Below are 56,793 nucleotides of genomic sequence, written 5' to 3' on the forward strand. Positions count from 1 at the left end.
ACGCCGGGCCGGTAGGGCAGCGGGGAGGCGGCGACGACCGGCCAGTTCCCCTCGGGCAGAGGGTCGTCCATGCCCTCCCACATCAGCTTGGTGGAGCCCTTGCGGCCGGAGTGGCCGAGCTGGACGCCGAGGGCGGTGCCGGGGGCGGAGGTGTGGACGAAGTCGGCGATGCGCCGCCACGCGGCGGCCTGCGCGTCGGTGTAGAGGCCGGTGCAGCCGGGGGTGATGCGGCCCTGCGCGGAGACGCAGACCATCTCGGTCATGACCAGGCCGGCGCCGCCGAGGGCGCGGGCGCCGAGGTGGACGAGGTGGAAGTCGCCGGGGGTGCCGTCGCCGTCGGCGGCGGAGTACATGTCCATCGGGGAGACGACGACGCGGTTGCGCAGGGTCAGCCCGCGCAGGGTGAACGGGGTGAACATGGGCGGGGTGCGGTCGTCGGGGCAGCCGAAGTCGCGTTCCACGGCGCGGGTGAAGCGCTCGTCGCGCAGCCGCAGGTTGCCGTGGGTGACGCGGCGGCTGCGGGTGAGCAGGTTGAACGCGAACTGCCGGTCGGGCTGGTCGACGTATCCGGCGAGTTCCTCGAACCAGCGCATGCTGGCGGCCGCGGCCCGCTGGGTGGAGGCGACGGCGGGGCGGCGGGCGGCCTCGTACGCGGCGAGGGCGGCGGGTACGTCCTGTTCGGCGGCGACCGCCTCGGCGAGGGCGAGGGCGTCCTCGACGGCCAGTTTGGTGCCGGACCCGATGGAGAAGTGCGCGGTGTGGGCGGCGTCGCCGAGGAGGACGGTTCTGCCGTGGGACCAGCGCTCGTTGACGACGGTGCGGAAGCCGGTCCAGGCGGAGCGGTTGCCGTGCAGCGGCCGGCCGCGCAGGGCCTCGGAGAAGACCTTGGCGCAGCGGTCGGCGGACTCGGCCTCGTCGCACAGGTCGAGGCCGGCGGCCCGCCAGACCTCCTCGCGCATCTCGACGATGACGGTGGAGGCGTCCGGCGCGTACGGGTAGGCGTGGAGCTGCATGACGCCGTGCTCGGTCTCGGCGATCTCGAAGCGGAAGGCGTCGAAGGCGAAGTCGGCGGCGAGCCAGATGTAGCGGCAGCGGCCGCTGGTGACGGTGGGTCGGAAGTGCGCGGCGGCGGCCTGCCTCGTCGCGCTGTGGACGCCGTCGGCGGCGACGACCAGGTCGTGGGAGGCGGCGAGTGCGGCGGCGGGCGGCGCGGGGGTGCGGAAGCGGAGTGTCACGCCGAGGGCGGTGCAGCGCTCGTGCAGGACGTGCAGGAGGCGGCGCCGGCCGAGGGCGGCGAAGCCGTGGCCGCCCGAGGTGTGCATGCGGCCGCGGTGGACGATGTCGATGTCGTCCCAGCGGACGAACTCGGCGCCGAGGGCCCGGTAGACGTCGGTGTCGGCGCGTTCGATGCCGCCGAGGGTCTCGTCGGAGAGGACGACGCCGAAGCCGAAGGTGTCGTCGGGGGCGTTGCGCTCCCACACCTGCACCCGGTGGCCCTGCCGGGCCAGCAGGGCGGCCGCGTACAGGCCCCCCGGTCCCCCGCCGATCACCGCGACGTCGAGCGTGTTCCCGAGGGGCACGGTGCTACCTGCCTTCCCACTCCGGCGGCCGTTTCGCGGTGAAGGCGGCGTGGAACTCGGCGTAGTCCCGGCCGTTCATCAGCAGGGCCTGCGTGTTGGCGTCGAGTTCGACGGCCGCGGCGAGCGGCATGTCGAGTTCGGCGGTCAGCAGGGCCTTCGTCTGGGCGTAGGCCAGGGCGGGGCCGGCGGCGAGGTGGGCGGCGAGCTCCGCGGCCCGTACGTCGGCCTTGCCCTCCTCGGTGAGTTCGCTGAGCAGGCCGATGCGCTCGGCCTCGGGGGCGCGGACGGGCTCGCCGAGCATGAGGAGGCGGGTGGCGTGGCCGAGGCCGACGACGCGGGGCAGCAGGTAGGCGGCGCCCATGTCGCCGCCGGAGAGGCCGACGCGGGTGAAGAGGAACGCGAAGCGTGCGGTGGGGTCGGCGATGCGGAAGTCGGCCGCGAGGGCGAGGACGGCGCCGGCGCCCGCGGCGACCCCGTGCACGGCGGCGATCACGGGGAAGGGGCATTCGCGGACGGCGCGCACCACCTGGCCGGTCATCCGGTTGAAGTCCAGGAGCTGCGCGGTGTCCATGGAGAGGGTGGCGCCGATGATCTCGTCGACGTCGCCGCCGGAGCAGAAGCCGCGGCCCTCGCCGCCGAGGACGAGCGCGCGGACGGACCGCTCGCGGGACAGCTCGGCGAGCAGGTCGCGGAGGTCGGCGTACGCGCCGAAGGTGAGGGCGTTGAGCTTCTCGGGGCGGTCGAGGGTGACGGTGGCCACGCCGTCCTGCCGGGTCACCCGCAGGTGGCGCCACCGTTCGGTTGCCGGGGTGGAACCGATGAAGGGGCTCACACTCCCGAAGGTATCACCGGATCCTGACTTCCGTCACGGAAACGCGATAGACGGGTGGTGGGGGCGGGTCCGCACCCGCCCCGGTCCCGCCCCTTGCAGGGTCAGGCGGCGCCGGCGAGCGTCGCGACGAGCACGGCCTTGATGGTGTGGAGCCGGTTCTCCGCCTCGTCGAACACGACGGAGTGCGCGGACTCGAAGACCTCGTCCGTCACCTCCAGCGACTCCAGGCCGTGGCGGGCGTGTATCTCGCGGCCCACGGCAGTGCCGAGGTCGTGGAAGGCGGGCAGGCAGTGCAGGAACTTCACGTCCGGGTTTCCGGTGGCGCGCAGCACGTCCATGGTGACGGCGTACGGGGCGAGGGCGGCGATCCGCTCGTCCCACACCTCCTTGGGCTCCCCCATGGAGACCCACACGTCGGTGGCGACGAAGTCGGCGCGGGCGACGCCCTCGGCGACGTCCTCGGTGAGCAGGATCCGGGCGCCGCTGGCGGCGGCGAGGTCGCGGGCCCGGTCGACCACGGACGCGGCCGGCCAGTAGGCCTTCGGCGCGACGATGCGCACGTCCATGCCGAGGAGCGCGCCGGTGACGAGGTAGGAGTTGCCCATGTTGAAGCGGGCGTCGCCCAGGTAGGCGAAGGCGATCCGCTCGACCGGCAGGGCGCTGTGCTCGGTCATGGTGAGGACGTCGGCGAGCATCTGGGTGGGGTGCCAGTCGTCGGTGAGCCCGTTGTAGACGGGCACGCCGGCGTGGGCGGCGAGCGCCTCGACGGCCGCCTGGCTGTCGCCGCGGTACTGGATCCCGTCGAACATCCGGCCGAGGACGCGGGCGGTGTCCTTGACGGACTCCTTGTGCCCGATCTGGGAGCCCGCCGGGTCCAGGTAGGTGGTGTGGGCCCCTTGGTCGGCGGCGGCGACCTCGAACGCGCAGCGGGTGCGCGTCGAGGTCTTCTCGAAGACGAGGGCGAGGCTGCGGCCCCGGAGGCGGGGCTGCTCGGTGCCCGCCTTCTTGGCGGCCTTCAGCTCGGCGGCCAGCTCGACCAGGCCCCGGAACTCGGCGGCGGTGAAGTCGAGCTCCTTCAGGAAACTGCGGCCGGCGAGGTCGATGGCCATGGGGGTACTCCAGGGTCGCGGGACAGGGGAGACCGGAAGTATATACGATGGCCTGTATTCATATACAGACCCGCGGGTGCCCCGTCGCCGCCTCCGCCCGGTGTCCCCCGCCTCCTCCCGGTTCATCCTGCCTCGTCAGGAGCCCTGCGCCCGACAGGCGGCGCCGCCGGCCGCCCCGCCGCCCCTCAGACGGCGTCCCGTTCCACCGGACAGCTCATGCAGCGCGGCCCGCCCCGGCCCCGCCCCAGCTCGCTGCCGGGGATCTCGATGACCTCGATGCCCTCCTTGCGCAGATGCGTGTTGGTCGTCACGTTCCGCTCGTAGGCGACGACCACGCCCGGCTCCACGGCGAGGACGTTGCAGCCGTCGTCCCACTGCTCGCGCTCCGCGGAGTGCACGTCCTGCCGGGCCGTCAGCACCCTGATCCCGTCCAGGCCGAGGGCCGCCGCGATCGCCCGGTGCATGTGCTCCGGCGCGTGGTCGGTCACCTTCAGCTCCTGCGGTCCGGCGCCCGGCTCGATGGTGTACGAGCGCAGCATGCCGAGGCCCGCGTACTGGGTGAAGGTGTCCCCGTCCACCATCGTCATCACCGTGTCCAGGTGCATGAACGCCCGCCGCTTGGGCATGTCGAGCGCCACGATGCTCGTCGCCGACCCGGCGGCGAACAGGCCCCGCGCCAGCATCTCCACCGCCTGCGGGGTGGTCCGCTCGCTCATCCCGATCAGCACGGCCCCGTTGCCGAGGACGAGGACGTCCCCGCCCTCGATCGTCGACGGGTAGTCGGCCTGCCCCTGCGACCAGTAGTGGAAGGCGCCCGACGCCGTGAACAGCGGGTGGTGCCGGTAGATCGCCTCGAAGTGGACGGTCTCGCGCTGCCGCGCCGGCCAGCGCATGGCGTTGATGGAGACCCCGTCGTAGATCCAGGCGGAGGTGTCCCGGGTGAAGAGGTGGTTGGGCAGCGGCCCGAGCAGGAAGTCGTCCAGGTCCATCGCGTGGAAGCGGACCGAGACGGGCTCCGCGTACCGCTCCAGGTACTCCCGCTTCGTCATCCCGCCGACCAGCGCCTCGGCGAGGTCCGCCGCAGTCAGCCCGTCGAAGACGGCGCGCAGGTGGTCGGTGGCGAGCGGCCCGTACTCCTTCTCGTCGAACACCCGGTCCAGGACGAGGTGCCTGGCCTCGGGGATGTCCACCGCCTCCCGCAGCAGGTCCCCGAACAGGTGGACCTCCACGCCGCGGTCCCGCAGGACGTCGGCGAAGCCGTCGTGCTCCTGCCGGGCCCTGCGCACCCACAGGACGTCGTCGAAGAGGAGCGCGTCCTTGTTGCTCGGCGTGAGCCGCTTCAGTTCCAGATCGGGCCGGTGGAGGATGACGCGGCGGAGCCGTCCGGTCTCGGAGTCGACATGGAATCCCATGGCGTACACGTTCGCAGACCGGACGGCTCTTTGATGCGGCGTTGGCGCAGGAGGTCCGGCGGACGGCCGGGACCCGCCGGGCCGGCGGGGCCGAAGGCGCCGGTCGGGGCCGCGCGCCGGGGCCCTCGGCGGCCTCAGCCGAGGCCGAGGAGCGCCGAGGGGGCCCCGGTCAGCTCCGGGGTGGTCAGGCCGAGCTTCGGGGCGGCCAGGTCCGGGATGCCGAAGTTGCCTCCGTCGGGCATCGTCAGCGGCGCGCCGAGGACCACGCCCGGGGGGCGGGCGATCAGGTCGGTCGCCGGGGAGGTGAGCGAGCCCTCGGAGTCCGCGGCCGGGTCGCCGAGCAGGTTCGGCACCGGCGTGCTGACGAGGGTGCTGCCGAGCTCCGCGCCGACGGGCAGGGAAGGCACCACCGGGGCGGGCAGCAGGTCGCCCTTGTGGTGGCGGACCTCCGGCGCGCCGGCGACCGGGACCGGGACTCCGGTGCCCACACGCGGGGTGTCCACGCCCAGCGTGGTCTTCACGGCATCCAGCGGCACACCGACCGGAACCGGGGCGGCGGCCGCCGGTCCGGCGGCGCCGGCGGCCGCCATGCAGGTCATGAGCGCCGCAATGCTTCCGCGCGCGGTCATCTTCATAGGTGACGTTCCGTCCTTCCTGGTTCGCGGACACTCCGCTGCCCTGGATGAACGATCGCGCAGGCGCTTTCCCCGGCATCGGCCGGGAAAGTTCCCCCATACCACCTAATTCGGGGCCGTGCGCGGGCGCGCGCCTTTACGCGTTGCCCGCGCACGGCGGTGTAGCCCGGCCGGCCGGGCGCCGGCCAGGGGGCCGGCGGGGCGGCCGTCACAGCCGGGGGTCGACCGGCTCCGACTCCAGGGCGAGCACCGCGAAGACCGCCTCGTGCACCCGCCACAGCGGCTCCCCCGCCGCCAGCCGGTCCAGGGCCTCCAGGCCGAGCGCGTACTCGCGCAGCGCCAGCGAGCGCTTGTGGCCCAGGGACCGGCCGCGCAGCCGGTCGAGCTGCTCCGGGCGCGCGTACTCCGGCCCGTAGACGATCCTCAGGTACTCGCGGCCGCGGACCTTGATCCCGGGCTGCACGAGCCGCCCCTTCCGGTCGCGGGCGTACGCCTGGAGCGGCTTGACGACCATCCCCTCGCCGCCGGCCTCCGTCAGGTCGAGCCACCAGTCGGTGCCCGCGCGGACGGAGTCCTCGTCGGCGGGATCGACCAGGATCCGGCCGGTGCGGCGCAGCAGGCCGCCGCCGGCCGCCTCGTCCGCGGCGGCGAGCCGGTCCAGCCAGAACAGCTGCTCGTCGTGCGGGACGGCGGCCAGCGACCGCCCGGAGGCGGCCAGGAGCTGGAACGGCGCGAACCGCACCCCGTCGAGGCCCTCGGTGGTCCAGCAGTACCGGCGGTAGGCCTCCGTGAAGCGGTCCGCGTCCTCGGCCCGCTCCCGCTGCCGGGCCAGCAGTACGCCGGTGTCCGCGCCGCGGGCCGCGGCGGTCTCCAGGGCGGCGATCGCCGCCGGGAACGCCGCGCGGGAGGCCGCGCCGACGGCGGCGTACTGCTCGCGCAGCAGGCCGCGCGACTTCAGCGACCAGGGCAGCAGCTCGCCGTCGAGCAGCAGCCAGTCCCCGCCCCCGGCGGAGGAGCCGCCGGGCGCGGCGAGCTCCTCCCACAGCCCGGCGCCGGTGACGGCGTCCCGCACCCGCCCGAGGAACGCCTCGGTGACGGCCGGGTCCGGGAAGAAGGGCCGGCCGGTGCGCGTGTACACCGAGCCGGTGGCGGCGCCGTCGGTGCCGAAGCGCCGGCGGGCGGTCTCGGCGTCCCGGCACAGCAGGACCGTGGCGCGGGAGCCCATGTGCTTCTCCTCGCACACGACCTGGGCGATGCCGTCGGCCCGGTACTGGGCGAAGGCGTCCGCCGGGTGCTCCAGGTAGCCCTCCTCCCGCGAGGCGGCCGCCGGGGCCATCGTCGGCGGCAGGTACGGCACCAGCCGCGGGTCGACGGCGAAGCGGCTCATCACCTCCAGGGCCGCGGCGGCGTTCTCCTCGCGCACGGAGACGTTCCCCAGGTGGCGGGTCTCCACGACGCGCCGGCCGTGCACGTCGGCCAGGTCGAGCGGCCGGCCCTCGCGGCCGCCCGGCAGCGGCGCCGCGAGCGGCTTGGCCGGCTCGTACCAGACCTTCTCGGCAGGGACGTCGACCAGTTCGCGCTCGGGCCAGCGCAGGGCCGTCAGCCGCCCGCCGAACACGGCGCCCGTGTCGAGGCAGATGGTGTTGTTGGTCCACGACGCCTGCGGGACGGGCGTGTGGCCGTAGACCACCGCCGCCCGGCCCCGGTAGTCCTCCGCCCAGGGGTGGCGCACCGGCAGCCCGAACTCGTCGGTCTCGCCGGTGGTCTCCCCGTACAGGGCGTGCGCGCGGACCCGGCCGGAGGTGCGGCCGTGGTACTTCTCGGGCAGCCCGGCGTGGCAGACGACCAGCCGGCCGCCGTCCAGGACGTAGTGGCTGACCAGGCCCGCGATGAAGGAGCGGACCTCGGCGGTGAACTCCTCCGGTTCGCCGGCCAGCTGCTCGACGGTCTCGGCGAGGCCGTGCGTCAGCTGCACCTTCGAGCCCTTGAGGTGGCGTCCCAGCTTGTTCTCGTGGTTTCCCGGCACGCACAGGGCGCTGCCGGAGGCGACCATGCCCATGACGCGGCGCAGCACGCCGGGGCTGTCCGGGCCGCGGTCGACGAGGTCGCCGACGAAGACTGCCGTGCGGCCCTCGGGGTGGACGCCGTCGCGGTAGCCGAGCCGGTCCAGCAGCGTTTCGAGCTCGGAGGAGCAGCCGTGCACGTCGCCGATGATGTCGAAGGGGCCGGTGAGGTGGGTGAGGTCGTTGTAGCGCTTCTCGCGGACGACCTCGGCGGTCTCGGCCTCCTCGGCGGTGCGCAGGACGTGCACCTTGCGGAAGCCCTCGCGTTCCAGGTTGCGCAGGGAGCGGCGCAGTTCGCTGCGGTGGCGCCGGATGACGTGCCGCGGGAGCCCGGCCCGGTCGGGGCGGGCCGCGTTGCGCCGCACGCAGACCTCCTCGGGCATGTCGAGGACCACGGCCACGGGCAGGACGTCGTGCTCGCGGGCGAGCCGGACCAGGGAGCGGCGGGCCTCCGGCTGGACGCTGGTGGCGTCGACGACCGTGAGCCGGCCGGCGGCGAGGCGCTTGCCGGCGATGTAGTGGAGGACGTCGAAGGCGTCCCCGCTGGCGCTCTGGTCGTTCTCGTCGTCGCTGACGAGGCCGCGGCAGTGGTCGGAGGAGACCACCTCGGTGGGCTTGAAGTGCCTGCGGGCGAAGGTGGACTTGCCGGAGCCGGTGGCGCCGACGAGGACGACGAGGGACAGGTCGGGGACGGGGAGCACACGGTGCGCGGTGGCTCCGGTGGCGGTGGCGGTGGCGGTGGTCATGCGGCCTCTCCCTCCTTCGGAGTGTCGGTGCGGGTGGCAATGGCGGGGCGGTCGGCGGGGTCGACCAGGGTGAAGACGGCCATCTGCGTCGGCGGGCCGACCTCGGGGTCGTCGTCGCCGACGGGCACGTACTCCACGGCGTAGCCGTGCCGGCCGGCGACGGCCCCGGCCCAGTCGCGGAACTCGGCGCGGGTCCACTCGAAGCGGTGGTCGGGGTGCCGGACCTGCCCGGCGGGCAGGGTCTCCCAGCGGACGTTGTACTCGGCGTTGGGCGTGGTGACGAGGACGGTCCGCGGGCGGGCCGAGCCGAACACCGCGTACTCCAGGGCGGGCAGCCGGGGCGGGTCGACGTGCTCGACGACCTCGCTGAGGACGGCCGCGTCGTAGCCGGCGAGCCGCTTGTCCGTGTACGTGAGGGAGCCCTGGAGCAGGCGGACCCGGCCGGCCTGCAGCTCGCCCATGCGCTCCGGGCGCAGCCGCTTCGCGGCCACGGCGAGGGCCCGTACGGACACGTCGACGCCGACGACCTCCGTGAAGGAGGTGTCCTTCAGGAGCTGCTGCACCAGGGCGCCCTGGCCGCAGCCGAGGTCGAGGACGCGGGCCGCGCCGGCGGCGCGCAGCGCCGCGGTGACGGCCTCGCGGCGCAGCACGGCGAGCGGCAGCGGGCGGTCGGCGGTGTCGGTGTCCTCGTCGACGGCGTTGTCGAGGTCCTCGGCCGGGCTGCCGTCCGCCTCGGCGAGACGGGCCAGCTCCAGGCGCTCCAGGGCGTCCCGGGTCAGCCGCTTGTGGCGGGCGAGGTAGCGGGAGGCGATCAGGCCGTGCTCCGGGTGCCCGGCGAGCCAGCCGTCGCCGGCGCGCAGCAGCTTGTCGACCTCGTCGGGGGCGACCCAGTAGTGCTTGGCGTCGTCGAGGACGGGCAGCAGGACGTAGAGCTGCCGCAGCGCGTCGGTGAGGCGCAGCCGGCCCTCCAGGACGAGCCGCACGTACCGGGAGTCCCCCCACTCGGGGAACCGCTCGTCGAGCGGGAGCGGCTCGGGCCGCACGAGGTCCCAGCCGAGGGGGCCGAACAGCCGGTGCACGAGCTGCGGCCCGCCGCGCGCGGGCAGGACGGGGATCTCGATCCGCAAGACGCGCGGCTCGTCGACGAGGTCGGGGCGGGCGGCGCACCTGCCGTTCAGGGCGCTGCCGAAGACGCTGCGCAGCGCGACGGCGAGCAGCGAGGAGGCGGCGTAGGGGCGGTCGTTGACGTACTGGGCGAGTGCGGTGTCGGGCGCTCCGCTCCGGCCCTTGCCCCGGCCGCGCCGGACGAGCGCGACGGGGTCCACCTCCAGCAGCAGGGCCGCCGTGCAGCGCTCGTCCCCGGCCTCGGGGTAGAAGACGTGGGCGGTGCCGTGGGAGGTGGTGAACGCCTGCGCCTTGCCGGGATGCTTGTGCAGCAGGAATCCCAGGTCGGTCGCGGGGCGGTCGGGGGTGCCGGTGGTGGAGATCGTCAGGAACACGCTTCCGATTCTTGCCGCCGGGCCCGCCCGGCCGCCGCTCATTTTCCGGGGGCGGCCGGGTCCGGCGGGGTGTCGCGGATGGCGGCGGCGAGGGCGGCGATGCGGCGGGGGCCGATCCGGCAGCAGCCGCCGACGAGGCGGGCGCCGGCGCGCCGCCACGCCGGGACGGGCCAGGGGGCGGGGGCGGCGGGGTACTCCCAGGTGCCGGAGGCGGCGTCCCAGGCGGAGCCGTCGTTGGGGTAGGCGAGCAGCGGCTTGCCGGTGGCGGAGGCGGCCTCCTCCAGGGCGGGCAGCACGTCCTGGGGGTCGCAGCAGTTGACGCCGGCCGCCACGACCTGCGGGGACTCCTCGGCCAGGGCGAACGCCTCGGCCAGCTGCCCGCCGGCCCGGGTCCGGCCTCCGGCGACGGTGTACGACAGCCAGGCGCGGGCCCCGGTCTCGGCGAGCACCCCGAGCACGGCTTCGGCCTCGTCGGCGTCGGGGATGGTCTCGACGGCCAGCACGTCGGGCCCGGCTTCGAGGAGCTCCTCGATGCGGGGCCGGTGGAACGCGGCGAGCCGGCGCGCGCTCAGCCCGTACCGGCCGCGGTATTCGGAGCCGTCGGCGAGGACCGCGCCGTAGGGGCCGACGGATGCGGCGACCCACACGTCGTGTCCGGCGGCGTCGGCGGCGCGGGCGGCGAGGCCGACGCTGCGGTGCAGCAGCGCGGTGGTCTCCGCGTGGCCGCGGCCGCGGGCGGCGAAGGTTTCGTGGCCGACCTGGTAACTGGCGGTGATCAACACCTGGGCGCCGGCCTGCGCGTACGCCCTGTGCGCCGCCTGCACCTGGTCGGGCCGCTCGGCGAGCACCCGGCCGGTCCACAGGCCCCCGGACAGGTCGCAGCCCTGCCCGGCGAGCTGGTTGCTGAGCCCGCCGTCGAGCACGAGCACGCGCGCGGCGAGCGCCTCGGCGAACGGCGCGGTCGCCCGCGTCACGCCCCCCGCCCCCTCAGCGGCGCCGGCCCGGCGGGGAAGCCGCGGCGGACACCCGGCGATTCCGGCGGCACACGGGGTGGGTACATACCATCCATCCTGCACCTCCCGGCCCCCGCGGGGTGAGTCTCCGTCCACCGGGGGCCGCCCCGGCTGCGGCCAGTGACCAGTCGCCGGCGGGGCTCGTTTCCCCGGTCGGAGCCGGACCGCCCGGCCCGCGCGCCGGCGGCCCGCCGCCGGCCCGACCGCCGCTCCCTTCCCCGGAAGGGCCAGGGCCGAGGAGGCCGCCATGTCCCACGAGTCCGCACCCGAACAGCCCGGACAGGACGACATGCACGGGGAGCAGGCCCCGGCCGGCCCCCCGACGGGCCTCCTCCGGCAGATGGAGGACCTGATGGCGGCCCTGAACGCCGACCTCTCCCGGCTGGACGCCGAACTCCAGTCCTCCACGGACGGCACCCAGGGCCCGGGCCGCACCCCGTAGCCGCCCCGGAGGCGGCTCAGGCTGCGCCGTGGTGGTGGGTGGTCAGGCGGCGGAGGAGGGCGCGCACCCGGTCGCTCGATTCGTCTGCCGCGTCGATCGACTCTATGCACTGCCAGTACAGGCCCTCGTCGTCCGTGCCGCAGGCCACCCCCACCAGGGCCATGCCGACCTCGCCGAGGAGGTCCTGGAGGCCTAGGAGGGAGCCCCGGACGTCGCCCACCACCGTCAGCTGGACCGCGCGCGGCGGCTGGTCCGGTGCCCTGCGCTCCCCGCGCAGGGCCGCTCTGTGGAACACCCCGCAGCCTCTGCCTCCCGCTTCGCCCAGGCCCTGTGCCTCCGATCTCAGTTCCCGCGGCCCGCTGACGGCGAGCCAGTTGCCCACGCCCTGGGCCAGGGCCTGGGCCTGCCAGGCCTCCCACACGATGTCCATCTCCGCCCCGCTGTGTGCCAGCGCGCGGCGGCCGGCCGCGATGAGCCGTACCGCATCCATATGCCGTCCCCCGTCCGCACGACATCCGCCGTTCTCACCACTACCCAGAGTGAAGGCAATGCGCCAGTAAAGCCAGGGGCATTCGGAAATCTCTGGACAGAGACAGGGTTGTGGACGACGCCATCACTCCAAAGAGTGACGATGTGGGGTCGTAGGCCCGGTCACCGGGAAGCGCAGCTCGTTCCGTTCGATCTTCGCGGCGAGCGCGTCCAGCACGTCCACCCCGAGGACCTCGCAGAACTGGAGCAGGTAGGCGAGCACGTCGGCGACCTCGTCGGCCACGCGGTGCGCGGTGTCCGGCTCGTCCATGACCCGCGCCGACTGCTCGGGCGTCAGCCACTGGAAGATCTCGACCAGTTCGGACGCCTCCACGCTCAGCGCGGCGGCCAGGTTCTTCGGGGTGTGGTACGGCTCCCAGCCGCGGACGGCCGCGAACTCCGCCAGGCGCCTCTGGAGCCGGTGCAGGCGCTCGTCACCGGTCTTCGGCGGTCCGTTCGTCTCGGGCGTGTCGCTCATGCCCCAGGTCTACCACCGCCGCTCCGGCGGCCTCGCGGGCGGCCGCCGCGGACTCCTCCCCGACGGCCGCCAGGAGGCGGACGTGGCCGCGGCCGCAGGCGAGCAGGGCGAGGCGCTGCAGTTCGGCGCCCTGCCGCCGGTCCATCCCGCGGTCGAAGCCGTCGGCGAGCACGGTGAGGGCCTGCCGGGCGGAGAGCAGTTCGGCGGCGGGGTCCATGGCGAGCACCCCGGGGCCGGTGAGCAGGACCAGGGCCAGGGCGAGGAAGCGGAGTTCGCCGGAGCCGAGCCGGGCGAGTTCGGTGGCGGGCCGCCCGGGCCCGCGGTCGAGGACGGCCGTGACGGGTCCGGGGGCGGGCCCGTCACCGGGGACGAGGACGTCGAGCCCGTGGACGCGGCCCGCGCAGGCGGCCTGTGCGGCGCGGGCGAGCAGCGTGTGGCGGGTGGTGCACTCGTGGCGGGTGCGGCGCAGTACGTCGGCGAGGTTGGCGCAGTCGCGGAGCAGCCGGCCCTCGCCGTGCGGGGCGGGGGCGCGCATCCGGTCGGGGTCGGGGTCGCAGGCGAAGACGGAGCGCAGTGCCACGACGACCTGTTCGGCGGCGGCGAGGACCCGCCGCTGCCCGGGGGTGGCTCCGGCGACGCGCAGCGGGATGAGGGCGGTGCCGAGCCGGTCGTCGGGGAAGGGGGCGCGGGTGACGACGGCGCTGCCGCCGGTCAGCCAGGCGGCCTGGACGCTGCGGCGGCCGGGGTCGCGCAGGGCGGTGCCGAGCAGGACCTCGCCGCCCGCGGTGAGGCGTTCGCCGACGATCCGCAGGGCGGGTTCGGCCTGCACGGCGAGGTCGAGGCGGACCGGGCCCGCGGGGCCGTCGACGGTGCAGCCGATCCGGAAGCCGCGGCGCCCCTGGGCGTCGGCGGGTGCCCGGTCGGGGACGCGGGCGGCGGGGTCGGGGAAGACCGCGTCGAGGGCTGCGCCGGCGGCGAGGGCGGACAGCGCTTCGTGGGCGGCGAGGACGTGGGACTTGCCGCTGCCGCTCGGCCCGGTGAGGAGGGTGGCGGGGGCCAGTGGCAGGACGAGGCCCCGGTGCGGCCCGAAGGCGGAGAGCCGCAGCTCGCTGACGACGGGCCGCACGGGCCCCGCCCTGCCGGCGGCTCCCGGAGCGGCGGAGTCCCCGCCCTCGGGCGTCCCGTCCCGGTCGCCCGGCGCGCGTACGGCCGCGGCGGGCGCCGCGGGGGCGGCCGCCGACGCACCGGCAGCCGGATACCGCCCCGCGCCGCCCGCGGCCGCGGGCCGCGGCGCGGCAGGCCACGGCCCGGCGGGAGCCCACGGTGCGGCGGCCGGGCGCTGCCGGCGGCGGGTCAGGCGGGATTGCTCGGGTACGGCGGGGCGGGGCCCCGCCGTGTCCGGGGTGGCGTCCATGCGCCGGACGGTAGGCCCGCCGGGAACTCCCCCGGCACGCCGAACCGTTACCTCGGAGCGACCTTCCTACGATCGGGGGACGGCGGCGGCCGCGATCCCCTCGACCTCGGTTCCGACGGGCGCGAGCAGGAAGACGTTCCGGTCGACGCGGTGCATGCCGCTGCCGAGGCCGAAGACGACCCCGCTGCTGAAGTCCAGGATCCGCTTGGCCACCTCGGTGTCGGCGCCCGTGAGGTCGAGGAGCACGGGCACCTGCGCGATCAGGTACTCGGCCACCTCCCGCGCGTCGGCGAAGACCTGCACCCGGATCACGACGAAGCGCCGCTGCTCGGCGGCCGCGGTCCCGGAGGACGCGGGGATCGTGCGGTGGTCCACCCGTGAGGGCCACTCGTTGCGACTGCGCAGGGGAACCACCTGCGCGAGACCCTCCCACTGTTCGTCCGTGACGTCGTACCTGCTCACCGGGCCGCCTCGGCCGCGCGCTTCATGTGCATCCCCCCATCCTCTCGCGTTTCACCCGTTCAGCCCAACAACGACACGGCCGGCACGGGGGGCGCACGGAAACGCGGGCGGTCCCGAGGGGGCGGGGTGCCCGCACAACCGGCGATGGGTTAGGTTAGGCATGCCTAAGTTTGCAGTCCAGGACGATGGAGAGATCCGCATGCGCATGCCCGGTGCACCCGCCACCCCTGCCGCCGGCCGCCCCACCGGCGCCGAGCGCGTCCGCTCGATCCTGGCCGCAGCCCACTCGATGACCGTCACCACCGACGGCGTCCCCACCGAGGTGCGCCACCTCGACGGCTCCGACCCCCTCGGCCGGCTGCACCTGCACCCCGCGGAGCCCGGCGGCGAACTTGAGGAACGGCCCTCGATCAGGCTGGAGTTCACCGACATCGCGCCCACGCCGGTCCGCGACCGGGTCCGCGCCCGCGTCACCATCGCCGGCCGCCTCCTCACCCCGTACCGCGGGCAGGACGCCGAGGCCTCCACCTGCGTCGAGTTCCTCCGGGCCGTCCTGGAGACCCCGGACGGCCGCCGCACCTCCGTCGGCCTCGGCGAGCTGGAGGCGGCCTCCCCCGACCCCCTCGCCCGGTACGAGGCCGGCATGCTCACGCACTTCCTCGACGACCACTCCGAGCTCGTCACGCTCCTGCTGCGCCTGGTGGACCCGCAGCCCACCGCCGACCTCGTCCGCGCCCTGCCGCTGGCCATGGACCGCTACGGGCTCACCCTCCGCCTGGAGGAGCGCCGCGGCCACCGCGACGCCGCCCTCGCCTTCCCCTCCCCCCTGGACGACGTCGAGCAGTCCGGCGCGCAGATGCAGGCCCTCTTCAGCGCGGCCCGCCGCCGCTCGCACCGCAACACCCTGCCCGCCTGACGCCCGGCCGGGCCGACACGCACGCCCGTCCGCCGTCCGGGCGATTCGGCGCGCCCGGCCGCCCGGGGAGCACCCCCGGAGGGCCGGCCCCGGGGCCGCCGCGGAACCAGGGCAGGGTTCCGGTTCTGCCCGCTCTTCCGTGCTCCCTACCCCCTCACATGAGAGGGGGAGATCACATCCGGTGCTTATGGTCGTCCCCACCGTGACCCCCCTAGCATTCGAGCCATGACGGTCCTGCCTGATGACGGGCTCTCCCTGGCCGCCGAGTTCCCTGACGCGACGCATGAGCAGTGGCAGCGCCTGGTAGAGGGCGTACTGCGCAAGTCCGGCAAGGATGTATCCGGCGGTGCCGCGGAAGACGCGTTGTCCACCCAGCTCGAGGACGGGCTCCTCACCCGCCCGCTGTACACCACGCCCGAAACGCCCGCGGACACCGGTTTCCCCGGTTTCACCCCCTTCGTACGGGGCGGCACCCCCGCGGGCGGTTCCGCCTCGGGCTGGGACGTCCGGCAGCGGCACCTCGGCACCGACCCCGCGCAGGTGAACGAGGCCGTCCTCGCCGACCTGGAGAACGGCGTCACCTCGCTGTGGCTGTGCCTCGGCCGGGGCGGCGTCCCCGTCGACGCGCTCGGCCGCGCCCTCGACGGCGTGTACCTCGACCTCGCCCCCGTCTCCCTCGACGCGGGCGCCGAGTTCGAGGCGGCCGCCCGCGCCCTGATCGCCCTGCACACCGAGCGCGGAACCGCCCCGGACGCCGCCCGGGGCTGCCTCGGCGCCGACCCGCTCGGCCACGAGGCCCGTACCGGAGAGGCCGCCGACCTCGGCGCGGCCGTCGCCCTCGCCCGCGAGGCAGCCGCCGACTGGCCCGGCCTGCGGGCCCTCGCCGTCGACGCCCTGCCGTACCACGAGGCGGGCGGCTCGGCCGCGCAGGAGCTCGGCCTCTCCCTCGCCGCCGGCACCTCCTACCTGCGCGCCCTGACCGCGGGCGGACTCGGCGTCGAAGCCGCCCTCGGGCAGCTGGAGTTCCGGTACGCGGCCACCGCCGACCAGTTCCTCACCATCGCGAAGCTCCGCGCGGCCCGCCTCCTGTGGGCCCGCGTCGCCGAGGCGTGCGGCGCCCCGCACGCCGGCGCCCAGCGCCAGCACGCCGTGACGTCGCCGGTGATGATGACCCGCCGCGACCCGTGGGTGAACATGCTGCGCACCACCGTCGCCTGCATGGCGGCGGGCGTCGGCGGCGCGGACGCCGTCACCGTGCTGCCGTTCGACCACGAGCTGGGCCTGCCCGACGCGTTCGCGCGCCGCATCGCCCGCAACACCTCCTCCATCCTCCTGGAGGAGTCGCACCTGGCGCGGGTCATCGACCCGGCCGGCGGCTCCTACTACGTGGAGCGGCTCACCGACGAACTCGCCGACGCCGCCTGGGAGTTCTTCCAGACCGTCGAGAAGGCGGGCGGCCTCGCCGCGGCCCTGCGCTCCGGCCTCGTCGCCGACCGGCTCGCCGCCACCTGGGCCGAGCGCTCCGCGAAGCTCGCCAGGCGGCGCGAGCCGATCACCGGCGTCAGCGAGTTCCCGCTGCTGTCCGAGCAGCTGCCCGAACGCCCGCCCGCCCCCGCGGCGCCCTCCGGCGGCCTGCCCCGCGTACGGCGCGACGAGGCGTACGAGGCGCTGCGCGCCCGCAGCGACCGGCACCTCGCGGCGACGGGCGCCCGGCCGCGGATCTTCCTCGCCGCCCTCGGCCCGGCCGCCGCGCACAGCGCACGCGCCACCTTCGCCGCGAACCTGTTCCAGGCCGGCGGCATCCAGCCGGTCCACGACCCGGTGTCGGTGGACGCGTCGACCGCCGCCGCGGCGTACGCCGCGAGCGGCGCCGACGGCACGGCCGTGCTGTGCTCCGGCGACGCGCTGTACGAGGAGCAGGCCGAGGCGGTGGCCGCGGCCCTGCGCGCGGCCGGCGCGGCGACCGTCTACCTCGCGGGCAGGCCCGGCACCGCGGCCGGCGCCGCCGACGACCACGTCTACGCCGGCTGCGACGCCGTCGCGGTGCTGACCGGCGCCCTCGACCGGATGGGAGTGGCCCCGTGAGCGGCACCGAGATCCCCGACTTCTCCGCACTCCCCCTGCGCGGCGGCGCCCCGTCCGCCGGGTCCGAGGACCAGTGGCGCAGCGCCGTGAAGGAGGCGACCGGCAGCGACACCGGCGACCTGCTGTGGGAGACCCCGGAGGGCATCGGCGTGCAGCCGCTGTACACCGGGCGCGACCTGGAGGGCCTGGACTTCCTCGCGACCTACCCGGGCGCGGCGCCGTTCCTGCGCGGCCCGTACCCCACGATGTACGTCAACCAGCCGTGGACGATCCGCCAGTACGCGGGCTTCTCCACCGCCGAGGAGTCGAACGCCTTCTACCGGCGCAACCTCGCGGCCGGCCAGAAGGGCCTGTCCGTCGCGTTCGACCTGCCGACGCACCGCGGCTACGACAGCGACCACCCGCGCGTCACCGGCGACGTCGGCATGGCGGGTGTCGCGATCGACTCGATCTACGACATGCGGCAGCTGTTCGACGGGATCCCGCTGGACCGGATGTCGGTGTCGATGACGATGAACGGGGCGGTGCTGCCGGTCCTCGCTTTGTACATCGTGGCGGCGGAGGAGCAGGGCGTCTCCCCCGACAAGCTCGCCGGGACCATCCAGAACGACATCCTCAAGGAGTTCATGGTCCGCAACACCTACATCTATCCGCCGAAGCCGTCGATGCGGATCATCTCGGACATCTTCTCGTTCACCTCGCAGAAGATGCCGCGGTACAACTCCATCTCGATCTCCGGGTACCACATCCAGGAGGCGGGCGCGACGGCCGACCTGGAGCTCGCGTACACCCTCGCGGACGGCGTGGAGTACCTGCGGGCCGGGCAGGGCGCCGGGCTCGACGTCGACGCGTTCGCGCCGCGCCTGTCGTTCTTCTGGGCGATCGGCATGAACTTCTTCATGGAGGTCGCGAAGCTGCGCGCCGCCCGCCTGCTGTGGGCGAAGCTGGTGAAGCAGTTCGACCCGAAGAACGCCAAATCCCTCTCCCTGCGCACCCATTCGCAGACCTCGGGCTGGTCCCTGACCGCGCAGGACGTCTTCAACAACGTCACCCGCACCTGCATCGAGGCGATGGCCGCCACACAGGGCCACACCCAGTCCCTGCACACCAACGCCCTCGACGAGGCGCTCGCCCTGCCGACGGACTTCTCGGCGCGCATCGCCCGCAACACGCAGCTGCTGCTCCAGCAGGAGTCGGGGACCTGCCGCACCATCGACCCGTGGGGCGGCAGCGCGTACGTCGAGAAGCTGACGTACGACCTGGCGCGCCGGGCCTGGCAGCACATCCAGGAGGTCGAGGCGGCCGGCGGCATGGCGCAGGCCATCGACGCGGGCATCCCGAAGCTGCGCGTGGAGGAGGCCGCGGCCCGCACGCAGGCCCGTATCGACTCCGGGCGGCAGCCGGTGATCGGCGTCAACAAGTACCGCGTCGACAGCGACGAGCAGATCGAGGTCCTCAAGGTCGACAACTCGGCGGTGCGGGCCCAGCAGATCGACAAGCTGCGGCGGCTGCGCGAGGAGCGCGACGAGGCCCGCACGCAGGACGCGCTGCGCGCCCTGACGAACGCCGCCGAGCGGGGCGCGGGGCAGGGCCTGGAGGGCAACCTCCTCGCGCTGGCCGTCGACGCGGCGCGCGCGAAGGCGACGGTGGGCGAGATCTCGGACGCCCTGGAGAAGGTGTACGGGCGGCACGCCGGGCAGATCCGTACGATCTCCGGCGTATACCGCAGCGAAGCAGGGGAGTCCCCTTCGGTGGAGCGGACCCGTGCGCTCGTCGACCGGTTCGAGGAGGCTGAGGGGCGCCGTCCGCGCGTGCTGGTCGCCAAGATGGGCCAGGACGGGCACGACCGCGGCCAGAAGGTCATCGCGTCGGCCTTCGCCGACCTGGGCTTCGACGTCGACGTCGGCCCGCTGTTCCAGACCCCGGCGGAGGTGGCCCGCCAGGCCGTCGAGGCGGACGTCCACGTCGTGGGCGTGTCGTCGCTGGCGGCCGGCCACCTGACCCTCGTCCCGGCGCTGCGCGAGCAGCTCGCGGAGGAGGGCCGCGAGGACATCATGATCGTGGTGGGCGGGGTGATCCCGCCGGCCGACGTGCCGACCCTGCTGGAGATGGGCGCGGCGGCGGTGTTCCCGCCCGGCACGGTCATCCCCGACGCGGCCCACGACCTGGTGACGCGGCTCGCCGCGGACCTGGGCCACGAGCTGTAGGCGGGGGCGGCCGGTGCCGAAGATCGACATCGAGGCGTACGCGAAGGGCGTCCTCGACGGGAAGCGCGCGCTGATCGCGCGCGCGATCACCCTCGTCGAGTCGACGCTGCCCGCGCACCGCGTGCTGGCGCAGTCCCTGCTGACGGAGCTGCTGCCGCACGCGGGGCAGGCCCGGCGGATCGGGATCAGCGGCGTTCCGGGCGTCGGGAAGTCCACGTTCATAGACGCGTTCGGCACGATGCTGACGGGGCTGGGGCACCGGGTCGCCGTCCTCGCGGTGGACCCGTCGTCCAAGCGGACGGGCGGGTCCATCCTCGGCGACAAGACGCGGATGGAACGGCTGTCGGTCGACCCGAACGCGTTCGTGCGGCCCTCCCCGTCGGCGGGCACGCTCGGCGGGGTCGCCAAGGCCACCCGCGAGTCGATGATCGTGATGGAGGCGGCGGGCTACGACGTCGTCCTCGTCGAGACGGTCGGCGTCGGGCAGTCCGAGACGACCGTCGCCGGCATGGTCGACTCCTTCCTGCTGCTGTCGCTGGCACGGACCGGCGACCAGCTGCAGGGCATCAAGAAGGGCGTCCTGGAACTGGCCGACGTCCTCGCCGTGAACAAGGCCGACGGGCCGCACGAACGCGACGCGCGCGCCGCCGCCCGCGAACTGTCCGGCGCCCTGCGGCTGATGCACCCCGCCGACGCGGCGTGGACGCCGCCCGTACTGACGTGCAGTGCGCGGGAGTCCACCGGGCTGGACGAGGTCTGGAACCGGCTGGAGCAGCACCGGCGGCTGCTGGAGGCCGGGGGACGGCTCGCCGCGAAGCGGGCCGCGCAGCAGGTGGAGTGGACGTGGTCGATGGTCCGGGAGGAACTCCTGGACCGCCTCCGCGCCCACCCGGCGGTACGCGACCTGGCCCCCGCCCTGGAAGCCCGCGTGAGGGCGGGCACCCTGACGCCGACCCTGGCCGCGGACGACATCCTGAGGGCCTTCACGGGGGCTTAGGGGGTCAGGACATCCGCAGCACGGCCAGGACCTCCGGCGCCCGGTCGAACAGCCGCTGTCCCATGACGCGCAGGGTCAGCGCGACGGCCAGCAGCCCGTACGCCGTCCCGGCCGGCAGCAGCAGCCAGGAGGAGGCCGTCCCGTCCAGCAGGAACGCGCCGGCGATGACCGGGGCGATGACGACGCTCCCCAGCATGGAGCTGAGGAAGTTCGCCAGATGGTAGCCGCCGCTCTGTCCGGGGGCGCTCACGCTGAACGGGTCCTCCGGGTACGGGTAGGGGTGGTACACGCTGATGACCATGCCCATCGCGAACGTGACCCCGAGCAGCGCGAACGTGATGCCGAGGGCGGCGGCGAGCTGGTCGGTGCGCCCGGTGGCGAGGGCGATGCCGACGGCGACGGCCGTCAGCCAGGGAGCGATCAGGACCAGCTGCGGCAGCATCCGGCCGACGAGCTCGGCCCGCGCCTGGGCCGCGGTGCGCAGGGTGGCGACGTTGGTCCAGATCGCGGAGCCGTCCAGCGCGAACAGCACCCCGGGGACGGTCAGGCCGAACACCCAGGCGCCGCCGGCGACCACGTACGGTGTCTTCGCGCCGACCGCCACCGTCACCACCGGGAACAGCAGGGCGTACGCGAACGCGGCGATCATCGTCATGCGGTGCCGCGGCGCCCTCAGGAACGCGCCGAACTGGTGGTGGGCGACGAGCAGGGCACGGCTGGAGGCCAGGAGCCGGGCCCGCGGGCCGGTGGCCTGGGCGGCCCGGACCTTCACGGCCTGCGCGGTGGAGGCGTCCGCGGTGGTCATCAGCCGGGCGAGGGAGGCGTGCCACCACACCATCAGCGTCCCGATCAGGGCGGCGGTGCCGGCGAGTTCGAGCAGGGCGGTGCCGGTGCGGCCCTCGGCGGCGGCCCGGACGGCGTCGGCGGGCCAGCCGGGCGGCGCCCAGCGCAGCACCCGCGCGACGACGGGTGGCAGCGCCGGCACGGAGCCGGCGGTCGTCAGCAGCAGGTACGCGGCGTAGCCGCCGACAGCGGCGAGGACCCCGCCGAGCGCGGCGGCGTCCTTGCCGCGCCGTCCCGTCAGGGCGCGGGCGAACGCGGCGAGCACGGCCCGGGAGGCGACGACGCAGAGCAGCAGCATGAGCGGCACGGCCAGGACGGCGGCCGCCGCTCCGGCAGCGGTGTCGAAGGCGCCGTCCGCGGCCCCCGCCACCGCGCCGGTGATCACGATCAGCGTGCAGAGCGGCCCGGGCCCGATCAGGGCCGATACCGTGGCCCCCGCGATCAGCCGGCGGGGCCGCACCGGCAGGACGGCGAGCCGGGTCGGGTCGGCGCTCTCGTCGCCGCCGGCGCCGAAGGAGACGGGCAGGGCCAGCCAGGCCACGGCGAGCCCGGTGAACGCGAGGACGGTGATGTCGGCGGCGCGCTCCCCGCCGTGGTTGCCGGCCAGTCCGGCGGCCGTGTAACAGGCCCCGGCCAGGGCGATGCCGACGCCGGCGACGAAGCCGACGGCGCGGCCGGTGCTGCGGCGCAGGCTGCTGCGCAGCAGGGCGAGCTTCAGCCCGACGAAGACCCCAACCATGCGAGGCTCCCTCCCTTCGCCTTGTCGCCGCGGGAGCCGACCAGTTCCATGAAGCGGTCGTTCAGGCTGCGGCCGGCGCGCACCTCGTCCAACGTGCCGGCGGCCACCACACGGCCCGCGGCCATGACGGCGACGTGGCTGCACAGCGCCGAAACCAGCTCCATGACATGGCTGGAGAAGACCACCGTGGAGCCGCTCGCGGTGTACTGGCGCAGCACTTCGCGGATCGTCTCGGCGGACACCGGGTCCACGCTCTCGAACGGCTCGTCGAGGAACAGCACGGGCGGGTTGTGCAGCAGGGCGGCCGCAAGGCCGATCTTCTTGCGCATGCCGGTGGAGTAGTCGACGACGAGCTTGTCGGCGGCCTCGGCCAGCCCGAGCACGTCGAGCAGCGCCTCGGCGCGGGCCTCGGTGTCGGCGGCGGGCAGCTCCCGCAGCCGGCCGGTGTAGCGCAGCAGTTCGCGCGCCGACAGCCGCTCGAAGAGGCGCAGGCCGTCGGGCAGGATGCCGATGCGGTGCTTGGCCTCGTAGGGGTCCTGCCAGACGTCGTACCCGGCGACGGTGACGGTGCCCGCGTCGGGCCGCAGCAGGCCGGTGATCATCGACAGGCTGGTCGTCTTGCCGGCCCCGTTGGGGCCGACGAGGCCGTAGAAGCTGCCGCGGGGGACGGTCAGGTCGATGCCGGCGACGGCGGTCCTGTCGCCGAACTCCTTGCGCAGACCGCGCACTTCCACGGCGGCCGGGGCCGCGCCGTTCTCGGGGGGCCGTTGCATGGGCGGTGCCTTTCGGTGCGGTGTACGGGGGCGTGGCGTGCCCGTTCAGGACGACCCCGCGGCGCCGGACACCGGTCGCAGTCCCGCACGAAAAGCAGCCCCTGGCGGGGCGTTCTGGTGCACGGCTCAGTCGCACCCCCCGATCGACTGTCGTGACGGTGATTGTAGATCCGGGTAACGAGTCGGCAAAAAGAGCGGGTCGTGACGGCCCTGGTGGCGACCGCCCCGTCGCCGCCGGGCAGTCCGTACTCGTCGCCTCGACGAACAACGAGGCCGTCGACGTGGTGGCCGAGCGGTGCGACGGGATCTCACCCGGGCGGCTCATGCGGACCGGAAACGCCGAAGCCCGGGAACGGGAGGCCGAGAAGCCGGCGGGCCTGCCGGCCGAGCCGGCAGCGGTCCCGGCCCGTCCCGGCTGGAGAGTGCCGCCGCATCCTCCGCGGCGTCGGGCCTCCGGCGGACGGGGGCGAAGCCCGCACCGGTGGCGCGGTGCGGGCGCCGGCGCGCCGGGTGCAGGCGGGGGAGGCGGTGCTGGACGCGCTCCTCACCTGACGGCCGGCCGGACGGCGCAGTCGGCGCCGCGCCGCGTCACGCGTTGAGGAGGACCGGCCCCGTCGGGGAGGCCGTTTCGCGGAGGGTGCGGGTCTGCTCCTCCGGGTCGGCGGAGGCGAGGAGCGCGGCGAGGACCGCGATGCGGGCCTGCCCGGCGCGCAGGGTCCCGGTCGGCACGGCTCCGGCGGCGACCAGGTCGACGGCCCCGCCGTGGGTGTAGATCTCGGTGACGGGCCCGGCGGCGACGCGGGTCGTCAGGGCGACGAGCACACCGCGCGCGACCGCCGCGCGCACGGCGTCGACGATCTCGGGGGTCGCGTTGCCGGCGCCGGTGCCGACGAGGACGATGCCCCGCGCCCCGGCGGCCACCGCGGCTTCGAACAGCAACGGGTCGCCGTCGGTGTGGTGCATGACGATGTCGACCCGCGGCAGCTGCTCCGGCATGGCGGGCAGCGGGAGCGGCTCCGGCCGCTGGGGCCGGCGCAGGATGGCGACCTTGCCGAAGCCGGTCTTGCCGAGGAGTTCCCGGGACGGGTCGGCGAAGGCGTCGAGGGCGACGGCCTGGGTCTTGACGGTGCCGCGGGCGGCGTGCACCCGCCCGGCGAAGCTGATCAGGACGCCGAGCTCGCGGGTGGTGGCGGCGACGAGGAGGGCGTCGTACAGGTTGCCGGGCCCGTCGCCCTCGGCGGTGCCCATCGGCAGCTGGGAGCCGGTGAAGACGACGCTGCGCGGGTCGCGGTGGTGGAGGTCGACGAGGAACGCGGATTCCTCGAGGGTGTCGGTGCCGTGGGTGACGACGACGCCGTCGACGCCGGGGTCGGCGAGGACCTCGTGCACGGTGTGCAGCAGGGTCAGCTGGTGGGCGGTGGTCAGCCGGGGGCTGTTGACGCTGAAGAGGTCGACGACCTCGACGGTGACCCCTTCGGGCAGCGGCGCCGTGGCCATGACCTCGCGGCCGTCGGCGTCGGCGGCGAAGCCGGAGCCCTGCCAGCGGCTGGCTATCGTGCCGCCGGTGCTGATGACGACGATCCGCCCCATGGCCACCCTTTCCCGCGTGCGGGTGATAACTCGTACAGATGTGCCGAACACAGCACTGCGGGCAATGATAGGCGGTTCGGGACGCAATTCGATTGCCGCCTTCGCCCTGCCGACGGCTCTCTGCGGGTGGATTATTGCTCCATGGACGCCATCGATCGTGAAATCTTGCGCGAGCTCCAGGCCGACGGCCGGCTCAGCAACCAGGAGCTGGCCCAGCGTGTGGGCCTGACCCCGTCCCCCTGCATGCGGCGCGTGCGGCAGCTGGAGCAGGACGGGGTGATCCGCGGCTACCGGGCGGTGATCGAACCCGAGGCGGTGGGCCGCGGCTTCGAGGTGCTCGTGTCCGTGGAGGTGCGCCGCGACCGGGAGGCCGTCGAGGCGTTCGAAGCAGCCCTGCAGGACATCCCGGACGTCATCGAGGCGTACCGCCTCTTCGGCAGCCCCGGCTGCCTGCTGCGGATCGCGGTCGCGGACCTCCGCGCGTACGAGCGCCTGTGGATCGAGAAGCTGACCGCACTCTCCGGGGTCACCGAGGTCAACTCGCAGATCATCATGAAGCGGATCAAGGGCCCGACGGGCCTCCCGGTTTGAGCAGCCCCGCCGACCCCCTGGCAGCACCCGGTCCGGCAGCCGCTGGCCCGATGTGATCCACAGCTCATCCTCCCCAACCCCCATCCCTACAGAACACCATCCTGCAAAATATGACCACAGCCGATCGCCATTCGGCGTATACGGCATTCCACAAGGGGGACGTCATGGGCGGCGAGCGCCAGAGCATGTACGAGATGCTGGACGACCGGTTCCGTAGCGGGCGGTGCATGAACGGGGACGAAGCCCTGGAGGTCCTGTACACCGGCTGCCGCTGGGCCGAGGGGCCGGTCTACATACCCGCCTGGCGCCAGGTCGTGTGGAGCGACATCCCCAACGACCGGATGCTCCGCTGGGACGAGGAGACCGGCGCGGTCGGCGTCTTCCGCCGCTCCGCCGGGCACACCAACGGCAACACCCTCGACCGCGAGGGCCGGCTGATCACCTGCGAGCAGGGCAACCGCCGGGTGACCCGCACCGAACACGACGGCACCGTCACCGTCCTGGCCGACCGCTGGCAGGGCAAGCGCCTGAACAGTCCGAACGACGCGACCGTGAAGTCCGACGGCTCGATCTGGTTCTCCGACCCGGACTTCGGCATCACCAGCGACTACGAGGGCCACCGCGCGGAGAGCGAGATCGGCTCCTCCAACGTCTACCGGATCGACCCGGCGACAGCTGAAGTGCGGCTGGTCGCGGACTGCTTCGGCGCACCGAACGGGCTGTCCTTCTCCCCCGACGAGCGGCAGCTGTTCGTCTCCGACACCCGCGCGGGCTTCATCCGCGTCTTCGACGTCCGCGACGAAGGCACCCTCTCCGACGGCAAGGTCTTCGCCGAGGCCGGGGCCCGCGAGGGCGCCCGCTTCGACAACCTCCGCTTCGACGACGCCGGCCGCCTCTGGGTCGCCGCGATGAACGACGGCGTCCACTGCTACGACCCCGACGGCACCCTGATCGGCCGCCTGAACGTCCCCGAGACGGTATCCAACATCACCTGGGGCGGCCCCAAGCGCAACCGCCTCTTCATCACCGCGGAAACCAGCCTGTACTCGGCCCTCATGGGCGTCACCGGCACCCACCCCACAGGCCCGGGCCACCGCCCCTGGCGGTGACCGGGCGGGGCCTGGCGGGGTACCGGCCTTGGAGGTATCCACCCCCGGACGGCGTCCGGGCCGAGGCGCGTCCCCCGGCCCGGGCGCGGCGCCGGGGGTCAGGGGGTGGGGGAGGCGGCCGCGGTGGTGGCGGGGGCGGCGCGGAGCGCCGCGCTCAGGCACAGGGCGGCGCCGAGGGCGAGCCAGGCGGCCAGGACGGTGGCGTCGGCAGCCGCGCCGCGGCCGTCGAAGAAGGCCGTGGAGCGCAGCAGTTGGACTCCCGCCCCCGGTGGCAGCAGCCGGCCGAGCCCGCCGGACCAGCCGGGCAGCATCTCCGGCGCGGTCGACGTGCCCGACAGCGGGTTGCCGATGAGCATCATGACCGCGGAGCCGAGGGCGAAGCCCGCGTACCCGAGCAGTGACTCCAGGCCGATGAGGCTCAGGGAGACGGCCGCGACGGCCAGCGCGACGGCCGCGGCGTTGGCGGCGTAGGAGCCGTCAAGGGAGCCGAGCCAGAACTGCAGGACCGCCGCCACGGCCAGACCGCCGGTGACCGCGAAGGCGAGCGCGCCGGCGATGCGGCGGGCGAGGCCGCGGACGAGCCGGGTCAGCACGAGCGCGCCCAGCAGCCCGCCCATGACCAGGGGCAGGGCGCCGGCGGCCAGTCCGGCGCCCCGGGGGTCGTCGGCAGGCAGGGGCACGAGGTCGCGGACCGGGGCCGCCGGCCCGCCGCCCGGGCCCTGCCCGTGCTGCCCGTACTGCTGCCCCTGCCCCGCCCCTTGCGCGAGGCCGGCCGCGGCGCCCTGCAACGCCTGGGCGACCGCCGGGCCGGCGGCCGAGGCGGTGATCACCTGCGGCCTGCCGGAGCTGACGTCGATCGCCCCGTACACCTCCCGATCGCGTATCAGCCGCTCGGCGGCCGCCGTGTCGGCGACCTCGGTGATCGTGAAGCCGCCCGGCAGCCGCCGGTCGAGGGCGGCGCCGACCTGTCCGACCGCGGCGGGCGGCCCGGCGACGGCGATCGGCACACCGTGGAGGGACGACCGCACCAGCGGCCAGGCGAAGGCCGTGAGCAGCACGGCGACGGCCGCGGTGAGCAGCGCCACCGCCCCGGCCACCGTCCGCCAGGGCGACGGCGGCGCTGCGGGGGCGCGGGAAACCTGGGTGTCCATGACTCTCCCTGCGAGATGATCCGGGCCGACGGCGTCAGCGGAGGGTGAGCGGGGTTCCGGAGACGAGGTGGGTCAGCTTCTCCGGGTTGCGGACGAAGTAGAGGCCGGTGATGCGGGCGTCCTCGACGCGGACGGCCATGACGCCGTCGAGTTCGCCGCCGACGTACACGGCGAGCGCGGGGCTGCCGTTGACCTCGGTGGGCTCCCACGCGATCGTCTCCTGCACCTTGGCGGAGCCGCCGATCCAGAAGCGCACGATCTTCTCGGCGCCGACCACCGGGTGCAGCGCGGCCCGCTTGACGCCGCCGCCGTCGCTGAGCAGCACGACGTCGGGGGCGAGCACGTCGAGGAAGTCCTGCGGGTTCCCGGTCTCGATGGCGCGCCGGAAGGACTCCAGGGCGGCCCGCGTCTCCCGCGCGGAGGCCGTTCTGCGGGGTCGGCGGGCGCCGACGTGCCGGCGGGCGCGGTGCGCGATCTGCCGTACGGCGTCGGGGCTCTTGCCGACGGCCTCGGCGATCTCCCCGTACTCGACCTCGAAGACCTCGCGCAGCACGAACACCGCGCGCTCCGTCGGGGAGAGGCTCTCCAGGACGAGCATCATCGCCATCGACATGCTCTCGGCGAGTTCGGCGTCCTCGGCGACGCCCGGGGCCGTGACCAGCGGCTCGGGCAGCCACTGGCCGACGTACGCCTCGCGGCGGCGCTTCACGGCGCGCAGCCGGTTGAGCGCCTGCCGGGTCGTGATCCGCACCAGGTACGCCCGCCGGTCGTCGACCTGCCCCAGGTCGACGCGGACCCAGCGCAGCCAGGTCTCCTGGAGGACGTCCTCGGCGTCGGCGGCGGAGCCGAGGATCTCGTACGCGACGGTGAAGAGCAGGTTGCGGTGGTCGACGAACGCCCGGGTCGCCGGGTCCGTGCCGTGCTCGGTCATCTCCCGGTCCTCTCAGCCGTGCGCGCGGGGGCGGGCGGTCTCCCCGGCGTGCACCGCGTGCGCCGTGTCCGCCGTGTCCGCCGTGTCCTCCGGGTACGGCGCCCCGGTCAGGCGGTGCCTGCGCTGCGGCACGCCGAAGGTCGGGTGGGAGGTGCCCCACAGCGACATCGAGACGATGGCCTCCTTGACGCGCGCGGCCTTCCGGCCCGCCAGGAACTTCCGCTTCGGCCGGGCCTCGTGGTCGACGATCTGCAGGATGCCGTCGCGGCGCCCCAGGCTGATGTGGTTGCCGTGGTAGCTCAGCTTGAGGTGCTTCGGGACTTCGCGGCCGGTCAGGCGTGCCGTGATCGCCTCCACGGCCTGCCTGCCGGTGTAGCCGGCCGAGGCGCAGGACATCGGCAGCGGCCTGCCGTTGTCGCCGATGGCGAAGGCGCAGTCGCCGACGGCGTAGACGTCCGGGTGCGAGGCCGACCGCATGGTGCGGTCGACGACGATGCGGCCGTCCTCGGTGACGTCGAGTCCGCCCGCGGCGGCGATGGGGCTGACCGCGAAGCCGGCCGTCCACACGGTCGCGTCGGACTCCAGGACCGTGCCGTCTGCGCACCGCACCCGCGCCGCTTCGACGGCCGCGACCTCGGTGTGCTCCCGTACGGTGACGCCCAGCCGGCGGCAGGCCCGGCGCAGGTGCTCCCGGGCCCCGGGGGACAGCGTGGCGCCCAGCTCGCCGCGGGCGACCAGGGTCACGGACAGGCCGGGCCGGGACTCGGCGATCTCGGTGGCGGTCTCCATGCCGGTCAGCCCGTCGCCGACGACCAGGACCCTGCCGCCTCCGCCCTGTCGGGCGAGCCCGTCCAGGCGGTCGCGCAGACTCCGAGCGGAGGGCCGGGCGGAGACGTCGAAGGCGTGCTCGGCCGCGCCGGGGACGGCGTGGCGGGCCCCGTGGCTGCCGAGGGCGTAGACCAGCGTGTCGTAGCCGAGTTCGGCGGCGGCGCCGTCGGCGTCGGCCACGGCGACGACCCGCCGCTCAGGCTCGACGGCGGTGACCCGGGCGGGCCGCAGCCGGACCCCTGTGCCGGCGAATACCTCGGAGAGCGCGGGAGCCGCGATCTCCTGGCCGGCCGCGAGCTGGTGCAGCCGCAGACGCTGGACGAAGTCCGGCTCGGCGTTGACCACGGTGACCTCGGCGTCCGCCGCGGACAGCCGCCGGGCCAGCATCCCGGCGACGTAGGCCCCGGCGTAGCCGGCGCCGAGGACGACGATGCGGTGCTTCACGATGTGCGCTCCCGTCGGATCGGTGGCGCCCCGAGCCCGAGGAACCAGCCGGACGCGGCTGCCTCCCGCCCTCGGGGCATTGCGCCCTCAAGACACCGCAGCCCCCGCCGTTGTGACAGCATGTGACCCACCTCACTCACCACCTGCGGCAGCCCCCGCGCAGGGCCGGGGTGGGCGTCAGCGCGCCAGGTCGGGCAGGAGGGAGTCGAGGACCGACTCCTCTTCGAGACGGACGCCCAGCTCGGTCAGCGCCTCGGGGAGTCCCGGGGCCCACGGGGCCTGCGTCGGCCGGCCGGTGAGCGGCGGCCCTCCCCGCTGTGCGGACACGGCGGCACGGTAGTCGGCGGCCGTGTAGCGCCAGGGCTGCCAGGGGACACGGCGCAGCAGGGTGGAGGCGATGCGCAGCCCGCCCCAGTCGAAGTCTCCGTGGTAGAGGAGGGCGGTTCCGCGCTCGTGGAGGTGCCGGAGGAGGGTGACGGCCGCGGCGGAGGGCTGGCCCTGGAGGCAGACCAGCGGCCGGGAGTGCGGGCCGTGGGCGTCGGCCGCCGCCGCCAGTACGGCCGGGTTCTCACAGATCCGGACGGTGCCCGCGGCCGTGGGGAGCGGCCCGCGGACGAGTTGGCGCAGGGTGAGCACCGCCGGCTCGCCCGCGTCGGCCATCGCGTCCAGAGCGGGCGTGCCCCTCAGGTTCAGGGCGAGGACCGTCGAGGACAGCTCGTCACGGAGCAGGCCCGCCGACGCCCAGACCTCCCGCCGCCACTGACCGCCCGCCCCGTCGGGGAAGCCGGTCAGCGCGCGGATGCCCGAGAGGGTGACGGTGGCCAGCGGGAGGCCGTCGTCCAGTGCGTGGGCGCTGCCGAGCCGCCGGGCCGCGAAGGCGGGGAGCGAGACGGGCGGGTCGGCGGGGAGGGAGCCGAGGACGGCGGCCGCCTGGCCGAGGAGGTGCCGGGCCGCGGCGGGAGTGCCGGCGAGGCGGCGGACCAGGCCGTCGGCCCGGAGGCGGGCGGCCCAGGCCTGGAGCGCCGGGACCTGGTCCGCGAGGGCGTCGATGGAGGCGTACGCCTCCCGCCAGGCCCGGTCCTCGGCCGCGCGGGCCGGGCCGAGCGCGACGACCGGGCCGGTGAGCAGGGCCACCGCCGCGGCCAGGCCGTCCGGGCTTATTCCGGATCGCCGCAGTACGGCGTCCACCTCGTCGAGCCGGACGGTCAGCGAGCGGCCGCTGCCGGGAGACCGCCCCAGCAGCCTCTCCGCCGAGGCCCGCTGGGCCGGTGTGGGTGAGTCGATCGACACGGTTCCGGTGAGGGGCTGTTCCCGCTCCAGCCGCCTGCGCGCCCGGGCGACCAGCCAGTCGAGGTCGGGCCCGCCCAGCAGGCGGCGCAGCCGGGCCTCGTCGACCGGCGCGCCGGCGGCTGTCAGTTCCACAGTGCCTCCGGTGCGGCGGGCTGCGTCAGGGCGTCCGCGCGGTCGGGCTGCCGTACGGGGTCCTCGCGGCGGACGCGCCGGGTACCGTCCCACTCCCAGCGGGTGACGAGTACCGCCGCCACTTCGTCGATCCGGGAGAGCTGGGCGATGGCGATGCCGGGCACCTGCGGGTAGCAGGCCCATTCCCGTTCGCTGGTCATCACCACGTCGAGGTCGAACGCGTGCAGCAGACCGAGGCACTTGGCCCGCGAGTCGTCGTCCACGCCCGCGAACGCCTCGTCGAGGGTGACCAGGCGCGGCGCGTACGGGCTGCCGGCGCTCGCGTAGTGCGAGGAGGCCGCGGCGAACAGCGGTACGGACACGGCGAGGACGCGTTCGCCGCCGGAGGCGGGTCCGGTGGCGGGGACCCAGCGGCCGTGCTGGTGCCGCTCGACCCCGAACTCGTGCCAGGCGCGGTAGTCGAGCGCGGCGGTGAGGTGTTCGAGCCAGCTGCCGGAGGTGTCGTCGCTCTGCTGCCGGGCGATCTGCGCCTGGAGGAACTCGCCGACCGCCGTCCGGTCCTCCGGGGTCCAGGCGTCGGCGGACTGCCGCAGGCGCTCTCTGGCCGGGGCGAGGCCGGCGGGGGCCTTGCGGGAGGGCCGCCAGACCAGCCGGAGTTTCATCCCGGTGGAGGTGGGGCGGTCCTCCAGCTCGGCGTTCATGTCGCGCACCTGCCGTTCGGCGGCGGCGATGAGTTCCTGGAGGGTGCCCGCGACCTCGGTGATCAGGTGGGTTTCGAGGATCTCCCGTTCGTGGGCGGAGAGGATGCGGGTGAGTTCGCCGACCTCCGCGGTGAGTGCCCCGGCGAGTTCCGGTACGGCGCGCTCGCGGCCCTGGTAGACGATGTCGACGACCATGCCGTCCTCGACCATCCTGGCGGAGGCGGTGTGGCCGTGGCGGGACAGGGTGTCCTGCAGGGTCTTGAGTTCCTCGCTCAGCCTGCGCTGTACGCGCTCCCAGGCGCCGTCCGAGTCGTCGACCGACGCCAGAGCCGACTCGATGGCCCGGGCGAGCGTGATCGCCGGGGTGGCCGCCCACGGTCCTTCTCCGGCGGCCGGCACCGGCAGATCCGGCAGGGCCACGGTGATCAGGCCGGTGGCGGTGAACCGCTGGAGTCCCGCGATCGCCTCCGCGCGCGCCCGGGCCGCTTCGGCGAGGCCCTTCTCCAACTGCTCGATACGGCCTTCGGCCCTGCTGGCGTCCCGGTCCGCCTCGGCGTGGCGCCGCCGGGCGGTTCCCCGCTCGGCCTCGCACGCCCGCAGGGCATCGGCCGTCTCGGTGAGGCGCCGTTCGAGTTCGGCGACGGCCGCGCCGACGGTGGAGCGCAGGGTGGTGTGGCGTTCGTCCGCCGCGGCCGCCTCCTGCCCGGCCTCCTCGGCGCGCAGCGCGAGTTCGGCGGCCCGCTCCCCCGCCTGCCCGGCCTCGGCGCGTTCCTCCGCCACCTGGCGGGCCGCCTCGCCGCGTTCGCGCAGGGCGGGCCACAGGGCGGCCAGGGCCACGGCCAGGTGTCCGAGGGCGTGGCGCACTTCGGCGAGCCCGGCCCCGTCGGCGGGCAGCCCCAGTGCGGCCGCGGTCTCCGCGAGGTCGGCGGCGGCCCGTTCGGCCTGTCCGGCCGCCTCCCGGAGGTCCGCGGCGCGGCCTTCACGCCGCAGGCGGGCCCGGCGTACGGACTCGGCGGCGGCGGTCACCCGGGCGTGCGCCCGGGTGAGGGGGCCTTCGTCGGGTACGCCGGCCAGCTCGGTGTCGAGGGTGCGGCGGCGTGCGGCCACCGCCTCGGACCGGGCGGCGACCTCCTCCGACTCCTGCCGGAGTCGCGCGAGTTCGGCGTGCAGGGCGGCGAGCCGGGCCCGCCGCGCCGCCTCCCGCGCCCCGGCCCCGACGTACTCCGCGGCGGGCTTGGTCCACCGGCCCGTGAGCGCGCCGACGCGGAAGCGCCCGCCCGGCTCCACCCAGGTGCCGGCCCCGCCGTCGGCGGTCGCTCCGATGGCGGTGAGCAGGCGCGCCACCGTCTCCTCGCCCACCGCCGCGGCCCGTTCGTCACCGCTGTCGACGGCCGGGCGGAGCACGGTCGCGAGCGAGGGCCCGGCCGCCGGCCCGGCCGCAGGGGAGAGGAGTACGTCGCACCCGTCCGCGGCGAGGGCGGTGCCGTCGGGGAGCACCCATGCGTCCAGCAGTCCGGAGGCTTCCAAGGCCGCCTCCAGTCCCGCGCGCTCCCGCTCCGCGAGGTGGCCGTGGAAGTCGACCAGCCGCCACAGCGGTGCGCCGGGCATCCGCTCGCGCAGGCCAGGCGTGCGGGCCGGAGGGGGCTGGGGGCCGCGTCGGCCGCCCGCCTCCAAGGCGGTGATCTCCTCGCGGACCCGGCCGGTGCCCGCCGCCAGCTCCGCCGACCGGCGTGCCGCTTCGGCCGCCTGGTCTGCCAGCCGTGCCGAAGCGTCGCTGTGGGCGCGTGCCGCGTGCGCGCGCACCGGGTACGGCCCGTCGAGGTGCCGGGTCCACTCCTGGAGTCCGTCGAGCAGGCCGGCCTGGTCGGGGCAGGCCAGCTCGGTCCAGGCGCGCATGTGTTCCCGTACGCCGTCCAGCAGGGCCTGCCCCGCGCGCGCGGCGGCGTCTTCCGCACGGAACTGTTCGGCAGTCGCCTGGTCGAGGTCGGCGTCCGCCTCGTCGAGGCGGACGGATGCCTGGCGCCGCGCCTCGGCCGCGCGTCCGGCGGTCTCGGCGAGGTCCTCGACGTGGGCGAGCGCCCGGCGCCCGCGGTCGGTGGCCTCGTCGGCGGAGCGCCGCAGCGCGGCCTCGGGCAGTGCGCCGTCGTCGGGCAGGTCGACGCGGGCGGCCCCGGCCGCGTCCCGTGCCTGGCGGAAGGTGTCCTCGGCGATACGGCCGGCGGCGCGCAGCCGGTTCTCGGCCGCGCCGAGCCTTCCGAGGTGGCGGGTGTGCAGTTCCGCGGCCCGGTCCCGGTCCTCGCGGGCCCTGTCCAGGGCGCGGGCGGCCCGCTCCGTCTCCTTGCCCGCCTGCTCCAGCTCCCGGGCGCTGCGCATCTCGGGGCCCTCGCGCAGGGCCGCGTCCTGGGCCCGCAGGCGTGCCAGCCTCTCCTCCGTCGCGCCGATCCGTTCCTCCGCCGCGGCGCGGGCCTCCTGGGCGCGGGCCTGTTCGGCCTGCGCTTCGGCGAGGTCCCGCTGGAGGTGCTCGTAGCGGGAGTGCTCGCCGCGCGGGAGGCGGGCGCGCCGGCGGGTGGCGATCCGGGCGTAGCGCCGGTAGTGGTCCAGGAAGGCCGTGGCGGCCCGCTCGGCCGCGGAGGCCGCCGCCAGTTCCTCCTTCTCCTCGTCCAGGGAGCGGAAGGCTTCCGCCACGTCCGCGATCACGGCCTGGTCCATGGGCGGGAGGGCCTCGGTGAGGGCCCTGGAGAGGGCCGCCTCGTTGGGGCGCTTGGACAGCTGGGGCTGGCGCAACTGGATGAGCAGGTCGACGAGGGCGCCGTACCGCTGCTCGCCGAGGCCGAAGAGGGCCTCGTCGACGGCCCGGCGGTAGGTCTTGGCCTGGTCGTACACCATGCCGTGGCCGGCGACGGCCTCGGCGAGCCGGTCCCTGGACAGGGCGGTGCGGGTGGCGTCCAGCAGGCTGAGGGAGGTCGCGGCGGCCTCCGGGCCGTGGTCGACGCGCTGGCTGGTGAGCGCGTACCAGTGGCGTGCGATGCCGCGCCCGCTGACTGCCTTGAGCCCGCAGAGCAGTGTGCGGAAGTGCGGCTCGCCGCTGGTCTCGTCGCGCCTGCCGAACTCGATCCAGGTGTAGCCGAGCCGCTCGGAGTGCGGGTGCTCGCCGCCGAGGAGCAGGTTCCACTCCATGCGCTTGCCCGGGTCGCCGTCGGGTTCGACGCGGCGCGAGCCGAGGTCCCCGTCGAGCAGGAAGGGCAGGGTCAGGGCGAGCACCTTGGACTTGCCGGTGCCGTTGTTCCCGCGCAGGAGCAGGCGCCCGTCGTGGAAGTGGAACTCCTCCACGTCGTAGTGGAAGAGGTCGACGAGCCCGATGCGCAGGGGCTGCCAGCGGGAGCGCCGGGGGGCGGGGAGACGGGTCACGGGTTGCCGGCCTTTCGCTGCGCGGGCGTACGTGCGGTGCCCGGTTCGAGTACGACGGTCTCGCCGACCGCGTACCGGGCGAGGGCCGGGCGGGGCGCCACGCCCCGGGCGGTGCGGGAGACCAGCCCGAGGGCGGCGAGGCGGGCGACGGCCTGTTCCACCAGTTCGGCCTCCATGCCCGGCTCCCGCGCGGACTTGGACCAGAACCCCCCGTGCTCGGCGGCGAGTTCCCGGACCCGGAGGGCCAGCTCGTCGGCGGATGCGGGTCCTTGCGCCGCGGCCAGGTGCTCGGCGAGCAGCAGCGTGATGTGGCCGTGGGTCCCCTGCTCGGGCATCCGGATGTCGGTGAGGTCGTCGTCCGGGTCGACCATCGCGATGCCTTCGGCCCGCACCTCGGGTATGAGTCCGGTCAGCTCGGTGATGCGGGCGGTGAGGAAGCCCCGCTGCCGGGTGAGGTAGGCGAGTTCGGCGTCGGTCAGCTCGTCGTAGTAGAGCACCGGGTCGTCGAGGAGCCTGCGGGTCAGGGAGCGGCGCATCGCGCGGAAGCGCAGTTCGTCGCTGTCCAGGGCGGTCTCGGCGACGAGTTCGGCGAGGCGGTCGGCGAACGCTTCGGCGTGGACGGTGGAGGGGCCGCGGCGTGAGGCGAGCAGCCCGGCCAGCACCCGCCGTTCCACGTCGTACAGCACGTCGCCGGCTCCGCTGACGTACGCCTCCTCGTCGCCGGCGACCCGCCGCAGCACGCCGATGTCGAGCAGGAGCCGTACGACGGCGGCGAGGTCGAGGCGCTCGTCGCGGCGGTCCAGGGTGAAGTGGATGCCCGCCCGGGCGAGGTGGGGATCGGCGGCGTCGAGGACGACCTGGTCGGCCAGGCGGCCGAGCGCGATCTGGGCCTCGCCGCGTTCGAGCGCGGCGAGGGCGAGGCAGAGCAGGACGTAGCGGCGCCGGGTGAAGGGTGCGGCCGCGCGGGTCGCCTCGCGCGCCGGGTGGGTGGGGTCGGTGAGAGTGCCCGGGATCTTGTGCAGGCGCGCGGCCTCGGCGTCCGTGTGGAGGGCCCAGCCGGTGTTGCGGTCGAACCATGCGCGGAGTTCGGACGCGTGGCGGCGGACGAGGCGGAACTCGTCGGCGGTCCGGCCGCGGGCGAGCAGCAGGGGCTGCCGCAGCAGGGCGCGGGCCGCCTTGCGGAGGTCGGCGGCGTGCTGCCCGTCGAGGACCTCGGCGAGGGGAGTGCTCATGGCCTGTCGCCTTCCTCCGTCAGGTCGACTATCTCGATGAGGTGGTCGGGACCGCGGAAGACGCCCCCGGGCGTCCGGATCTCGGCGGTGCCGCCGTCGGCGAGCGCGGTGAGCCGGATCTCCATGGAGCCGTCGTTGCTGGTGGCCGTGGTGTGCCGCATGCCGGGCCGCCAGGTGGCCAGGGCGTCGCCGAGCAGCCGGAGGAAGAGCCCGAAGGAGGCGGGGTCGAGTTCGCCGAGGAGGGAGAGCCGGGTGGTCCCGTCGGTGACGAGCCGGGCGCGGGCCGCCGCGGTCTCGGCGGCCTGCTTGGCCGCCACCTCGGCGAGCCTGCGGCGCTGCCCGTCGCGGTCTTCCACGCGGCGCGGCTTGCCGCGCCGCTCGTAGCTGCCTGTGCGGCGCAACCGGGGGCTGATCCGCAGCGGCTCCGCTTCCGCCCACGGGGTGGCGGCGGGTACGGGCGCCGCCGCGCGGGCGGCGAGGGTGTCGGCGTCCACGGTGAGGTGCCGGGCCGGGTAGAGCCCGAACGCGGTGCGCCACAGCCGGTGCCGGGCCTCGTCGTCGGGGGCTTCGGCGAACCAGCGGGCGAGGGTCCGGAAGTCCGCGGACCGGTCGGAGCGCCCGGCCCTGCGCTCGTTCAGCGACCGTACGACGGCCAGCAGCTGGGGGATCGCGCCGAGGGCGCGGCCGCGCAGCAGCCTGGCCTGCGACTCCCGCCCGTCGCGGCTGATGAACCAGGCGGCGAGCCCGGTCCAGCGCCCGGCCCACCGCTCGTACGCCTGCCGCTCGGCGTGCTCCGCCTCCTCCGGCGCGGCGTCGGCGGCCTCGCGGCGGGCGGCGGCCCGCAGCAGCGGCTCGACGCTGCCGGCGGCCTCCAGCTCCAGGATCAGCCGGGCGATGCGTCCGCCGAGGGTGATCAGGTCCCGGATGAACCGCTCCAGGTACTGGATGAGCCGGTCCTTGTACGCGAGGAAGGCCTCCTCCTCGACGTCGTGGAGGTCGATGGTCCGCTGCAGGGACCCCATGAAGGCACGCGCGTTCTCGGCGAGGGCCGCGAACCGGCTGGCGAGCGCGTCAAGGGCCAGATGGACTTTGGCCTGATCCGGCTGTTCCCCGGTCGCCAGGACGAGGAGGGTCCGGAGCTGGGTGACGATGTCGTGGAGGGCGACGGCCTGCAGTGCGCCGCGCCGGCCGAGCGCCTCGTCGTAGACGCCCAGGGCTTCCTCGGCGGCCTCTCCGGCCCGGGTGAGCTGGTAGATGAACCGCTTCCGGTAGAAGTCCTCGACGGCGGTGACGCGGGCGGTGTCGGGATCGGCGCGCAGGTTGCCCCAGCCGACGAGGCTGTCCAACGCCTTGACCACCGCGTCGGGCTCGGCGGGCCGGGCCTCGGCAGGCAGGGCGGCGTACACGTCCTCGGGACGCAGATGGACGGCGAACCTCTCCTTGGCGCCGACGAACACCCGCATCACCTGGCGGTAGAGAGCCGTGTTCTGCACGGTGAGGTGGGCGAAGGGGCCGTACCCGTCCGGGTGGGGCTGCTGAGCGGCGGTGCTGGGGGTCATCGCCGGCCATTGTCCCGCAGCGGCCGGCCTCCGGGACAGGGATCGGCGCGGTTGGCTGATTCACACGGCCGACAGCCCGTCCGCCTCGGCCGGCGGATCATGCGGCGGGGGAAGTCGAACGTCCGGTACGCCCGCCGCCTGCGCCGTGTACCCCAGCGGCCTCAGCCGCCCAGGATCCGTCCCGGAGGCCCAGGCGCCTGAGCCTGCGCTGCCGCAGCCGCAGCCGCTCCGAGACGGCCGTGAGGCCGAAGACACCGCCCATGGCGTCGGTTCACCTTTCGGCGGACCGCCCGAGGCTCTTGATCTTCTCGAACGGATAGGCCCCCATGATCACCACGGCCAGGCCGTACAGGGCGAGGACCACCAGTCCCCGAGTGCCGACCGTTCGGTCACCGCCGCTCACGATGACCGTGCCGACCGGCACAAGCGGAGCGGCACTGAGCACCGCGGCCCCGGTGCACCAGAAGGCCACCAGGTCGTTCGCACGCTTCCTCAGCTCCGGGTCGGACTTCACCTCCGCAGGGACGTCGTACCCGTCGGAACGGTCACAGACCTTGCCCCGGTATCCGGTGACCGCGGCGAGCGAAGTCGCCATGCCCAGCAAGAGAAACAAGCCGAATATGAACGTGTAGGCCATGGTCCCCGGGATTCGTGCGGTGCCTGGCGGCGTCAGCGGACTGCCTGATGATAGAGGCGATCCCTGTGCTGACGGCTCGTGCGCGGACCCCTCCTGTCCATGGCACGACGACCGCCGCCAACGCCCTCGGCACCTCGCAGCCGCGACCAGGTGATGCAACTCCGTGAGGTGATCGACGCTGTTCCCGGCCCGTTGGGGCGCCCCCAGGACCTGACCCCGCTGAAGGAGCACCCCGCCTCGGTCGGCGGCTCCGACCAAGGCTGTGGCGTGTCTAGTCTCGAGGTGGTCTGCGGAGGACGAACCAGAGCAGGAGCCCGACCAGGGCGATGAGCTCGATCCAGGCGAAGAAGACGGGAAGGCCCACGGTCACGGCTGCCTCCCGTCTTGTCGGGAATCGCGGACGACAATCCGGCCGTCGTCGTGCGAGACGACACGTGACCACTCGATGGTCTGCCGCCGCCGGGCGACCCGGTGCGCCGCCTTGGCCAGCAGGGCGGGGCCGCGTACTTCCCCGGTGGCGTAGCCGAAGCGGTGAGTCAGCCCGGTGGCTCCCACGACGAGTGATCGAAGCTGCCAGCGGCCGCCACCCGGCGGGCGGACGCAGCGGATGTCGTGGACCTTCCCCAGGAGGCGTCCGCTCGCGTCGAAGACCCGGGCGTTGAGCAGGTCACTTGCCTTCACGGTGCGCCCCGGGGATCCGGCCGATGAAACGGCGGCTCAGCAGACGTTCCGCACGTCCCAGTCCGGGGAGCTTGTCGGCGCTCACGTCGAGCTTGACGGCTGGGCCGTACTCGCGCACGCGCGCGATGGGCACTTCCACGGGTGTGGCACCGCCGGCGAGTCGGCCGGCGACAGCCGTCCACGACCGCCCCAGCCGGCCGCCGAGGCGCTGCCCGAAGGCTCGCTGCCCGATCTGCAAGGCGACCAGCAGGGGCGGGGAACCGTCCTCGGGCGCGTCGAAGCGCAGGTCGTCGACCTTGCCGATCAGTGTGTCGTCGCTGTCGAGGACTTGCCGGTCGAGGAGGTCGAGGCCGATATCGAGGCCGGTGTCGAAACTGTCCGTGGTCATGCGCCTGCCTTCGTCGCGATCAGGAGGGGGAAGGCCGCCACGGCACCGGCGGTCACGATGACGAGGTAGATCGTGCCCAGGGTGTTGCTCACGCGCCCGTTGACGCGGTCTCCGAGGTAGCGCCGGTCGTTGGCGATGACGAGGATCGGCAGGAACGTCAACGGCAGGACGACGGCGGCGAGGTAGACGGCGTAGATGGTGACCGTGATGGGGTTGACGGTGGTCAGGGCGGCCGCGGCCGCGCCGAGGAGTGTGAGCAGCAGCAGGGTGTGGAAGCGTGCGGCCTTGGCGGGCTGGGTCTCCTTGCCCCAGGTCCAGCCGAAGTGGTGGGCGACGGTGTAGCCGGAGGACAGCAGCGTCTCCAGCGTCGCGCCGAAGACCGAACCGACGATGCCGAGGATGGCGAGCGCGAAGCCCACCTGGCCGAAGGCCATGACGACGGGCAGGACGGTCTGGCTCAGGTGCTCGACCTGGATACCGGCCGGCTGGAGAACCAGGTAGGCCGCGGCCTGGATGCCGATGGCGAGGATGCCGCCCACGGGATAGCCCATCCAGGCGTTCACCCGCACTTCGAGCAGGTTGCGGGGGCTCCAGCGGTGCTCCACGGCGCCGGAGGAGAAGAAGAACACCTCGTACGGGTTCATCTGCGCGCCGAGGAGGACGAGGGCGTAGAAGAAGTACGTGGCACGCCCCTCGCCGTGCGGCACCACCGGGTGGGTGGCGTCGTGCCACATGGCGCCCCAGTCGGGGCCGAACCACCACACGGCGGCGACGAAGACGAACAGCGCCAGGCCCACCAGGCCGTACAGCCGCTCCATGTAGGGGAACGGCAGCCGCCACACCACCAGCCAGGCGAGGAAGGCGACCGGCGGAACCCACAGCAGGTAGTGGATGTCGGCCAGCAGCTCGATCGCGAGGGCGACGCCGCACAGCTCCGCGATCACCGCGAGCGCGTTGACCAGGTAGGAGGCGATCACGGTGACCAGCCCCATGCGCGGGCCGGTGCGTTCCCGGATCAGGTCGAAGACGGTGCGGCCGGTGACGACGGCGATCCGGCCGGCCATCTCCGAGTACAGGGCGATGCCCACGACCGCGACGACGGTCACCCATGCCAGACCGAGGCCGAAACGGGCGCCGACCAGTGCGTCGGTGACGAGGTCGCCGATGTCCATGAACCCGCCCATGGCGGTGAACACACCGAGCAGCAGCGACATGACGCGCTTCACGTCGGTACCAGCTCCTCGAAGCGCCGAAGGCGTTCCGACAGCCGGGGCAGGGGGCGGGCGACATGCGGCAGGTCCTGCAAACGCCCTTGGCGGGCGGTGATCCGCAACCGGCCCAGCACACTCCGGCTCTCGTCGAGCAGGGGGATCACGTCGTCGCGCAACGCGGTCGCCTGCCGGGTCGGCGGCTGAATCGAGCCGAACTGCGTGCTGACACTGCCCACCGCCCCTTCCAGCTGCGACAGCGTCCGAGAGGTGTACGGCCCGGGAGACTTGCCCCGGCCCGCGGCACCGACCAGCAGGCGAGCCGTCTCGATCGACGAGCGAACCGCCTGCGCCGAGTTCGCCGCCTTCTCCCGGTAATCCTCATCGGTACGCGAGGAGCTCACGCAGCCGGCCAACAGCAGAACGGCCAGCGCACCGGCCGCCGCACATGCGGCTGCCCCTGCCGGCTGCCGCACTCCGCGCGGCAGCGACCCCTGCGTGGGCGGCGACCCCGGAACCGGCGCCTCCACTGCCCACCTCCCTCGCCGACTTCCCCTGACGCCTACGAGGGTGGGACAGACGCGGCATCACGTTACGGATGCAGACCTTCACGGCGTGTCACCGCCCGCCGCCTGCCGCCTGCCGCCCGGAACACGGTCTGGCTAAAACAAGCTGGAGGAAACCACAGGTCGGACGCCCAGGCCGGGCAAACCGGACAAGACTTTCTCTGTGCGTTACGGGCAGAGTGGGCGGTATGCGCAGTGCGCTGACGCTTCTTCCCGGCCTCCGATGGGCATCTCGGGTGACCGGGCGCGACATCGTGGGAAGCAGCGCCGCACGTCCGCCTCGGCCTCGTCGCAGGACCGTGTTCCCGGCGGGGAAACGGGGTAGCTGCCAGAACAGCCCCATCCGGAAGAACCGCTCACACCGGGAACCGCAAGGAAGTATCAAGGCATGGGGGCGACAGGCCGCTGAACTCCACGTCATGCGGCACGCGCCATGGCGGGTGATCACCGACAAGCATCACCTGCCCCGGGGCGGCGATGAACGCCCTTCTCATTCGAGCGGGTGATGTGGTGGCCCTGGCTGTGCCGACGCTGCGCGGCGATGTGATTGCCCGGTCAAGGACCCGGTGGTCGATCCCGAGACCTGCCGGATCCGGGCCTTCACGCTCAGCGGGCGGGGAGTGTTGTCGGGGCCGCCGGCGAAGGTGGTCAGAACGTGGCATCGTCGATCCTGCGTCTGGGACGTGACCTTCGGCAATCCCTCTCGCGCGCGGCAGGGAGAGCCGACGGCGTGGGGCTGCTGAGTCGTTCACTGGTCTTCGCCGCTGTGGGCTTCCTCGCCTTCGTACCGCTGATCATGGTCATTGCCGCGGCCGACCCCGCTCGCGCAGCCGGGTTCGGGCGGTGGCTCGCGACAGCGCTGAGCGCCTCTGAATCGGCCGAGCGGGAGATTCTGGAGCTGTTTGCGCAGCCCCGCCGTGTGTTGCGAGAGGCCACGGCCTTCAGCCTGGCGGCTCTTTGCGTCTTCGGCCTGACGTTCGCAGCACATGTGCGGCAGGGATACGAGGCGATGTGGGCAATGAGCCGCGGCCACAGACAAGCTTCCTGGCCCGGGCGGCTGAGGGACCTCACGCGCTACACGGCGTGGCTCACCTTGGTCATCGGCTACCTACTCCTGCTCACCAACAGTCCTCTGCACCGCGCCGGCGCGGCTTCCTCACTGACGGGTACATCGGCCGCGCTTCTCGTCACCCTCCTGTTCGCCTGGTCGTCCCAGAAGATCCTCCTTGGCCGGCAGCCCGGATGGAGAGCGCTGCTGCCGGGAGCCGTCGCGACCACCCTGGGTCTTGTGGGCCTACGCCTCTTCGCCCAGCTGGTCTTCTCGCCTCTGATCGTGTCGCAGGCAGCCGCGTACGGGTCCGTCGGAGTAGTGGTGATCGTCCAGTCCTGGCTGGTGGGCGTGGGCTTCGTCCTGTACGGCGGTGCCTTTACCGGAAGGGTCGTCCATGAGTGGTCGGGCGCCCGGGCCCACCGGCGGAGACGTTCCCGGCGCGGAGAGCCGTCCGCCCGGGAATCCGCGAGTGGGCGCGGCCGGGAGGGGTAGTCGCCGTGTGTGGCCGGCGGCCCTCCCGAGCGCATGCGCGGGGGCGTCGCCCGCCGGATCCCCACTCGTGCCGGGGGCCTGGTTCCGGCCTGTCGGCGGTGCATCGAGCCGGTGCGGTGATCGAGGGGGTGAGCGGGCGGGCGATGAGTTTTCCCGGCGGCGAGAGTCCTCCTTCCGTCACCGCGATCGCGGACGACCACTCAGGGAAGGACGACCGCCATGCCCGCCAACCACACCCTCACCGTCCCGGGCGCACGCCTGTATTACGAAGTCCGCGGCGCGGGACCGCTGTTGCTCGTCATGGGTGCGCCGATGGCCGCGCAGGAGTTCGTACCGCTGGCTGATGCGCTCGCGAGCGACTACACCGTCGTCACTCACGACCCGCGGGGCATCTCGGGCAGCGTCCTCGACGATCCTGAGCAGGACTCCACGCCCGACTTGCGGGCGGATGACGTTGCCGCTCTCCTGGATGCCCTCGGAGCCGAGTCCGCGGATGTGTTCGGCAGCAGTGGTGGTGCAGTGACGGGGCTGGCGCTGGTCGCGCGGCATCCTGGGCGGGTACGCACGCTTGTCGCGCATGAGCCTCCCCTGCTGGAGCTGCTCCCCGATGTTGCTCAGCAGCGCGCCGCAACCGACGACATCATCGAGACCTTCCACCGGGAGGGGGTAGGGGCGGCGTGGGTGAAGTTCATGGCCAACGCCGGATTCGGCGTCGGCGACGGCGCGGACGATGGCCCCACTCCGCCGCCGGGGGAGCCCTCGGAGCAGGACCTGGCCAACAGCGCCCGCTTCTTCGCCCATGAGCTGCGGGGCACCGCCCGCTACGTGCCTGACATCCCCGCGCTCGCGGGCGGGCCGACCCGTGTCGTCGTCGGCGTCGGCGCCGCCTCGGCCGGCCTTCTCACGTACCCGACCTCCACGGCACTGGCCGAACTGCTCGGCACAGCGCCGGTCGAGTTCCCCGGTGACCACGGCGGCTTCCTCGGTCAGCCCAAGGAGTTCGCCGAGACGCTCCGGCAGGTGCTGAGGGGCGAGGGAGCGAACGGTCCGTTCACACGCTAGGACTCCGCACCGTCCGCGTGCGGCATCTGTAGATCGCGATCCCGCTGGTGGGGCCCGGTGCGGCCACCGCTGACCGCCGCGCGGCGAGCTCTCCGTTCAGCTGGATGTCCGGGTACCCGGACATCCAGCTGAACGACATGACCCACGGTGCCGGGCTGGCGCTTCCCTTGACCGAGTGCTGCACGAGCAGCGCCGGCGCGCCCGGCCAGAGCGTTTCGGCTGGACGCTCCCAGATCCACAACCTCCCCCGCAGGCTCCCGGCCTGCCGGCCCGGCAGATCCCCGATTCGTTTTCCATGATAACTTTCATCACGGAATAGCACCGAAAAATACGTGAGCAAGGCCATCGAACCCCATCGGCGGGCACACGGCGCGGCACACCGAGGCCCTGCACCGTACGCACTGCCCAACGGCAGGATGACCCGGAGGAAGATCAAACCGGAAGGCGAGGATGCCGGCCCCGTGCCCACCTTCCGGAGGGGGCGGCGCGCCTTCGGCGGAGTGAGAAGGCAGACCGTTGCGACTACCGACTTCCCAGGAGTGCACATGACCGTCCGTCCTCCGACCGGAGGGAACCGTGTCTGATCTTGATCGGGGCCGGCGGACTCGGCCCCCGCACCGAGGCGATTCGGTCGGGGACGGTACGCAGGGCGAGCTGCCGAGCGCGCTGCGGCCTCTGGGCCCCGGCGACCCGCGGGAGGTCTCGGGATACCGTCTGCTCGCCCGGATAGGCGAGGGCGGCATGGGATCGGTCTTCCTGACCCGCACGCGCGGCAGGCAGCCCGTCGCGCTGAAGATGATCCGCCGCGAGTACGCGGAGGAACCGGAGTTCCGTCGGCGGTTCGCACAGGAGATCCACGCGGCACGGCACGTACGCGGTTACCACCTGGTGCCCGTGCTGGATCACGACGCGGACGGTCCGCAGCCGTGGCTGGCCACCGCGTACGTACCGGGGCTTGCGCTGGACGAAGGTTTGGCCACGTTCGGGCCTCTGCCCGTGCAGACGGTCCTCCGCCTGGTGGCCGGGGTCGCACGGGGGCTGGAGGCCGTCCACGCCGCCGGTGTCGTCCACCGGGACCTCAAACCCGGCAACGTCATGCTGGCTGCGGACGGACCGTGGGTCATCGATTTCGGCATCGCGCGCGCCGCCGATTCCACGCGCCTCACGCGCAGCGGCGGTTTGGTCGGCACACCGCAGTTCATGTCGCCCGAGCAGGGCACGGGCGGGCACATCACCCCGGCGAGCGACGTGTTCTCCCTGGGCCTGATCGCCGCGGTGGCCGCCACCGGGCTGCACCCGTACGGCCCGGGCGGCCCACTGGCCATCGCCACCCAGATCGCCAACACCGCCGAACGCCCGCCGGACCTCTCCGCACATCCTGACCTGCTGCGGCCGATTCTGGAGCGCACGCTCGCCGCGGACCCCGCAGCCCGGCCGGCATCCGGCGAACTGCGGTCCTGGTGCGAGCGGCTCACGGACGGCGACCCGGCCGGCCGGCTCCCGGAACCCTGGGCTGCCGCGGTGGCGCACCGGGAGCGTGAGCTCGGCAGATGGTCCGCCGACGCGCCGGCCGACGGATACGTCCCCACTCACCTGGATGTCGGACCGCCCCCTCGCCGGGGCGGCCCGGGGCCGTCGCTCCCGAGCACCGCACCCGCCCAGGCCGCACCCCACCCGGCCTTGCCCCCTGCCGCCGTCCGGCAACCCGGCAGGAAGCGGGCGGCCGCGGCGGCCGCGGCGGCAGCCGCCCTGACGGCAGCCGCCGGAACGGCCTGGATACTGACCGGCCAGGCCGACGGCGGGGCCGCCGCCGGCTCAGGCCCCGCCCGGAGCAGCTCTCCGGCGCCCGGCTCCGGGGCGACGGCCGGCGGCGGCGCACCGGACGCGCCCGCTTCGGCCCCCTACAAGCTCCTCTTCAAGGACCGGCCCCTGCAGATCGGGCCACCGGCCATGGGCTCGGTGATCAGTGTCGACCTGGACACCCCGGAGGTTTCTCCGCGCGGCCGGATCGGCGACCCGTCGGCGGAGATCACGTACCTGGTGAACGTCATGACGCTCCGGACCCCGATGGCGAAGTCCCCGGGGTCGTCACCGGAGGCCTGTCGGCAGGCGGTGACGAGCTCCCCTCTCCCGACCGCCATCCCGAGCACCGAACTCACCAAGGACGGCACGGTGAACAAGGGCGACCGGCTGTGCACCGCCACCTCGGGAGGCAAGCTGGCGATGCTGCGCATCACGGGTGTCACACCGTCGGGAGTGGCCTTCCAACCCCCCGCCTTCACCGGCGAAGTCACCCTGTGGACGATTCCGGCCGACCGCCGGCCATAGCCCTGGCGCCGGAGCCATGGCCGACGGCTCCCGGTGTCGCGCCCGGCGCGGTAACCCACCTCGGCGCGCGCGGTGGTTCCGATCCACCCCGGGTCGCCGGAAGGCTGCCGGCCGGTCAGGCCTGCACCTCCGCCGCGGCGGCCGCCCGGGCGATGGCTTCGCCCAGGCGTTCCCCGGTGTAGGTGTGGCCGCCCATGCCCCAGCCTCCGTCGGGGGCGTTGACGATGTTGATCCGGATGTCGTCGCGATGGTGGCCGGGTGTCATGAGCTTGTATGCGATGTCGGTGGCCTTCTCCACGAAGGCCGCCCGCGCTTCGACGGACGCCAGTCCGATGTCGGGCAGCTTGCGCCATCTACCACCACTTCCCCGGCGGCAAGAACCAGTTGGCCTCCGAGGCCGCCGCCCAGCACGGCCGCGAGGTGCGCGACCGGCTCGCGGAGCTGGATGCGGCGGACCCCAGGGCGGTCGCCACGGCTTTCGTGGAGTTCGCCCGACCGGTCGCCCAGGCTGCCGCACAGGGTGCCGGGTGCGCCGTCGCCGCCGTGACCGTCCCCGCGGACGAGGAGAACGGCGAACTGTGCCGCTCCGCCGCCGCGACCTTCGCGTCCTGGACGGAACAGCTCGAACGGAACCTGCGGCAGGCGGGACTCGCGCCGTCCGATGCGGAGGAGAAGGCCGCCTTGCTGGTCGCCCTCCTCGAAGGCGCGCAGGTGCTGTGCCGGGCGAGCGGCAGTACGGAAGACTTCGAACGAGCCGCCCGGGCAGCACTGACACTCTTCACGGAATCCTGACGCGCGACGCACGCACCCGACCGTCCGGGAAACCGGACGGCAGCAGCGCCGGCGGCGGCGTGGGACCAGGAGTGGGAGTCACGTATTCAACGCCAAATCCGTGACAGATTCGACGGGGAGGTCTCCCGCGCCCGGCCGAACGACAAGCCCTGCGATCATCGGCGAACCCTTCGACGAGACACCGAGCCGGACACGCCCCCTCGGAGCGCCGGGCGGGCTCAGCCCACGCCACCCGCCCGGCGGGCGGCACGCGCCCTGTTGCCGCACCCGATCGAACACCACGCCTGATCCCGCCTGCGCGCGAGGAAGAACATCCCGCAGCTGGGGGCCGGGCACCGCCGCAATCGCGCCTGCTCCGGCCCTGCAGCCAGCACGAGCGCCTGCCTGGCGACCGCCGCCGCGACCGGACCGCCGGCCTCCTGCTCCGCGAGGCGGCCCGCGTCGTCGACCCGGAACGTCACGGGGGCCCGTGCGGCCAGCGCGTTGAGTCGCGCCCTCGCCGGCCCCGGGAGCGGCGCCTGCCGCGCCGCCGCGTCCAGCGCGGCCCGGACCGGCTCGCGCAGTTCCACGAGGTCCTCCAGGGAAAGGTCGGCGAGTTCCCGGTCGAGCCCCTTCTCCCGCCAGGACGCCAGCAGCTCCGGGTCGGCCAGCAGGTCGACGTCCCCGCCCCCGCGACCGGCTCCGACGACGACGGTGTTGGCCAGGTCGAGGACCGGCCGCTCGCCGATCCACGGCATCTCACGCAGGTTCTTGAGGGACATGTCGCCAACCTACCGGACCCACGGATTCCTTGCACCGAATCCGTGATAGCCTCCACTCACGGTTTCCGATTTCCAAATCCGTGAGTCGATAAGGGAAGGGTCCCCATGAGCACGACCATCGAATACGTCCGCTTCGCCTGCGCCGACCCCGAGCAGCTCACCGCCCACCGCGCCAGGCTGATCGCCCTTCTGCACGAGCGGTACGGGTCCGACTTCCTCGGCGCGCACCTCGCCCGCTACGAGGACGGCTCCCTGCTCGACCTCATCCTCTGGGCCTCTCCGGAAGCCGCCGCCCGCGCCGCGGAGGAGATGCCCGGGGACCCGGCCGCCGGGGAGTTCTTCCGCCTGATCGGCGAGGTCCACGAGATGCGGCACGCCGAAGTGCTGCACAGCACCCAGCAGTAGCCGAACCGGCGCCTGCGGCCTGCGGCCGCGTGGGGCGGGCACACCGCAGGCGCCGTAACCGGACAAGAACGGAGAGCCGTGCCCCCGGCCGACGAACTGATCAACCCTCGCACCTCGAACTCGCCGGCCTGCGTCACGGCAGCGGCGGGCGCCCCCACCGGCCACCGCCCGGGGGTGTCTTCGCCTGTCGGCTGAGGGCATCCGTTCGGGCTTCGGCCACCATGGCCGAGGTGGCGTAACCGGAAGGGAGGTGGCGCAGCCGGAAGAAAAGTCCACGACAACAGGGCGTCCCCGCAACTCCCCACCCGGGTGCCCGCCCCTGCACATCATGTCTGCCCGTTCAGCGCAGCACGGCAGCAAGCAGGTCCGACCCGAGACGTTCGTTGGCGGCCAGGTCGAGTTCGTACAGGACGTACCGCCCCCGCCGTCGGGTGGTCAGGAGGCCGGCCTTCCGGAGCACGGTCAGGTGCCGTGAAACCTCGGGTGGGGTCAACTGCCAGCTGTCGGCCAGCTCAGCGGTGGTGTGGGCTCCACGGGCCAGCGTCCGGGCCAGCCGGAGCCGGACCGGATGGGCAAGGGCCTCCAGCCGGGTTTGGACGACGTCCAGCGGAACGGGCGGAACGCCGTCCGCGGCCGCGGCCGCGGGGTACTGGACGACCGGCCGCCGTCCCCGCGCCCGCGCCCGCACCACCACGAGATGGGGCCGTCCGAACCCGGTCGGGATGAAGGTGACCCCACCGGCTTCGGTGCCGCTCGCCGTGTTGTCCTGCAGCTTGTCGACGACGATCCGCCGGCGTCCGGCCTCCGCCGTGTCCAGGGCGACGGCCGGGGAGACCGTCCTGAGGGCCTCCGCGAGACCACGTCGCGCCAGAACCTCGGTCTTGTGGCGGGCATCGCCGGCCAGGCCGGGTAGTGCCTGATGCCACATGTCGGCGAAGAACGCCTGGTCGCAGTCGGTCAACAAGGCGCGTATACGTGCCCGTTCGGCGGTGGGATCGGTCAGCAGACGGTCCGCGAGGGCGGCCTGACGCGGGCCGCGGGCGGCCGCAAGCTCCCTGGCCCGCTCACCGGCCCGCCGATCGGTCAGGGGCGAGGACCGCCGCAAGGAAAGCCGGGAAGAGCCGCATGCGGTGACGAGCGCCGCCGCGACGTACTCCTCGTCGTCCCATCGGTCCACCGCGTCGAGCTCCTCCGCGAGGCTGCTGCGCGGAGTGTCCGGAAGCAGGAAGTCGGCACGCGACGAGCGCCACAGGAAGTCCGCTTCCTCCAAGCGGTCGGCCAGGCCAGGCGGCAGCATCGTGACGGTGGCGAAGGCCCGTTCCCGTCCTTCCGGATGGTGGGCCGGCTCCGCGAGCAGATGAAGCAACGCCGTCAACTCCGCGAGCGGCGACGGCGCGAACACGATCCGGTCCGGAGTCAGCCCGGTGATGTCGACGGTCAGAGCCATGGGCCGATCCTCGCATCCGCTACGGAAGCACGCGGATTGACCTACGTCGTCAATCCACGTGCCCGGCCGTCGGACCGTGCCGAAGGTGAGCGGCATGCCACAGCCGGAGAACGACACACGACAGCGCCGGGCAGCCCTCCCGCCAGGCGACACGGGCAGCAGCGCCGCCCAGCTGATGAAAGTACCCGGGGGCGGTCGCTACGCCCTCGCCCTGGCCGTCGACGCCGTGGGCGCGGGACTGCTCCGGCCCTTCCTGCTCCTCTACGGGATCGGCGTGATCGGCCTGCCGCCCACCAGCGCCGGGCTGGCGCTGTCCCTGGGCATGCTGGCCGGCCTGGTCGCCGTCCCGCTGACGGGACGGTGGGTAGACCGCGGAGCGCGGAGCCTGGCGGTCGCGGCGACCCTCGCCGTGCGCGCGGCGGGCATCGGCGTCCTGCTCCAGGCCGACGGCCCGGTCGGCTTCGCGACGGGAGCCGTGCTCCTCGGCCTCGGCGTGCAGAGCTGGCCGACCGCCCACGCGGCCGTCGTGACAGCACTGACCACCGGGCGGAGCAGGGACACAGCCCTGGCGGCAGCGCGATCGCTCCGCAACGCAGGGCTCGGCGCAGGCGCCCTCTTCGCCACACTGGCGGTGTCCGGCGGAAACACGGGACTTCGGGTGCTCGCCGCGGCCACCGCTGCAGCGTGCCTGGTCGCGGCCCTCCTCGTCTGGTCGATGCGGCTCACGACAAACGGCGCCATGCGGGACAAGCCGCGCCCGGACGCTCCGTCCGGCCCGGGCAGCACCAGCGGCGGCCACGACGGCCGAACGGTACCGGTACGCGCGCTGCGCACCCTCGGCGTCGCCAACCTGCCGTACGCCTTCTGCTTCGACGTCCTGGAAGTGGCGCTGCCGGCCCTGCTGGTGACGCACCTCGACGTCGGCCCCGCCTGGTCGTCCTTCATCTTCGTCGGCAACACCCTGCTGGTGATCACCACTCAGGTGGCCGTGGTGAGGTGGCTCGGACACCGGTCGCGCCGATCGGGCCTGGTCCTGGCGGGAGTGGTCCTGACCGGCTCCTACCTCGGGTTCTGGATCGCGTCGGCGATGGGCGGAGGAGCGGGCGCCGTCGTGGTGGCGGGCGTCTCCGTCGTGTTCACCCTCGGCGAGATCCTCTACTCCGGATCCGGCACCGCCCTCGTCGTCGCCGCCGCACCGCCGGACCGACTGGGGCGGACGCTCGCCCGCTGGGACCTGTCGACCGGCATCAGCCGGGCCGTGGCCCCCGCCGCCCTGACCGCCGCTCTCACCGTCGGCCCCGGCCTGCTGTGGGGCGGCCTGGCCCTCGCCACACTCTGCGCCGCTGCACTCGTACGCCGCGAAGCTCCCGCTCTCTGAGCCTCGGCGCCCGCCCACAGCGGCACGCGCGGGCCCGCATGCCTCGTGAAGAGGGCCGCGCGGGTGACCGCCATGGATATCCGCAGGAGGTGGTGAGACGTGGTTCACATGACGGGCCCTTGAACCCGGAGCCGACTCCAGGTTCTAGCCTCGCCGCATGTCCCCAACCGTGCACGTCGAATCTCCACCACTGACCAGTGGAAACCTGGCCCGATCCGCCGGCCTCTCGGTCGACACCCTCCGCTACTACGAACGCAGAGGGCTGCTGCCCCCGCCCGATCGGACCGGAGGCGACCATCGCCGCTACCCCGCCGACACCCTCGAACGGCTCACCTTCATCCGGGTGGGCCGGCGACTGGGGCTCCGCCTCGAGGAGATCAAGGAGCTCCTCGACGCCTGCGACCAGGATGACGACTGCCCCGTCGGCACCGCCGAACGTGTGCTGCGCCGACGCATCGCAGAGGCCGAGGCGCAGATCGAGGAGATGACCGCCCTGCGGGACCGACTGCTTCTCGCCGTCACCCGGATCGAGACGCACGGCGACGACATCACCACACTCCTCGACGAGCCCCACTCGGTATCCACCGGCCACGCACGTACCACCGGCTCCCCGACCGAAGGACCACAACACCGATGACCACGACCGACGCCGACTCGTACGACCGTTCCCACGACCGCGCCGGACTGATAGGCGCCTCGATCACGCTCGGCTGCGCCATCGCCTTCCAGACGTTGACCCTCACGCACCCGGGCGTCCACCTCCAGCCCACCGACCTGCCGCTGCCGACGGCCGACTTCATCCGGCCGATCACGGCCGAACCCAGCGCCGTGCTGCTGTGGATGGCGTTCGACTCCCTCTTCGTCATCGCCTACGTCGCCATGTTCACCGGCGCCGTCCGGCTCACCCGCTCGCGCCTTCTGGGAACGATCAGCCTCGGCGCGATCCTCACCGCCGCAGCCCTCGACGCCACCGAGAACGCACTGCTCGCCCACTACGCGGCCCAGGCCGCCCTCGGCGCGCCGGTCGCCGACCCGCCCATGACGGCGCTCTACGTGATCGCGGCCCTGAAGTCCGCCGCGGCAATGACAGCCGTCGGCTTCCTCGGTCTGGCACTGCCCCCGCACACCCGGATGTACCGCGCCATGGGCGCTGTGGCGGGAGCGTTCGTCCTCGTCAACGCGGCCGGGGTGGCAGCCCCCGCGCTCGGACCGGTGGAGGCGCTGCCGATCGTGCTCCTCACCGTCCTGCTGATCGTCACGTTCCGCAGACGGCTGCGCGAAACCCGCACGACCGGCACCGCCCGTGCGGCCACCGCCTGAGCGAGAGGTCACCCCACGGCCGGTTCGCCAGGCCCGCGGTACAGCGGCTGATCACCGCTGACCACCCCGCCCACGACGCCGCCCGAGCCATGTGGAACGGCTGTCGACCGCCGCCCCGGTTGATCGCCCGGTGCAGCGGAAGCGCCGATGGGGCCGCGGCCGTACGCTTCGCCCGCGTCTCGGGCACTGAGCCGTACGACCCCTGACACAACACGCACCGGACACCCCCGACCAGTGCCACGGAACGTCACTGCCTGGAAGCGGATCGGGCAGTGGCGGCAACAGCTCGGCAGCCAACGCCCCAGCCACTTCAGGGTGCCTCCGACCACCCGGCTGAACGACTTCACCCGGCGGTCACCGATCACGCATGACGACCCATCAGACATCACGCCGTCCGTGCGTCAAACGAGCGTCACGTGCGTCAGATATCCCACCTGACGCCGGTAACGCCCATGATGCACACTCGGAGAAACGCCAGGTCAGTGGCCCTTTTCGGCAGGCTCAAGGATCGCGACGCACTCGACATGGTGGGTCATCGGGAAGAGGTCGAAGACGCGGAGGGTGCGGGGTTTGTAGCCGGCTTCCGCGAAGTACGACAGGTCGCGGGCCAGGGCTGCCGGGTCGCAGGCCACGTACGCGATGCGGCGGGCCGACAGGGAGGCGACGTGGCGGACCGTCTGCTTGCCCGCGCCCGCGCGGGGCGGGTCGAGGACGACGAGGTCGCACTCGGTGATGCCGGTGCGCGGGAGGACCGTTTCGACCTTGCCCTGTTCGATGCGGACGCGGGGGAAGTCCGCCAGGTTGTGCCGGGCGTCCTCCACCGCGCGCTTGCCCGACTCGATGCCGAGGACCGCGCCGGTCTCGCCCAGGCGTTCGGCGAGCGCCCCGGCGAAGATGCCGACGCCGCAGTACAGGTCGAGGGCCATTTCGCCCTTGCGCGGCATCAGGCCCTGCATGACGGCGCGGATCAGGGTGTCGGCGGCCTGCGGGTGGACCTGCCAGAAGCCGCCCATGCCGACGCGGTAGGTGCGGCCGTCGGCGCGCTCGCGGACGAAGGGGCGGCCGTGGACGCGGTGCGTCGCGCCGTCCTTCTCCTCCACGCGCAGGACCGAGACCGGCTTGTCCAGCTCGACCAGGGGCAGGCGGCCGCCGGGGCGGGGGGTGAGGACGACCTGGCGGTCGTTGGAGCCGGTCGCGGCGATCGCCTCGACCGTCGCCATCTGCGGCCACTCGCGCTTCTCGATGCCGAGCTCCGAGACGCCCGGTGCGGCGATCATGCAGTGGTCGACGGGCTCGATGTCGTGCGAGCGGTGCTTGCGCAGGCCGGCGCGGCCGTCGGCGTCGACGGCGTACTGGACGCGGGTGCGCCACTGCGGGACCTGGCCCGCGGGGACCTTGTCGCCCTCGGCGGGGGCGACGGTGCCGTCCCAGCCGGCCTCCTCGGGCGTGAGACCGGCCAGCCGGCGCAGCTGCTCGGCGACGACCTCGCCCTTGAGGCGGCGCTGCGCGCCCGGCTTGGCGTGCTGCCAGTCGCAGCCGCCGCACCGGCCGGGGCCGGCGTACGGGCAGGGGGCCTCGACGCGGTCCTTGGAGGCCGTCAGGACGGTGACCGCGTCGGCGCGCAGGAAGCGGGAGCCGGTGTCGCCCTCGGTGACCTTGGCGATCACCTTCTCGCCGGGCAGGGTGTGGCGGACGAAGAGGACGCGGCCGTCGCCGGTCCGGGCGATGCAGTGGCCGCCGTGCGCGACGGGGCCGACCTCGACCTCGTACTCCTCCCCGACCAGTGACTGCTTCTCGTTCTGCTCGGTCATGGCCGGGGGTGCTCCAAGGTCGTGGAAGGGGGCGGGAAGGGCTGCGTGCCCGGTCGCGCGTACGGCCGGACGGCCGACCCACCAGTCTACGTGGATCCTGTCCGGCCGTACGCCACCGCCTTCCCGCCGCCCCTCTACTTCTCCGTGCGGTCGTCCGCCTTGCGCGGCGTGTCCACGAGGCCGCGGCGCACGGAGCCCGGGGCGTTCCACTCGGCCCGCTTGCGCGCCCGCCGCTTCGCCAGCTCGGACGACTCGAGCTGGTAGGGGACCGAGGTGACCATGACGCCCGGCGTGAACAGCAGCCGGCCCTTCAGCCGCAGCGCGCTCTGGTTGTGCAGCAGGTGCTCGTACCAGCGGCCGACGACGTACTCGGGGATGTACACGCTGACCGCGTCGCGCGGGTTCTCGGTGCGCAGGCTCTTGACGTACTCGATGACGGGGCGGGTGATCTCGCGGTAAGGGGAGTCGAGGATCTTCAGCGGGACGTTGATGCCGCGCCGCTCCCACTCGTCCCGCAGGGCCTTGGTCTCGGCCGGGTCGACGCTGATGCTGAGGGCTTCGAGGGTGTCGGAGCGGGTCAGCTTGGCGAAGGCGAGGGCGCGCAGGGTCGGCTTGTGGACCTTGGAGACGAGGACGATGGAGTGGACCCGGGACGGGCGCACGCTGTCGTCGCTGGGGCCCTCGGCGGCGGCGATCTCCTGGGAGACCCGGTCGTAGTGCTTCCGGATCGCGGTCATCGTGCCGTAGAAGATCACCATGCCGAGCAGGGCGACCCAGGCGCCGTGGGTGAACTTCGTCGCGAGGACGACGACGAGCACGAGCCCGGTGAAGGTGGCGCCGAAGGCGTTGATGGCCCGGGAGCGGAACATCCGGCGGCGGGCGGCGGGGTCGCGCTCGGACGCCAGGTGGCGGTTCCAGTGCCGGACCATGCCGATCTGGCTGAGGGTGAAGGAGACGAACACGCCGACGATGTACAGCTGGATCAGCTTGGTGGAGTCGGCGTCGTACATCCACACCAGCAGCATGGCCGCGCCGGCGAGCAGCACGATGCCGTTGGAGAAGGCGAGGCGGTCGCCGCGGGTGTGGAGCTGGCGCGGCAGGTAGCGGTCCTGGGCCAGGATCGAGCCGAGCAGCGGGAAGCCGTTGTAGGCGGTGTTGGCGGCGAGGAACAGCACGAGGGCCGTGGCCGCGGCCAGGAGCATGAAGAGGATGCTGCCGTGGCCGAAGACGGCCTCGGCGACCTGGGAGATGACCGGGTCCTGGACGTAGCCCTCGCCGACCGGGACGCCGCCGCGGAGCAGGTCCTGGGCGGGCTGCTCGGCCATCCGCACGTCCGTGGCCAGGGCGAGGCCGATGATCCCGCAGAACATGGTGACGGCCAGGGCGCCCATCAGCAGCAGCGTGCTGGCGGCGTTCCGGCTCTTCGGCTTGCGGAAGGCGGGGACACCGTTGCTGATCGCCTCGACGCCGGTGAGGGCGGCGCAGCCGGAGGAGAAGGCCCGCAGCAGCAGGAAGACCAGGGCGAACCCGGCGATGCCCTGGTGCTCGGGCCGGATCTCCAGGTCGGCGGTGGGGGCCTGCATGGTGTCGCCAAGGACGATTCCCCGCCAGAGGCCCCAAGTGATCATAAGGAAGACGCCGGCGACGAAAACGTACGTGGGAATCGCGAAGAGCTTGCCCGACTCCTTGACGCCGCGCAGGTTCATCACCGTCAGCAGCAGAATCATGACCATCGCGCTGAACACTTTGTGTTCGACCACGAAATGCCATGCGGAGCCGAGGTTTTCGACTCCGGAGGAGATCGAGACGGCCACGGTGAGTACGTAGTCGACGAGCAGGGCGCTCGCGACGGTGAGTCCGGCCTTCGGGCCCAGGTTGGTGTTGGCGACCTCGTAGTCGCCGCCGCCGCTGGGGTAGGCGTGCACGTTCTGCCGGTAGGAGGCCACCACGGTGAACATGAGCACGACGACCGCGGCGGCGATCCACGGGCTGTACTGGTAGGCCGACACACCCGCGATGGACAGGACCAGCAGCACCTCTCCGGGGGCGTACGCCACGGAGGAGAGGGGGTCGGAGGCGAAGACGGGTAGGGCGATCCGCTTCGGGAGCAGTGTTTCCCCGAGGCGGTCGCTGCGCAGCGCCCGGCCGATCAGGATCCGTTTGGGCACGTCGGTCAGTTTGGACACGCACAGGATCGTAAGCGTTCGAAATCGGCCTGACGAACCCCCCGCCCCGCATTGCGCGGCAATGCGCCCCCGCAGCCCTCCGACAGGCCGCGGAGGCGACCATCCGTGTGTAGCTTGGGCGGTGGTCTGAGACCCTGTTAAGCCAGAGATGCATATGAGGCTGGGAACCAGCGAGCGCTGAACAGCCGGAAGGACGGCCGTGCACATCGTCATTATGGGCTGCGGAAGGGTGGGCTCCGCCCTCGCGCAGACCTTGGAGCAGCAGGGGCATACGGTCGCGGTCATCGACCAGGACCCCACCGCATTCCGCCGGCTGGGAGCCGGGTTCGGCGGTCGCCGCGTCACCGGCGTCGGCTTCGACCAGGACACGCTGCGCGAGGCCGGGATCGAGGACGCGGGGGCGTTCGCGGCGGTCAGCAGTGGTGACAATTCCAACATCATCGCCGCCCGGGTGGCGCGCGAGATGTTCGGCGTCGAGAACGTCGCGGCCCGCATCTACGACCCCAAGCGCGCCGAGGTGTACCAGCGCCTGGGCATCCCG

Annotated in this window: 48 protein-coding genes (2 of these 48 running past the window's edge); 16 read left to right on the plus strand and 32 right to left on the minus strand. The window is 73.8% G+C overall.

Features of this window, described 5'->3' with window-relative positions; genetic code table 11:
• The 8 genes from ACZ462_RS09180 to mmuM all read right to left on the minus strand — a co-directional run.
• Positions 1-1,580, minus strand: partial view of a bifunctional salicylyl-CoA 5-hydroxylase/oxidoreductase gene (locus ACZ462_RS09180; protein ID WP_467804465.1) — the 5' portion only. Its footprint begins 679 nt before the window's first position; the window shows 1,580 of its 2,259 coding nt (coding positions 1-1,580); it begins with the start codon at positions 1,578-1,580; the stop codon falls past the left edge of the window.
• Between the two features lie 4 nt (positions 1,581-1,584).
• Complete coding sequence (locus ACZ462_RS09185) at positions 1,585-2,412, minus strand: enoyl-CoA hydratase family protein (protein ID WP_114054665.1); 828 nt, start codon at positions 2,410-2,412, stop codon at positions 1,585-1,587.
• Positions 2,413-2,513: 101 nt separating this feature from the next.
• Positions 2,514-3,521 carry an ornithine carbamoyltransferase gene (gene argF / locus ACZ462_RS09190; protein ID WP_467804467.1) on the minus strand — a complete coding sequence of 336 codons (1,008 nt, stop codon included), beginning with the start codon at positions 3,519-3,521 and terminating at the stop codon, positions 2,514-2,516.
• 185 nt (positions 3,522-3,706) lie between these two features.
• A complete protein-coding gene (locus tag ACZ462_RS09195) occupies positions 3,707-4,933 on the minus strand; it encodes an arginine deiminase (protein WP_467804468.1) in 1,227 nt (408 codons plus the stop codon).
• A gap of 134 nt (positions 4,934-5,067) precedes the next feature.
• The gene (locus tag ACZ462_RS09200) at positions 5,068-5,568 is read right to left on the minus strand and encodes a hypothetical protein (protein ID WP_467804470.1); all 501 of its coding nucleotides are present in this window, start codon (positions 5,566-5,568) and stop codon (positions 5,068-5,070) included.
• 208 nt (positions 5,569-5,776) lie between these two features.
• A complete protein-coding gene (locus ACZ462_RS09205; RefSeq protein ID WP_467804471.1) occupies positions 5,777-8,377 on the minus strand; it encodes a polynucleotide kinase-phosphatase in 2,601 nt (866 codons plus the stop codon).
• Positions 8,374-9,876, minus strand: coding sequence for a 3' terminal RNA ribose 2'-O-methyltransferase Hen1 (locus ACZ462_RS09210; protein WP_467804472.1), 1,503 nt, complete (start codon positions 9,874-9,876; stop codon positions 8,374-8,376). Before ACZ462_RS09210 ends, ACZ462_RS09205 begins: the two co-directional genes overlap by 4 nt.
• A 38-nt stretch (positions 9,877-9,914) precedes the next feature.
• Complete coding sequence (gene mmuM, locus ACZ462_RS09215) at positions 9,915-10,850, minus strand: homocysteine S-methyltransferase (protein WP_467804473.1); 936 nt, start codon at positions 10,848-10,850, stop codon at positions 9,915-9,917.
• 286 nt (positions 10,851-11,136) lie between these two features.
• Here mmuM and ACZ462_RS09220 point away from each other — a divergent pair, with 286 nt between their 5' ends.
• Positions 11,137-11,331 (plus strand): hypothetical protein, encoded by a 195-nt coding sequence (locus tag ACZ462_RS09220; protein ID WP_467804474.1) that lies wholly within the window; start codon positions 11,137-11,139, stop codon positions 11,329-11,331.
• Positions 11,332-11,347: 16 nt separating this feature from the next.
• Here ACZ462_RS09220 and ACZ462_RS09225 read toward each other — a convergent pair whose 3' ends face one another.
• The 4 genes from ACZ462_RS09225 to ACZ462_RS09240 form a co-directional block, all read right to left on the minus strand.
• Positions 11,348-11,821, minus strand: a complete 474-nt coding sequence (locus ACZ462_RS09225) for a DUF6099 family protein (RefSeq protein WP_467804475.1) — start codon at positions 11,819-11,821, stop codon at positions 11,348-11,350.
• 123 nt (positions 11,822-11,944) lie between these two features.
• Positions 11,945-12,337: a nucleotide pyrophosphohydrolase gene (locus ACZ462_RS09230; RefSeq protein WP_467804476.1), complete on the minus strand. Its 393-nt coding sequence runs from the start codon at positions 12,335-12,337 to the stop codon at positions 11,945-11,947.
• Positions 12,294-13,751, minus strand: coding sequence for an AAA family ATPase (locus tag ACZ462_RS09235; RefSeq protein WP_467804477.1), 1,458 nt, complete (start codon positions 13,749-13,751; stop codon positions 12,294-12,296). Before ACZ462_RS09235 ends, ACZ462_RS09230 begins: the two co-directional genes overlap by 44 nt.
• Before the next feature lie 66 nt (positions 13,752-13,817).
• Positions 13,818-14,213 carry a cell division protein SepF gene (locus ACZ462_RS09240; RefSeq protein ID WP_114054655.1) on the minus strand — a complete coding sequence of 132 codons (396 nt, stop codon included), beginning with the start codon at positions 14,211-14,213 and terminating at the stop codon, positions 13,818-13,820.
• A gap of 199 nt (positions 14,214-14,412) precedes the next feature.
• On the opposite strand from ACZ462_RS09240, the gene ACZ462_RS09245 reads away from it, so the two are divergent.
• The 4 genes from ACZ462_RS09245 to meaB all read left to right on the plus strand — a co-directional run bounded on the left by ACZ462_RS09245 (position 14,413) and on the right by meaB (position 20,418).
• On the plus strand, positions 14,413-15,129 hold the full coding sequence (locus tag ACZ462_RS09245) for a DUF2470 domain-containing protein (RefSeq protein ID WP_467804478.1): 717 nt from the start codon (positions 14,413-14,415) through the stop codon (positions 15,127-15,129).
• A gap of 225 nt (positions 15,130-15,354) precedes the next feature.
• Positions 15,355-17,214: a methylmalonyl-CoA mutase subunit beta gene (locus ACZ462_RS09250; protein WP_467804479.1), complete on the plus strand. Its 1,860-nt coding sequence runs from the start codon at positions 15,355-15,357 to the stop codon at positions 17,212-17,214.
• Entirely contained in the window at positions 17,211-19,421 is a 2,211-nt protein-coding gene (scpA, locus tag ACZ462_RS09255; RefSeq protein WP_189809461.1) for a methylmalonyl-CoA mutase, read from the plus strand. Before ACZ462_RS09250 ends, scpA begins: the two co-directional genes overlap by 4 nt.
• A 13-nt stretch (positions 19,422-19,434) precedes the next feature.
• The gene (gene meaB / locus ACZ462_RS09260; protein ID WP_467804480.1) at positions 19,435-20,418 is read left to right on the plus strand and encodes a methylmalonyl Co-A mutase-associated GTPase MeaB; all 984 of its coding nucleotides are present in this window, start codon (positions 19,435-19,437) and stop codon (positions 20,416-20,418) included.
• A 4-nt stretch (positions 20,419-20,422) separates the two neighbouring features.
• Here meaB and ACZ462_RS09265 read toward each other — a convergent pair whose 3' ends face one another.
• The 3 genes from ACZ462_RS09265 to ACZ462_RS09275 all read right to left on the minus strand — a co-directional run bounded on the left by ACZ462_RS09265 (position 20,423) and on the right by ACZ462_RS09275 (position 24,363).
• Entirely contained in the window at positions 20,423-22,000 is a 1,578-nt protein-coding gene (locus ACZ462_RS09265) for a transporter (protein ID WP_467804481.1), read from the minus strand.
• A complete protein-coding gene (locus tag ACZ462_RS09270; RefSeq protein WP_467804482.1) occupies positions 21,976-22,773 on the minus strand; it encodes an ABC transporter ATP-binding protein in 798 nt (265 codons plus the stop codon). Before ACZ462_RS09270 ends, ACZ462_RS09265 begins: the two co-directional genes overlap by 25 nt.
• A 588-nt stretch (positions 22,774-23,361) precedes the next feature.
• Positions 23,362-24,363, minus strand: coding sequence for an asparaginase (locus tag ACZ462_RS09275; protein WP_467804483.1), 1,002 nt, complete (start codon positions 24,361-24,363; stop codon positions 23,362-23,364).
• Positions 24,364-24,504: 141 nt separating this feature from the next.
• On the opposite strand from ACZ462_RS09275, the gene ACZ462_RS09280 reads away from it, so the two are divergent.
• Positions 24,505-24,954 carry an Lrp/AsnC family transcriptional regulator gene (locus ACZ462_RS09280; protein ID WP_467804484.1) on the plus strand — a complete coding sequence of 150 codons (450 nt, stop codon included), beginning with the start codon at positions 24,505-24,507 and terminating at the stop codon, positions 24,952-24,954.
• Positions 24,955-25,139: 185 nt separating this feature from the next.
• Positions 25,140-26,063, plus strand: coding sequence for an SMP-30/gluconolactonase/LRE family protein (locus ACZ462_RS09285; RefSeq protein WP_467804603.1), 924 nt, complete (start codon positions 25,140-25,142; stop codon positions 26,061-26,063).
• A 98-nt stretch (positions 26,064-26,161) separates the two neighbouring features.
• Here ACZ462_RS09285 and ACZ462_RS09290 read toward each other — a convergent pair whose 3' ends face one another.
• The 12 genes from ACZ462_RS09290 to ACZ462_RS09345 all read right to left on the minus strand — a co-directional run bounded on the left by ACZ462_RS09290 (position 26,162) and on the right by ACZ462_RS09345 (position 41,057).
• Positions 26,162-27,214 carry a hypothetical protein gene (locus ACZ462_RS09290; RefSeq protein ID WP_467804485.1) on the minus strand — a complete coding sequence of 351 codons (1,053 nt, stop codon included), beginning with the start codon at positions 27,212-27,214 and terminating at the stop codon, positions 26,162-26,164.
• Between the two features lie 34 nt (positions 27,215-27,248).
• On the minus strand, positions 27,249-28,145 hold the full coding sequence (locus ACZ462_RS09295) for an RNA polymerase sigma-70 factor (RefSeq protein WP_467804486.1): 897 nt from the start codon (positions 28,143-28,145) through the stop codon (positions 27,249-27,251).
• Positions 28,146-28,157: 12 nt separating this feature from the next.
• Positions 28,158-29,417: an NAD(P)/FAD-dependent oxidoreductase gene (locus tag ACZ462_RS09300; protein ID WP_467804488.1), complete on the minus strand. Its 1,260-nt coding sequence runs from the start codon at positions 29,415-29,417 to the stop codon at positions 28,158-28,160.
• Between the two features lie 177 nt (positions 29,418-29,594).
• The gene (locus tag ACZ462_RS09305; RefSeq protein WP_467804489.1) at positions 29,595-30,839 is read right to left on the minus strand and encodes a TIGR02679 family protein; all 1,245 of its coding nucleotides are present in this window, start codon (positions 30,837-30,839) and stop codon (positions 29,595-29,597) included.
• Positions 30,830-34,948: a TIGR02680 family protein gene (locus ACZ462_RS09310; RefSeq protein WP_467804490.1), complete on the minus strand. Its 4,119-nt coding sequence runs from the start codon at positions 34,946-34,948 to the stop codon at positions 30,830-30,832. Before ACZ462_RS09310 ends, ACZ462_RS09305 begins: the two co-directional genes overlap by 10 nt.
• A complete protein-coding gene (locus ACZ462_RS09315; RefSeq protein ID WP_467804491.1) occupies positions 34,945-36,180 on the minus strand; it encodes a TIGR02678 family protein in 1,236 nt (411 codons plus the stop codon). The genes ACZ462_RS09310 and ACZ462_RS09315 overlap by 4 nt, the downstream gene beginning before the upstream one ends.
• Positions 36,177-37,739 (minus strand): TIGR02677 family protein, encoded by a 1,563-nt coding sequence (locus tag ACZ462_RS09320; RefSeq protein WP_467804492.1) that lies wholly within the window; start codon positions 37,737-37,739, stop codon positions 36,177-36,179. Before ACZ462_RS09320 ends, ACZ462_RS09315 begins: the two co-directional genes overlap by 4 nt.
• Positions 37,740-38,010: 271 nt before the next feature.
• Complete coding sequence (locus ACZ462_RS09325; protein ID WP_467804494.1) at positions 38,011-38,376, minus strand: hypothetical protein; 366 nt, start codon at positions 38,374-38,376, stop codon at positions 38,011-38,013.
• Positions 38,377-38,742: 366 nt separating this feature from the next.
• A complete protein-coding gene (locus tag ACZ462_RS09330; RefSeq protein WP_467804495.1) occupies positions 38,743-39,057 on the minus strand; it encodes a PRC-barrel domain-containing protein in 315 nt (104 codons plus the stop codon).
• Entirely contained in the window at positions 39,044-39,445 is a 402-nt protein-coding gene (locus ACZ462_RS09335; RefSeq protein WP_467804496.1) for a hypothetical protein, read from the minus strand. Before ACZ462_RS09335 ends, ACZ462_RS09330 begins: the two co-directional genes overlap by 14 nt.
• A complete protein-coding gene (locus ACZ462_RS09340; RefSeq protein WP_467804497.1) occupies positions 39,442-40,671 on the minus strand; it encodes an NRAMP family divalent metal transporter in 1,230 nt (409 codons plus the stop codon). Before ACZ462_RS09340 ends, ACZ462_RS09335 begins: the two co-directional genes overlap by 4 nt.
• Positions 40,668-41,057 carry a hypothetical protein gene (locus ACZ462_RS09345; RefSeq protein ID WP_467804498.1) on the minus strand — a complete coding sequence of 130 codons (390 nt, stop codon included), beginning with the start codon at positions 41,055-41,057 and terminating at the stop codon, positions 40,668-40,670. Before ACZ462_RS09345 ends, ACZ462_RS09340 begins: the two co-directional genes overlap by 4 nt.
• A gap of 817 nt (positions 41,058-41,874) precedes the next feature.
• On the opposite strand from ACZ462_RS09345, the gene ACZ462_RS09350 reads away from it, so the two are divergent.
• The 3 genes from ACZ462_RS09350 (at position 41,875) to ACZ462_RS09360 (ending at position 46,152) form a co-directional block, all read left to right on the plus strand.
• Positions 41,875-42,762: a YhjD/YihY/BrkB family envelope integrity protein gene (locus ACZ462_RS09350; protein ID WP_467804500.1), complete on the plus strand. Its 888-nt coding sequence runs from the start codon at positions 41,875-41,877 to the stop codon at positions 42,760-42,762.
• 219 nt (positions 42,763-42,981) lie between these two features.
• Positions 42,982-43,824 carry an alpha/beta fold hydrolase gene (locus tag ACZ462_RS09355; RefSeq protein WP_467804501.1) on the plus strand — a complete coding sequence of 281 codons (843 nt, stop codon included), beginning with the start codon at positions 42,982-42,984 and terminating at the stop codon, positions 43,822-43,824.
• A 714-nt stretch (positions 43,825-44,538) separates the two neighbouring features.
• Positions 44,539-46,152 carry a serine/threonine-protein kinase gene (locus tag ACZ462_RS09360; RefSeq protein ID WP_467804604.1) on the plus strand — a complete coding sequence of 538 codons (1,614 nt, stop codon included), beginning with the start codon at positions 44,539-44,541 and terminating at the stop codon, positions 46,150-46,152.
• A gap of 115 nt (positions 46,153-46,267) precedes the next feature.
• Here the strand turns inward: ACZ462_RS09360 and ACZ462_RS09365 are convergent, their stop codons facing one another.
• Positions 46,268-46,450 (minus strand): hypothetical protein, encoded by a 183-nt coding sequence (locus ACZ462_RS09365; RefSeq protein WP_467804502.1) that lies wholly within the window; start codon positions 46,448-46,450, stop codon positions 46,268-46,270.
• A gap of 86 nt (positions 46,451-46,536) precedes the next feature.
• On the opposite strand from ACZ462_RS09365, the gene ACZ462_RS09370 reads away from it, so the two are divergent.
• Positions 46,537-46,944, plus strand: coding sequence for an LmrA/YxaF family transcription factor (locus tag ACZ462_RS09370; protein ID WP_467804503.1), 408 nt, complete (start codon positions 46,537-46,539; stop codon positions 46,942-46,944).
• Positions 46,945-47,162: 218 nt separating this feature from the next.
• Here the strand turns inward: ACZ462_RS09370 and ACZ462_RS09375 are convergent, their stop codons facing one another.
• The gene (locus tag ACZ462_RS09375; protein ID WP_467804504.1) at positions 47,163-47,705 is read right to left on the minus strand and encodes an ABATE domain-containing protein; all 543 of its coding nucleotides are present in this window, start codon (positions 47,703-47,705) and stop codon (positions 47,163-47,165) included.
• Between the two features lie 105 nt (positions 47,706-47,810).
• Between ACZ462_RS09375 and ACZ462_RS09380 the strand changes: the two genes are divergently transcribed.
• Complete coding sequence (locus ACZ462_RS09380) at positions 47,811-48,110, plus strand: hypothetical protein (RefSeq protein ID WP_467804505.1); 300 nt, start codon at positions 47,811-47,813, stop codon at positions 48,108-48,110.
• Between the two features lie 340 nt (positions 48,111-48,450).
• Here the strand turns inward: ACZ462_RS09380 and ACZ462_RS09385 are convergent, their stop codons facing one another.
• On the minus strand, positions 48,451-49,557 hold the full coding sequence (locus ACZ462_RS09385; protein WP_467804506.1) for a DUF5937 family protein: 1,107 nt from the start codon (positions 49,555-49,557) through the stop codon (positions 48,451-48,453).
• A gap of 94 nt (positions 49,558-49,651) precedes the next feature.
• Here ACZ462_RS09385 and ACZ462_RS09390 point away from each other — a divergent pair, with 94 nt between their 5' ends.
• The 3 genes from ACZ462_RS09390 to ACZ462_RS09400 all read left to right on the plus strand — a co-directional run bounded on the left by ACZ462_RS09390 (position 49,652) and on the right by ACZ462_RS09400 (position 52,255).
• On the plus strand, positions 49,652-50,935 hold the full coding sequence (locus ACZ462_RS09390; RefSeq protein ID WP_467804508.1) for an MFS transporter: 1,284 nt from the start codon (positions 49,652-49,654) through the stop codon (positions 50,933-50,935).
• A gap of 157 nt (positions 50,936-51,092) precedes the next feature.
• Complete coding sequence (locus ACZ462_RS09395; RefSeq protein ID WP_467804509.1) at positions 51,093-51,572, plus strand: MerR family transcriptional regulator; 480 nt, start codon at positions 51,093-51,095, stop codon at positions 51,570-51,572.
• The gene (locus tag ACZ462_RS09400) at positions 51,569-52,255 is read left to right on the plus strand and encodes a hypothetical protein (protein WP_467804510.1); all 687 of its coding nucleotides are present in this window, start codon (positions 51,569-51,571) and stop codon (positions 52,253-52,255) included. The genes ACZ462_RS09395 and ACZ462_RS09400 overlap by 4 nt, the downstream gene beginning before the upstream one ends.
• A 479-nt stretch (positions 52,256-52,734) precedes the next feature.
• Here ACZ462_RS09400 and ACZ462_RS09405 read toward each other — a convergent pair whose 3' ends face one another.
• The gene (locus tag ACZ462_RS09405) at positions 52,735-54,066 is read right to left on the minus strand and encodes a class I SAM-dependent RNA methyltransferase (RefSeq protein WP_467804512.1); all 1,332 of its coding nucleotides are present in this window, start codon (positions 54,064-54,066) and stop codon (positions 52,735-52,737) included.
• 134 nt (positions 54,067-54,200) lie between these two features.
• Positions 54,201-56,252, minus strand: coding sequence for an APC family permease (locus ACZ462_RS09410; protein WP_467804513.1), 2,052 nt, complete (start codon positions 56,250-56,252; stop codon positions 54,201-54,203).
• Positions 56,253-56,451: 199 nt separating this feature from the next.
• Between ACZ462_RS09410 and ACZ462_RS09415 the strand changes: the two genes are divergently transcribed.
• On the plus strand, positions 56,452-56,793 hold the 5' portion of the coding sequence (locus tag ACZ462_RS09415) for a potassium channel family protein (protein ID WP_189811177.1). It continues 327 nt past the right edge of the window; only the first 342 of its 669 coding nucleotides appear in the window; it begins with the start codon at positions 56,452-56,454; the stop codon falls past the right edge of the window.

It is taken from the genome of Streptomyces sp. NPDC031121, assembly GCF_055570615.1.

What these genes read in the sequence shown, in the direction of transcription:
- argF (WP_467804467.1), bottom strand. Translation starts at nt 3,521, where the DNA reads ATGGCCATCGACCTCGCCGGCCGCAGTTTCCTGAAGGAGCTCGACTTC.
- ACZ462_RS09195 (WP_467804468.1), bottom strand. Translation starts at nt 4,933, where the DNA reads ATGGGATTCCATGTCGACTCCGAGACCGGACGGCTCCGCCGCGTCATC.
- ACZ462_RS09200 (WP_467804470.1), bottom strand. Translation starts at nt 5,568, where the DNA reads ATGAAGATGACCGCGCGCGGAAGCATTGCGGCGCTCATGACCTGCATG.
- ACZ462_RS09205 (WP_467804471.1), bottom strand. Translation starts at nt 8,377, where the DNA reads ATGACCACCGCCACCGCCACCGCCACCGGAGCCACCGCGCACCGTGTG.
- ACZ462_RS09220 (WP_467804474.1), top strand. Translation starts at nt 11,137, where the DNA reads ATGTCCCACGAGTCCGCACCCGAACAGCCCGGACAGGACGACATGCAC.
- ACZ462_RS09225 (WP_467804475.1), bottom strand. Translation starts at nt 11,821, where the DNA reads ATGGATGCGGTACGGCTCATCGCGGCCGGCCGCCGCGCGCTGGCACAC.
- ACZ462_RS09230 (WP_467804476.1), bottom strand. Translation starts at nt 12,337, where the DNA reads ATGAGCGACACGCCCGAGACGAACGGACCGCCGAAGACCGGTGACGAG.
- ACZ462_RS09235 (WP_467804477.1), bottom strand. Translation starts at nt 13,751, where the DNA reads ATGGACGCCACCCCGGACACGGCGGGGCCCCGCCCCGCCGTACCCGAG.
- ACZ462_RS09245 (WP_467804478.1), top strand. Translation starts at nt 14,413, where the DNA reads ATGCGCATGCCCGGTGCACCCGCCACCCCTGCCGCCGGCCGCCCCACC.
- ACZ462_RS09250 (WP_467804479.1), top strand. Translation starts at nt 15,355, where the DNA reads ATGACGGTCCTGCCTGATGACGGGCTCTCCCTGGCCGCCGAGTTCCCT.
- ACZ462_RS09265 (WP_467804481.1), bottom strand. Translation starts at nt 22,000, where the DNA reads ATGGTTGGGGTCTTCGTCGGGCTGAAGCTCGCCCTGCTGCGCAGCAGC.
- ACZ462_RS09270 (WP_467804482.1), bottom strand. Translation starts at nt 22,773, where the DNA reads ATGCAACGGCCCCCCGAGAACGGCGCGGCCCCGGCCGCCGTGGAAGTG.
- ACZ462_RS09275 (WP_467804483.1), bottom strand. Translation starts at nt 24,363, where the DNA reads ATGGGGCGGATCGTCGTCATCAGCACCGGCGGCACGATAGCCAGCCGC.
- ACZ462_RS09280 (WP_467804484.1), top strand. Translation starts at nt 24,505, where the DNA reads ATGGACGCCATCGATCGTGAAATCTTGCGCGAGCTCCAGGCCGACGGC.
- ACZ462_RS09285 (WP_467804603.1), top strand. Translation starts at nt 25,140, where the DNA reads ATGTACGAGATGCTGGACGACCGGTTCCGTAGCGGGCGGTGCATGAAC.
- ACZ462_RS09290 (WP_467804485.1), bottom strand. Translation starts at nt 27,214, where the DNA reads ATGGACACCCAGGTTTCCCGCGCCCCCGCAGCGCCGCCGTCGCCCTGG.
- ACZ462_RS09295 (WP_467804486.1), bottom strand. Translation starts at nt 28,145, where the DNA reads ATGACCGAGCACGGCACGGACCCGGCGACCCGGGCGTTCGTCGACCAC.
- ACZ462_RS09315 (WP_467804491.1), bottom strand. Translation starts at nt 36,180, where the DNA reads ATGAGCACTCCCCTCGCCGAGGTCCTCGACGGGCAGCACGCCGCCGAC.
- ACZ462_RS09320 (WP_467804492.1), bottom strand. Translation starts at nt 37,739, where the DNA reads ATGACCCCCAGCACCGCCGCTCAGCAGCCCCACCCGGACGGGTACGGC.
- ACZ462_RS09325 (WP_467804494.1), bottom strand. Translation starts at nt 38,376, where the DNA reads ATGGCCTACACGTTCATATTCGGCTTGTTTCTCTTGCTGGGCATGGCG.
- ACZ462_RS09335 (WP_467804496.1), bottom strand. Translation starts at nt 39,445, where the DNA reads ATGACCACGGACAGTTTCGACACCGGCCTCGATATCGGCCTCGACCTC.
- ACZ462_RS09355 (WP_467804501.1), top strand. Translation starts at nt 42,982, where the DNA reads ATGCCCGCCAACCACACCCTCACCGTCCCGGGCGCACGCCTGTATTAC.
- ACZ462_RS09375 (WP_467804504.1), bottom strand. Translation starts at nt 47,705, where the DNA reads ATGTCCCTCAAGAACCTGCGTGAGATGCCGTGGATCGGCGAGCGGCCG.
- ACZ462_RS09380 (WP_467804505.1), top strand. Translation starts at nt 47,811, where the DNA reads ATGAGCACGACCATCGAATACGTCCGCTTCGCCTGCGCCGACCCCGAG.
- ACZ462_RS09385 (WP_467804506.1), bottom strand. Translation starts at nt 49,557, where the DNA reads ATGGCTCTGACCGTCGACATCACCGGGCTGACTCCGGACCGGATCGTG.
- ACZ462_RS09390 (WP_467804508.1), top strand. Translation starts at nt 49,652, where the DNA reads ATGCCACAGCCGGAGAACGACACACGACAGCGCCGGGCAGCCCTCCCG.
- ACZ462_RS09395 (WP_467804509.1), top strand. Translation starts at nt 51,093, where the DNA reads ATGTCCCCAACCGTGCACGTCGAATCTCCACCACTGACCAGTGGAAAC.
- ACZ462_RS09400 (WP_467804510.1), top strand. Translation starts at nt 51,569, where the DNA reads ATGACCACGACCGACGCCGACTCGTACGACCGTTCCCACGACCGCGCC.
- ACZ462_RS09405 (WP_467804512.1), bottom strand. Translation starts at nt 54,066, where the DNA reads ATGACCGAGCAGAACGAGAAGCAGTCACTGGTCGGGGAGGAGTACGAG.